Annotated in this window: 66 protein-coding genes, 2 tRNA genes and 1 pseudogene (1 of these 69 running past the window's edge); 59 read left to right on the forward strand and 10 right to left on the reverse strand. The window is 60.0% G+C overall.

Annotated features, from left to right (window positions below):
• A pseudogene (gene tuf, locus ACTHND_RS03005) lies at positions 1-325 on the forward strand (elongation factor Tu); the annotation flags it as partial.
• Between the two features lie 160 nt (positions 326-485).
• Here the strand turns inward: tuf and ACTHND_RS03010 are convergent.
• Positions 486-752 (reverse strand): type II toxin-antitoxin system RelE family toxin, encoded by a 267-nt coding sequence (locus ACTHND_RS03010; protein ID WP_440175823.1) that lies wholly within the window; start codon positions 750-752, stop codon positions 486-488.
• The gene (relB, locus tag ACTHND_RS03015; RefSeq protein ID WP_440175824.1) at positions 736-963 is read right to left on the reverse strand and encodes a type II toxin-antitoxin system RelB family antitoxin; all 228 of its coding nucleotides are present in this window, start codon (positions 961-963) and stop codon (positions 736-738) included. Before relB ends, ACTHND_RS03010 begins: the two co-directional genes overlap by 17 nt.
• A 235-nt stretch (positions 964-1,198) precedes the next feature.
• Between relB and ACTHND_RS03020 the strand changes: the two genes are divergently transcribed.
• The 34 genes from ACTHND_RS03020 (at position 1,199) to ACTHND_RS03185 (ending at position 24,414) form a co-directional block, all read left to right on the forward strand.
• A complete protein-coding gene (locus tag ACTHND_RS03020) occupies positions 1,199-1,840 on the forward strand; it encodes a glutathione S-transferase family protein (protein WP_440175825.1) in 642 nt (213 codons plus the stop codon).
• 82 nt (positions 1,841-1,922) lie between these two features.
• Positions 1,923-3,089, forward strand: coding sequence for a GNAT family N-acetyltransferase (locus ACTHND_RS03025; protein WP_440175826.1), 1,167 nt, complete (start codon positions 1,923-1,925; stop codon positions 3,087-3,089).
• Positions 3,090-3,169: 80 nt separating this feature from the next.
• The gene (locus ACTHND_RS03030) at positions 3,170-4,834 is read left to right on the forward strand and encodes a family 43 glycosylhydrolase (RefSeq protein ID WP_440175827.1); all 1,665 of its coding nucleotides are present in this window, start codon (positions 3,170-3,172) and stop codon (positions 4,832-4,834) included.
• Positions 4,835-5,151: 317 nt separating this feature from the next.
• Positions 5,152-5,460 carry a 30S ribosomal protein S10 gene (rpsJ, locus tag ACTHND_RS03035; protein WP_006273890.1) on the forward strand — a complete coding sequence of 103 codons (309 nt, stop codon included), beginning with the start codon at positions 5,152-5,154 and terminating at the stop codon, positions 5,458-5,460.
• Positions 5,461-5,473: 13 nt separating this feature from the next.
• Positions 5,474-6,208 (forward strand): 50S ribosomal protein L3, encoded by a 735-nt coding sequence (gene rplC, locus ACTHND_RS03040; RefSeq protein WP_440175828.1) that lies wholly within the window; start codon positions 5,474-5,476, stop codon positions 6,206-6,208.
• Between the two features lie 2 nt (positions 6,209-6,210).
• Entirely contained in the window at positions 6,211-6,843 is a 633-nt protein-coding gene (gene rplD, locus ACTHND_RS03045) for a 50S ribosomal protein L4 (protein WP_440175829.1), read from the forward strand.
• A 5-nt stretch (positions 6,844-6,848) separates the two neighbouring features.
• Positions 6,849-7,145, forward strand: coding sequence for a 50S ribosomal protein L23 (locus ACTHND_RS03050; protein ID WP_440175830.1), 297 nt, complete (start codon positions 6,849-6,851; stop codon positions 7,143-7,145).
• 16 nt (positions 7,146-7,161) lie between these two features.
• The gene (rplB, locus tag ACTHND_RS03055) at positions 7,162-7,998 is read left to right on the forward strand and encodes a 50S ribosomal protein L2 (RefSeq protein ID WP_090650574.1); all 837 of its coding nucleotides are present in this window, start codon (positions 7,162-7,164) and stop codon (positions 7,996-7,998) included.
• A 2-nt stretch (positions 7,999-8,000) separates the two neighbouring features.
• Entirely contained in the window at positions 8,001-8,279 is a 279-nt protein-coding gene (gene rpsS / locus ACTHND_RS03060) for a 30S ribosomal protein S19 (protein ID WP_090650572.1), read from the forward strand.
• Positions 8,280-8,282: 3 nt separating this feature from the next.
• Positions 8,283-8,675, forward strand: a complete 393-nt coding sequence (rplV, locus tag ACTHND_RS03065; RefSeq protein ID WP_090650571.1) for a 50S ribosomal protein L22 — start codon at positions 8,283-8,285, stop codon at positions 8,673-8,675.
• Complete coding sequence (rpsC, locus tag ACTHND_RS03070) at positions 8,675-9,430, forward strand: 30S ribosomal protein S3 (protein WP_440175831.1); 756 nt, start codon at positions 8,675-8,677, stop codon at positions 9,428-9,430. Before rplV ends, rpsC begins: the two co-directional genes overlap by 1 nt.
• A 5-nt stretch (positions 9,431-9,435) precedes the next feature.
• A complete protein-coding gene (gene rplP / locus ACTHND_RS03075) occupies positions 9,436-9,870 on the forward strand; it encodes a 50S ribosomal protein L16 (protein WP_018083969.1) in 435 nt (144 codons plus the stop codon).
• A gap of 5 nt (positions 9,871-9,875) precedes the next feature.
• Positions 9,876-10,082, forward strand: a complete 207-nt coding sequence (rpmC, locus tag ACTHND_RS03080) for a 50S ribosomal protein L29 (RefSeq protein ID WP_023459518.1) — start codon at positions 9,876-9,878, stop codon at positions 10,080-10,082.
• Positions 10,083-10,095: 13 nt separating this feature from the next.
• Positions 10,096-10,335 carry a 30S ribosomal protein S17 gene (gene rpsQ, locus ACTHND_RS03085; protein ID WP_090650568.1) on the forward strand — a complete coding sequence of 80 codons (240 nt, stop codon included), beginning with the start codon at positions 10,096-10,098 and terminating at the stop codon, positions 10,333-10,335.
• A gap of 17 nt (positions 10,336-10,352) precedes the next feature.
• Positions 10,353-10,721, forward strand: coding sequence for a 50S ribosomal protein L14 (rplN, locus tag ACTHND_RS03090; protein ID WP_006273901.1), 369 nt, complete (start codon positions 10,353-10,355; stop codon positions 10,719-10,721).
• Positions 10,722-10,723: 2 nt separating this feature from the next.
• Positions 10,724-11,047 (forward strand): 50S ribosomal protein L24, encoded by a 324-nt coding sequence (gene rplX / locus ACTHND_RS03095; RefSeq protein ID WP_440175834.1) that lies wholly within the window; start codon positions 10,724-10,726, stop codon positions 11,045-11,047.
• Complete coding sequence (gene rplE, locus ACTHND_RS03100) at positions 11,040-11,600, forward strand: 50S ribosomal protein L5 (RefSeq protein ID WP_440175835.1); 561 nt, start codon at positions 11,040-11,042, stop codon at positions 11,598-11,600. Before rplX ends, rplE begins: the two co-directional genes overlap by 8 nt.
• A gap of 18 nt (positions 11,601-11,618) precedes the next feature.
• Complete coding sequence (rpsN, locus tag ACTHND_RS03105) at positions 11,619-11,924, forward strand: 30S ribosomal protein S14 (RefSeq protein ID WP_090650563.1); 306 nt, start codon at positions 11,619-11,621, stop codon at positions 11,922-11,924.
• A 15-nt stretch (positions 11,925-11,939) separates the two neighbouring features.
• Positions 11,940-12,338, forward strand: a complete 399-nt coding sequence (gene rpsH / locus ACTHND_RS03110; RefSeq protein WP_018083963.1) for a 30S ribosomal protein S8 — start codon at positions 11,940-11,942, stop codon at positions 12,336-12,338.
• A gap of 102 nt (positions 12,339-12,440) precedes the next feature.
• Positions 12,441-12,974 (forward strand): 50S ribosomal protein L6, encoded by a 534-nt coding sequence (rplF, locus tag ACTHND_RS03115; RefSeq protein ID WP_440175837.1) that lies wholly within the window; start codon positions 12,441-12,443, stop codon positions 12,972-12,974.
• A 3-nt stretch (positions 12,975-12,977) separates the two neighbouring features.
• Entirely contained in the window at positions 12,978-13,331 is a 354-nt protein-coding gene (gene rplR / locus ACTHND_RS03120; protein ID WP_440175838.1) for a 50S ribosomal protein L18, read from the forward strand.
• A gap of 11 nt (positions 13,332-13,342) precedes the next feature.
• The gene (rpsE, locus tag ACTHND_RS03125; RefSeq protein ID WP_090650556.1) at positions 13,343-13,912 is read left to right on the forward strand and encodes a 30S ribosomal protein S5; all 570 of its coding nucleotides are present in this window, start codon (positions 13,343-13,345) and stop codon (positions 13,910-13,912) included.
• A 3-nt stretch (positions 13,913-13,915) separates the two neighbouring features.
• Positions 13,916-14,119, forward strand: a complete 204-nt coding sequence (gene rpmD, locus ACTHND_RS03130) for a 50S ribosomal protein L30 (protein WP_440175839.1) — start codon at positions 13,916-13,918, stop codon at positions 14,117-14,119.
• A gap of 171 nt (positions 14,120-14,290) precedes the next feature.
• A complete protein-coding gene (gene rplO, locus ACTHND_RS03135; protein WP_440175840.1) occupies positions 14,291-14,821 on the forward strand; it encodes a 50S ribosomal protein L15 in 531 nt (176 codons plus the stop codon).
• 157 nt (positions 14,822-14,978) lie between these two features.
• A complete protein-coding gene (gene secY, locus ACTHND_RS03140; RefSeq protein ID WP_440175842.1) occupies positions 14,979-16,364 on the forward strand; it encodes a preprotein translocase subunit SecY in 1,386 nt (461 codons plus the stop codon).
• Complete coding sequence (locus ACTHND_RS03145) at positions 16,361-16,921, forward strand: adenylate kinase (protein ID WP_440175843.1); 561 nt, start codon at positions 16,361-16,363, stop codon at positions 16,919-16,921. The genes secY and ACTHND_RS03145 overlap by 4 nt, the downstream gene beginning before the upstream one ends.
• A gap of 308 nt (positions 16,922-17,229) precedes the next feature.
• On the forward strand, positions 17,230-17,598 hold the full coding sequence (gene rpsM / locus ACTHND_RS03150) for a 30S ribosomal protein S13 (protein ID WP_090650549.1): 369 nt from the start codon (positions 17,230-17,232) through the stop codon (positions 17,596-17,598).
• A 13-nt stretch (positions 17,599-17,611) separates the two neighbouring features.
• On the forward strand, positions 17,612-18,001 hold the full coding sequence (gene rpsK / locus ACTHND_RS03155) for a 30S ribosomal protein S11 (protein ID WP_023459532.1): 390 nt from the start codon (positions 17,612-17,614) through the stop codon (positions 17,999-18,001).
• Positions 18,002-18,074: 73 nt separating this feature from the next.
• Complete coding sequence (locus tag ACTHND_RS03160) at positions 18,075-19,091, forward strand: DNA-directed RNA polymerase subunit alpha (RefSeq protein WP_090650547.1); 1,017 nt, start codon at positions 18,075-18,077, stop codon at positions 19,089-19,091.
• Between the two features lie 239 nt (positions 19,092-19,330).
• Positions 19,331-19,747, forward strand: a complete 417-nt coding sequence (gene rplQ / locus ACTHND_RS03165; protein ID WP_440175845.1) for a 50S ribosomal protein L17 — start codon at positions 19,331-19,333, stop codon at positions 19,745-19,747.
• A 270-nt stretch (positions 19,748-20,017) separates the two neighbouring features.
• The gene (locus ACTHND_RS03170) at positions 20,018-20,164 is read left to right on the forward strand and encodes a hypothetical protein (protein ID WP_440175846.1); all 147 of its coding nucleotides are present in this window, start codon (positions 20,018-20,020) and stop codon (positions 20,162-20,164) included.
• A 102-nt stretch (positions 20,165-20,266) separates the two neighbouring features.
• Positions 20,267-21,520: an alkaline phosphatase family protein gene (locus tag ACTHND_RS03175; protein ID WP_440175847.1), complete on the forward strand. Its 1,254-nt coding sequence runs from the start codon at positions 20,267-20,269 to the stop codon at positions 21,518-21,520.
• Positions 21,521-21,627: 107 nt separating this feature from the next.
• Positions 21,628-22,914: a TCR/Tet family MFS transporter gene (locus ACTHND_RS03180; RefSeq protein WP_440175849.1), complete on the forward strand. Its 1,287-nt coding sequence runs from the start codon at positions 21,628-21,630 to the stop codon at positions 22,912-22,914.
• 75 nt (positions 22,915-22,989) lie between these two features.
• Complete coding sequence (locus ACTHND_RS03185) at positions 22,990-24,414, forward strand: Do family serine endopeptidase (RefSeq protein WP_440175851.1); 1,425 nt, start codon at positions 22,990-22,992, stop codon at positions 24,412-24,414.
• A 1-nt stretch (position 24,415) separates the two neighbouring features.
• On the opposite strand, the gene ACTHND_RS03190 is transcribed toward ACTHND_RS03185, so the two are convergent.
• On the reverse strand, positions 24,416-25,021 hold the full coding sequence (locus ACTHND_RS03190) for an alpha/beta family hydrolase (RefSeq protein ID WP_440175852.1): 606 nt from the start codon (positions 25,019-25,021) through the stop codon (positions 24,416-24,418).
• A 155-nt stretch (positions 25,022-25,176) separates the two neighbouring features.
• Between ACTHND_RS03190 and ACTHND_RS03195 the strand changes: the two genes are divergently transcribed.
• The 7 genes from ACTHND_RS03195 to ACTHND_RS03225 all read left to right on the forward strand — a co-directional run bounded on the left by ACTHND_RS03195 (position 25,177) and on the right by ACTHND_RS03225 (position 31,142).
• A complete protein-coding gene (locus tag ACTHND_RS03195) occupies positions 25,177-27,132 on the forward strand; it encodes a M61 family metallopeptidase (RefSeq protein ID WP_440175853.1) in 1,956 nt (651 codons plus the stop codon).
• 69 nt (positions 27,133-27,201) lie between these two features.
• Complete coding sequence (locus tag ACTHND_RS03200; protein ID WP_440175854.1) at positions 27,202-27,435, forward strand: hypothetical protein; 234 nt, start codon at positions 27,202-27,204, stop codon at positions 27,433-27,435.
• A 42-nt stretch (positions 27,436-27,477) separates the two neighbouring features.
• Complete coding sequence (locus ACTHND_RS03205) at positions 27,478-28,824, forward strand: replication-associated recombination protein A (RefSeq protein WP_440175855.1); 1,347 nt, start codon at positions 27,478-27,480, stop codon at positions 28,822-28,824.
• Between the two features lie 20 nt (positions 28,825-28,844).
• Positions 28,845-29,315 (forward strand): DUF805 domain-containing protein, encoded by a 471-nt coding sequence (locus ACTHND_RS03210; RefSeq protein ID WP_440175856.1) that lies wholly within the window; start codon positions 28,845-28,847, stop codon positions 29,313-29,315.
• A gap of 38 nt (positions 29,316-29,353) precedes the next feature.
• The gene (locus ACTHND_RS03215; protein ID WP_440175857.1) at positions 29,354-30,172 is read left to right on the forward strand and encodes an RluA family pseudouridine synthase; all 819 of its coding nucleotides are present in this window, start codon (positions 29,354-29,356) and stop codon (positions 30,170-30,172) included.
• A 62-nt stretch (positions 30,173-30,234) separates the two neighbouring features.
• A complete protein-coding gene (locus ACTHND_RS03220) occupies positions 30,235-30,642 on the forward strand; it encodes a DUF805 domain-containing protein (protein WP_440175858.1) in 408 nt (135 codons plus the stop codon).
• Positions 30,643-30,647: 5 nt separating this feature from the next.
• A complete protein-coding gene (locus tag ACTHND_RS03225; RefSeq protein WP_440175860.1) occupies positions 30,648-31,142 on the forward strand; it encodes a hypothetical protein in 495 nt (164 codons plus the stop codon).
• Here ACTHND_RS03225 and lipB read toward each other — a convergent pair.
• Entirely contained in the window at positions 31,091-31,792 is a 702-nt protein-coding gene (gene lipB, locus ACTHND_RS03230; RefSeq protein ID WP_440175861.1) for a lipoyl(octanoyl) transferase LipB, read from the reverse strand. The two genes, ACTHND_RS03225 and lipB, sit on opposite strands and share 52 nt — an antisense overlap.
• 66 nt (positions 31,793-31,858) lie before the next feature.
• Between lipB and ACTHND_RS03235 the strand changes: the two genes are divergently transcribed.
• From ACTHND_RS03235 to ACTHND_RS03250, 4 genes are all read left to right on the forward strand, one after another.
• Complete coding sequence (locus tag ACTHND_RS03235) at positions 31,859-32,137, forward strand: FliM/FliN family flagellar motor switch protein (protein WP_440175863.1); 279 nt, start codon at positions 31,859-31,861, stop codon at positions 32,135-32,137.
• Positions 32,138-32,226: 89 nt separating this feature from the next.
• Positions 32,227-32,311 (forward strand) — tRNA-Leu (locus ACTHND_RS03240).
• A gap of 56 nt (positions 32,312-32,367) precedes the next feature.
• Positions 32,368-33,861: a magnesium transporter gene (mgtE, locus tag ACTHND_RS03245; protein ID WP_440175864.1), complete on the forward strand. Its 1,494-nt coding sequence runs from the start codon at positions 32,368-32,370 to the stop codon at positions 33,859-33,861.
• A gap of 142 nt (positions 33,862-34,003) precedes the next feature.
• Entirely contained in the window at positions 34,004-36,340 is a 2,337-nt protein-coding gene (locus ACTHND_RS03250) for a glycoside hydrolase family protein (protein ID WP_440175865.1), read from the forward strand.
• Positions 36,341-36,422: 82 nt separating this feature from the next.
• Here ACTHND_RS03250 and ACTHND_RS03255 read toward each other — a convergent pair whose 3' ends face one another.
• Entirely contained in the window at positions 36,423-38,234 is a 1,812-nt protein-coding gene (locus ACTHND_RS03255; protein ID WP_440175866.1) for a patatin-like phospholipase family protein, read from the reverse strand.
• A gap of 113 nt (positions 38,235-38,347) precedes the next feature.
• Here ACTHND_RS03255 and ACTHND_RS03260 point away from each other — a divergent pair, with 113 nt between their 5' ends.
• The 3 genes from ACTHND_RS03260 (at position 38,348) to ACTHND_RS03270 (ending at position 39,635) form a co-directional block, all read left to right on the forward strand.
• A complete protein-coding gene (locus ACTHND_RS03260) occupies positions 38,348-38,737 on the forward strand; it encodes a DUF1489 family protein (RefSeq protein WP_440175867.1) in 390 nt (129 codons plus the stop codon).
• 66 nt (positions 38,738-38,803) lie between these two features.
• Positions 38,804-39,226, forward strand: coding sequence for a DUF7662 domain-containing protein (locus tag ACTHND_RS03265; RefSeq protein WP_440175868.1), 423 nt, complete (start codon positions 38,804-38,806; stop codon positions 39,224-39,226).
• Positions 39,198-39,635, forward strand: coding sequence for a type II toxin-antitoxin system VapC family toxin (locus tag ACTHND_RS03270; RefSeq protein ID WP_440175869.1), 438 nt, complete (start codon positions 39,198-39,200; stop codon positions 39,633-39,635). The genes ACTHND_RS03265 and ACTHND_RS03270 overlap by 29 nt, the downstream gene beginning before the upstream one ends.
• An 11-nt stretch (positions 39,636-39,646) precedes the next feature.
• Here ACTHND_RS03270 and panC read toward each other — a convergent pair whose 3' ends face one another.
• Positions 39,647-40,489, reverse strand: coding sequence for a pantoate--beta-alanine ligase (gene panC, locus ACTHND_RS03275; protein WP_440175870.1), 843 nt, complete (start codon positions 40,487-40,489; stop codon positions 39,647-39,649).
• A gap of 236 nt (positions 40,490-40,725) precedes the next feature.
• Between panC and ACTHND_RS03280 the strand changes: the two genes are divergently transcribed.
• Together ACTHND_RS03280 and ACTHND_RS03285 are read left to right on the forward strand one after the other, a co-directional pair.
• On the forward strand, positions 40,726-41,310 hold the full coding sequence (locus ACTHND_RS03280; RefSeq protein WP_440175871.1) for an SPOR domain-containing protein: 585 nt from the start codon (positions 40,726-40,728) through the stop codon (positions 41,308-41,310).
• A 33-nt stretch (positions 41,311-41,343) separates the two neighbouring features.
• Positions 41,344-42,993, forward strand: a complete 1,650-nt coding sequence (locus ACTHND_RS03285) for a phosphatidylglycerol lysyltransferase domain-containing protein (protein ID WP_440175872.1) — start codon at positions 41,344-41,346, stop codon at positions 42,991-42,993.
• Here ACTHND_RS03285 and sfsA read toward each other — a convergent pair.
• Positions 42,986-43,690: a DNA/RNA nuclease SfsA gene (gene sfsA, locus ACTHND_RS03290; protein ID WP_440175873.1), complete on the reverse strand. Its 705-nt coding sequence runs from the start codon at positions 43,688-43,690 to the stop codon at positions 42,986-42,988. The genes ACTHND_RS03285 and sfsA overlap by 8 nt on opposite strands.
• Positions 43,691-43,727: 37 nt before the next feature.
• Between sfsA and ACTHND_RS03295 the strand changes: the two genes are divergently transcribed.
• The 4 genes from ACTHND_RS03295 to ACTHND_RS03310 all read left to right on the forward strand — a co-directional run bounded on the left by ACTHND_RS03295 (position 43,728) and on the right by ACTHND_RS03310 (position 46,472).
• Positions 43,728-44,519, forward strand: a complete 792-nt coding sequence (locus ACTHND_RS03295) for a competence/damage-inducible protein A (RefSeq protein ID WP_440175874.1) — start codon at positions 43,728-43,730, stop codon at positions 44,517-44,519.
• 14 nt (positions 44,520-44,533) lie between these two features.
• Positions 44,534-45,982: a M20/M25/M40 family metallo-hydrolase gene (locus ACTHND_RS03300; protein WP_440175875.1), complete on the forward strand. Its 1,449-nt coding sequence runs from the start codon at positions 44,534-44,536 to the stop codon at positions 45,980-45,982.
• A gap of 54 nt (positions 45,983-46,036) precedes the next feature.
• Positions 46,037-46,123: transfer RNA gene (locus tag ACTHND_RS03305), tRNA-Leu, on the forward strand.
• 103 nt (positions 46,124-46,226) lie between these two features.
• Positions 46,227-46,472 carry a GIY-YIG nuclease family protein gene (locus ACTHND_RS03310; protein WP_440175877.1) on the forward strand — a complete coding sequence of 82 codons (246 nt, stop codon included), beginning with the start codon at positions 46,227-46,229 and terminating at the stop codon, positions 46,470-46,472.
• A gap of 26 nt (positions 46,473-46,498) precedes the next feature.
• Here the strand turns inward: ACTHND_RS03310 and ACTHND_RS03315 are convergent, their stop codons facing one another.
• On the reverse strand, positions 46,499-47,272 hold the full coding sequence (locus ACTHND_RS03315) for a class II glutamine amidotransferase (protein WP_440175878.1): 774 nt from the start codon (positions 47,270-47,272) through the stop codon (positions 46,499-46,501).
• 127 nt (positions 47,273-47,399) lie between these two features.
• On the opposite strand from ACTHND_RS03315, the gene ACTHND_RS03320 reads away from it, so the two are divergent.
• The gene (locus tag ACTHND_RS03320; protein ID WP_440175879.1) at positions 47,400-48,035 is read left to right on the forward strand and encodes an alpha-ketoglutarate-dependent dioxygenase AlkB; all 636 of its coding nucleotides are present in this window, start codon (positions 47,400-47,402) and stop codon (positions 48,033-48,035) included.
• A 55-nt stretch (positions 48,036-48,090) separates the two neighbouring features.
• Here the strand turns inward: ACTHND_RS03320 and ACTHND_RS03325 are convergent, their stop codons facing one another.
• Positions 48,091-48,852 (reverse strand): pseudouridine synthase, encoded by a 762-nt coding sequence (locus ACTHND_RS03325; RefSeq protein WP_440175880.1) that lies wholly within the window; start codon positions 48,850-48,852, stop codon positions 48,091-48,093.
• Between the two features lie 56 nt (positions 48,853-48,908).
• Between ACTHND_RS03325 and ACTHND_RS03330 the strand changes: the two genes are divergently transcribed.
• The 3 genes from ACTHND_RS03330 (at position 48,909) to ACTHND_RS03340 (ending at position 51,790) form a co-directional block, all read left to right on the forward strand.
• Positions 48,909-49,562 carry a peptidoglycan DD-metalloendopeptidase family protein gene (locus ACTHND_RS03330; protein WP_440175881.1) on the forward strand — a complete coding sequence of 218 codons (654 nt, stop codon included), beginning with the start codon at positions 48,909-48,911 and terminating at the stop codon, positions 49,560-49,562.
• Positions 49,559-51,208, forward strand: a complete 1,650-nt coding sequence (locus ACTHND_RS03335) for a PQQ-dependent sugar dehydrogenase (RefSeq protein WP_440175882.1) — start codon at positions 49,559-49,561, stop codon at positions 51,206-51,208. The genes ACTHND_RS03330 and ACTHND_RS03335 overlap by 4 nt, the downstream gene beginning before the upstream one ends.
• An 87-nt stretch (positions 51,209-51,295) precedes the next feature.
• Positions 51,296-51,790: an Hpt domain-containing protein gene (locus ACTHND_RS03340; protein ID WP_170828374.1), complete on the forward strand. Its 495-nt coding sequence runs from the start codon at positions 51,296-51,298 to the stop codon at positions 51,788-51,790.
• A 77-nt stretch (positions 51,791-51,867) separates the two neighbouring features.
• Here the strand turns inward: ACTHND_RS03340 and ACTHND_RS03345 are convergent, their stop codons facing one another.
• Positions 51,868-52,790: the 3' portion of an alpha-N-arabinofuranosidase gene (locus ACTHND_RS03345; RefSeq protein WP_440175883.1), read on the reverse strand. The gene runs 646 nt beyond the window's last position; the window shows 923 of its 1,569 coding nt (coding positions 647-1,569); the start codon falls outside the window, past its right edge — the gene reads right to left on this strand; it ends in the stop codon at positions 51,868-51,870.

The raw sequence follows: 52,790 nt of genomic DNA on the forward strand, positions 1-52,790 counted from the left end.
TGAACGCGGTCAGGTTCTGTGCAAGCCGGGTTCGATCACCCCGCACACCAAGTTCGTTGCCGAAGCCTACATCCTGACGAAGGAAGAAGGCGGCCGTCACACCCCGTTCTTCACCAACTACCGTCCGCAGTTCTACTTCCGCACGACCGACGTGACCGGCATCGTGAAGCTGAAGGAAGGCGTGGAAATGATCATGCCGGGCGACAATGCCGAGCTGGACGTCGAGCTGATCACCCCGATCGCCATGGAAGAGAAGCTGCGCTTCGCTATCCGTGAAGGCGGCCGTACCGTCGGCGCCGGCGTTGTGTCGAAGATCGTCGAGTAAGTTGAAGGCGAGGGGACATGGTCCCCTCGACCCCGATACATTCAAGCGAGACTTGATATAATAAAAAATCCTCCGGCTTTGGGCCGGGGGATTTTTTTATTATCCAGGCTTCCCCTGAATATGTTCCGGGATCAAAGGGGCTGTGCCCCTTTGCCTTTAACTACCTGTAAATGTCTTTACGATTGCCAATTTCAATGACGAGCACGCACATCTCACCATCCTGAATATCGCAAATTACGCGGTAATCGCCAACGCGGTAACGCCAGAAGTTGCCAAGCGGACCTGTAAGCGCCTTGCCGGTTTGCCGCGGATCGTCGGCAACGGCCACGCGTTCATCCATGAAATCGAGAATGCGACGCGCGATCTGGTGATCTATCTTCTTGAGCTGCTTGCGGGCCGTATCGGTGTACTTAATCGTCCAGGCCAAGATCGCGTCTCACATCCCCTGCCGAATGAACGGTTTCCTCGCCCTTGCGTACCCGTTCACGGGTGGAAGAGGCCAGATAATAATCTTCCATATCTTCAAGACCGCGTGCCACCAGTTCACGCAGGTAAAAGGCCTTGGTGCGGCCGGTCTGCGCGGCCAGTTGATTAAGGCGTTCCTCAGTGGCAGAATCGAGGCGAATTGACGTGCTCATGATGATGTCCAGGTTGACTACATGTAGTCATTGTATCACAAGTGTTGATATGGTTCATGCCTTTTGTTTGACAGCACCTCATCAGGCGCTCATCATATAGATGAGAGGTTGCAGGCGTTAAAAACATGCGGATAGTCATCATCCTGATCGGCGCGCTTCTGTGTACGGCCTGTGCCAATATGTATGGCGGGGTGGGCGTCAGCAATATGTCGCCGCAACATCAGGAGGCCGCGCGATGATCCTGATTGGCCAGTATGATTCCCCCTATGTCCGGCGTGTCGGCATTGCCCTGACGCTTTATGGCCATACGTTCGAACATCGTCCGTGGTCGACATTTGGCGATGGCGACAAGATCGAACCGTTCAATCCGCTGCGACGCGTGCCGACCCTGGTGCTCGGGAATGGCGAGATCATTCTTGAAAGCGCCTACGCGCTTGACTGGCTGGACGAGCAGGCGCGCGCTGCCGACGACATCGTCCCGCTGATTGCCGCATCGGGACCGGAACGGCAGAAAGCGCTTTACTATATCGCCCTGACGACGGGCTTTTCCGACAAGGCGATCGCGCTGTTTTATGAACAGGTACTGCACAAAGAAAAGTCGCCGGTCTGGCTGGAGCGCTGCAACAGGCAAATCAGCGCGGTTCTGGATGTGCTGGAAAAGATTCGTGCCGGCGCCAAAAGCCAGTGGCTGCTGGGTGGAGATATGACGCACGCCGATATCGCCCTGGCGTGCAGCCTGCGCCATGCCCGCGAGGCGCACCCGGCGATCGATTTCAGCCGATGGCCGGCCCTGGCTTTCCATAGCGCGCAATGCGAACGCATGGAGGTCTTCAGGCATATTTCTCAGCCATTCATCGGGCCGAAAACAGAGGATTAACCCGGCGCTAACCCTCCCGTTTAGGGCGGTATAAACCCTGTCGTGGTAGCTTTCAGGCTCAAAGTCATGTCTGCGAGCCCTCATGTCCCTGAAACGTCCGACCCAAGTCAGTTCCCTGAACCGGATCGAGATCATTCATGTCAGGGATCTGACAGAGCGCGATGTCAGCCAGTGGACGGCCTGGCGCGATCTGCGTCCGGAGCTGGTCGGGCCCTATTTTGATGTCCGTTATGTCCAGGCGATCGGTGCGGTCGTGCCGGGTGCGCGGGTGGCCAGACTTTATACCGAGGGGCGGATCGGCGGCTATTTCGCTTACCAGGTTCGTGCCGGCGTTTTGCAGCCGCTCGGTGCACCGCTCAGCGACTATCACACTCTGATTGCCGCGCCCGGTTTCACGCCGGACCTTAATCTGTTGCTCAAAGCCACCGGGGCGAAGCGTCTTGATTTCCAGGGCTGGGTAGGGCCAATGGAGCCGGCCGCCCATACAGCCGTGCTGAACCGTCGCGCCGCCCTGACGCCTGAAGGCTTCGATGCCTGGTATGAACAGCAGGACCATGAGCACCACAAGTTCTTCAAGAATGTCGGCCGTTGCGAGCGCAACATCGTCAAGGATTTCGGCGGTTTCGATTTCACCTGGGAGCGGGTGACGCCGGAGGTGATGGACTGGATCATCGATCTCAAGCGCGAGCAGTATAAAAAGACCGGCCTGCACGATATTTTCGATTGCGGCTGGACGCGCGACTTGCTGGCCAGCCTCGCCAGTCTGCCGGATGAAGATTACGGTCTGCGCGCCGGCGTCTTCCGTCACGAAGGCAAGCTGGTGGCGGCCGAAATCAGCCTGGTGGATCGCACCAGTGTCCATCTGTGGTTCCCAGCCTATGATCCGGCCTATTACCGCTATACAGTCGGGATTGTGCTGACCATGGCGATCATTCGGTATCTGTCGCCACTTGGCTATACCAGTTTTGATTTTGGTACGGGCGGCGAGGACTACAAGTCACCAATGACGGTTTCGGGGGGGGAATGCCTGGAAGGCAGTCTGCAATACGCGCCCGCACTGGGCAGCCGGATGGTGGACGTGGCCGTGGCGCTGCTGCCGGCGCGTCCGAAGCTGGAGCAGGCGCGCTTATCCTTACGTCGTCGTGTCAATGTCATCCGCTCCACCGAGGTTAGTCTCGGCGGTTGGAGCCGTGCCCTGATGGCGATGGGCCAGCGTGCCGTCATGCGCCTGAAGCCGGCAAAGACCTGACCTGTTAGCGCTATCGGTTTCTGTTTACGCAACGCGCCGTTCGCCTTATGACGGAGAGGCGCAGAACAGGGATCAGGCACATGACGGACACTTCGCGGCGTGGCGTTTTCAAGACATTGGTTGGTGGTGCGGCCGCGGCGCCATTCGCCGCCGCTCAAGCGACAGCGGCCTCCTGTGAGATACAGGCCCCCAAATGGGGCAGGGGGATTGAAGGGCAGCGCAAGGCCGACCTCGGCAACGGCACCTATCTCAATCCGATCATTCCCGGCGACCATCCCGATCCGACCATCCTCAAGGACGGTTCGGACTATTACATGACGTTCTCGTCGTTCTTTTCCTATCCGGGGATCGTCATCTGGCATTCGACGGACCTGGTGAACTGGGCACCGGTCGGGCCGGCCCTGCAAAAGCCGCTCGGTACGATCTGGGCGGTGGACCTGTGCAAGCACGATGGTCGTTATTTCGTCTATATCCCTGCTAATCCGGGCGACAAGGGCTGGTCAATCTTCGTGATCTGGGCCGATGACATTAAGGGGCCTTGGAGTGATCCGATCGACCTGAAGATCAGCGGCTGCATTGATCCGGGGCATGTCGTTGGAGAGGACGGCAAGCGCTACCTGTTCGTCAACGGCATCCGAAAAGTTCGCCTGAGCGACGACGGTCTGGCGACCGATGGTGAGGTCGAGCCGGCCTACAGTCCCTGGCGTTTTCCCGATGACTGGATCACTGAGAACTTCGCGCCAGAGGGGCCCAAGCTGTTGCATCATAACGGCTGGTTCTACCTGATCACGGCGGTCGGGGGCACGGCCGGGCCGGTGACCGGGCATATGGTCATCGCCGCGCGGTCGAAATCCATCCATGGCCCGTGGGAGGATTGCCCGCACAATCCGTTGGTACGCACCTTGAGCACCGCCGAACCGTGGTGGTCGCGCGGCCATGCCTCGATCGTCGAAGGGCCGGCCAAAGAAAACGAAAAACCCGACTGGTGGATGGTCTATCATGGCTACGAGAACGGCTTCCGTACCCTGGGGCGTCAGCCCTTGCTGGAGCCGATCGAGTGGACGAAGGATGGTTGGTTCCGCGCACTCGGCGGTGATCTGTCGAAACCGATAGCCAAGCCCAGGGGCGGCCCAAAAGATACTAAGCCGGGTCCGGCGGGTTTTGCGCTGTCGGATGATTTTTCACAGAATCGCTTTGGCACGCAGTGGAGTTTCCACGATCCCGCCGCCGACGAAATGTCGCGCGTACAATATGAAGACAAGGGGCTGCGCCTGGCGGGACGCGGATCGTCGCCGGCCGACAGCGCGCCGCTGACCTGTCCTGTGGGGGACCGGTCCTACCAGGCGGAGATCACACTTGATCTCGATGGCCAGGCCGAGGGTGGGCTGCTGCTCTTCTACAATCATAAGGCTTTCGTCGGCATCGGCTTCAAGCCGGCGGTGATGAAAACCTGGCAGTATGCCGAGGAACAGACCTGGCAGCGTACGCCGATGACGACCGACAGCGTGCGTGTGCGGGTAACCAATCACGAGAACGTCATCACCTGGCGCTATTCGCATGATGGCGGGAAGAACTGGACACGCCACCCGACACGCATGGAAGTCTCGGGCCTGAACCATAATGTCTTTGGCGGCTTTATCAGCCTGAAGGTCGGCATCTACAGTGTGGGCGAGGGGAGCGTCACCTTGCGCGACTTCTCTTACAGGGCGATTCAGGCGGATAAATCCGCTTTCCTCGCAAAATAATCCTCGCCGCTTATTTTTCTTCGCTTTGCGCCAATTGCCGCTTGACGAAAGCGAGTCGTTTCGGCATAAGCGCCACTCTGTTAGATCGGCTGTGGCGTCTGAAGGATGCCAAACGCGGTCTGCAAGCATAAACCAACCCGGTCGGCGGCCCTTTCTAAAGGGAATTGACCGGTTTGATCAACGGCCCGCGCGGGTAAAACCGCGAGGGCTTTGTTTTTGCGGATATCGCGTTCGTGCTCACGTTTGTGGGGGCGAGTTGGTCTTTGAAATGGTTCACTGGACGCGTTAAACGCAAACCTTTTGGGAATACGAGCGATATGGATCGTCAAAATATCCGCATCCGCCTGAAGGCCTTCGATCACCGCGTCCTGGATCATTCCACACGCGAGATCGTCAATACGGCCAAGCGCACGGGTGCTACCGTCCGGGGTCCGATCCCCTTGCCCACGCTGATCGAGCGTTTCACCGTCAACCGTTCGCCGCACGTCGACAAGAAGTCGCGCGAGCAGTTCGAAATCCGCACGCACAAGCGCGTGCTCGATATCGTCGATCCGACTCCGCAAACCGTGGACGCGCTCATGAAGCTCGACCTGTCGGCTGGTGTCGACGTCGAGATCAAGATCTAAGGGGCGCCCAGAGATGACCAACCGTACAGGTTTGATCGCTAAAAAGCTCGGCATGACCCGCTTCTTCGATGAAGCCGGCGTCCATGTGCCGGTCACCGTTCTGTCGCTCGACGGCTGCCAGGTCGTGGCCCAGCGTACCAAGGACAAGGACGGCTATGTCGCCCTTCAGCTTGGTGCCGGTTCGCGCAAGGCCAAGAACGTTTCCAATCCCGAGCGTGTTCGTTTCGCCAAGGCTCAGGTTGAGCCCAAGGCCATCCTGACCGAGTTCCGCGTGTCGGAAGATGCTCTGATCGAAGTTGGTGCCGAGTTCACCGCCGATCACTTTGCTGTCGGCCAGAAGGTCGATATCCAGGGCACGACCATCGGTAAGGGTTTTGCCGGCGCCATGAAGCGCTGGAACTTCGGCGGTATGCGCGCCACCCACGGTGTGTCGGTCTCGCACCGCGCCCACGGTTCGACGGGTAACCGTCAGGATCCGGGTCGTACCTTCCCCGGCAAGAAGATGGCTGGTCACTATGGTGTCGAAACCGTGACCACGCTGAACCTGGAAGTGGCTCGCATCGATGCCGAGCGCGGCCTGGTCTTCATCAAGGGCGCCGTTCCGGGCGCTGAAGGCTCCTACGTCAAGATCCGCGACGCTGTGAAGAAGGCTGCTCCGCAAGGTCTGCCGTTCCCTGGCGCGATTAAGACGGCCAACGCGGCTCCGGCCGCTGCTGAGGAAGCGCCTGCGCAAGAAGGGGCTGAATAATCATGAAACTCGACGTTATCAAGCTTGACGCCTCCAAGGCTGGCTCGGTGGATGTCTCCGATCTCGTGTTCGGGATCGAGGAAATCCGTTCGGACATCCTGTCGCGCGTCGTCAACTGGCAGTTGGCCAAGCGCCGCGCCGGTACGCACAAGGTGCAGACCCGCAACGAGAATTCTCGCACGGGTAAGAAGATGTACAAGCAAAAGGGCTCCGGCGGCGCTCGTCACGGTTCGCGCCGTGCCCCGCAATTCGTCGGCGGTTCGCGCGCCTTCGGTCCGGTTGTTCGCTCCCATGCGTTCGACCTGCCCAAGAAGGTCCGTGCCCTTGGCCTGCGTCACGCTCTGTCGTCCAAGATCAAGTCCGGCTCGCTGATCGTTCTCGATCAGGCTGTGGTCGAATCCCCGAAGACGCAATCGCTTCTGGCTTCCTTCGAGAAGCTGGGCCTGAAGAACGCCCTGTTCATCACCGGTCCGGAAGTCGATGCCAACTTCGCCCTCGCTTCGCGCAACATCCCGAACATCGACGTGCTGCCGTCGGCCGGCCTGAATGTCTACGACATCCTGCGCCGCCATACGCTGGTCCTGACGAAGTCCGCGGTTGAAGCCATCGAAGCCCGCTTCGCTGTGGAGGCCTAAGAGTTATGGCTGCTACCATTCGTAATTTCGACGTTCTTCTGTCGCCGCACATCACCGAAAAGGCCACCCTGCTTTCCGAGCAGAATAAGGTCGTTTTCAAGATCGCGCTTGATGCCAGCAAGGACGAAGTCGCTTCCGCCGTTGAAGCCATCTACAACGTCAAGGTCACCAAGGTGAACACCATTGTCACCAAGGGCAAGACCAAGCGTTTCAAGGGCATCAAGGGCCGTCGCAACGACATCAAAAAAGCCATCGTGACCCTGGCCGAAGGCCAGACGATCGACATCACAACCGGTCTGTAAGGGAAGGGCACAGAAAATGGCTTTGAAGCAATTTAATCCGACTTCGCCCGGCCGTCGCAGCCTGGTACTGGTCGACAAGTCCGAGCTCTACAAGGGCAAGCCGCAAAAGGCTCTGACCGAAGGTCTGACCAAGTCGGGCGGTCGCGGTGCGCAAGGTCGCGTCGCTGTCCGTTTCCGTGGCGGCGGCGCCAAGCGCCTGTATCGCATCGTCGATTTCAAGCGTCGCAAGTTCGACGTGCCGGCGACGGTCGATCACCTGGAATACGATCCGAACCGTACCGCGTTCATCGCGCTGATCACCTATGCCGACGGCGAAAAGGCCTACATCCTGGCCCCGCAACGCCTGAAGGCCGGTGATACGGTCATCGCGTCCGAAAAGGTCGATGTGAAGCCGGGCAATGCCGCCCCGCTGCGCAGCCTGCCGATCGGCACGATCATCCACAACGTGGAACTGAAGCCCCTGAAGGGCGGCCAACTGGCTCGCTCCGCCGGCGCCTATGCCCAACTCGTCGGCCGTGATGCCGGCTACGCCCAGATCCGTCTGGGTTCGGGCGAACTGCGCATGGTGCTCGATAGCTGCATGGCCACGGTCGGTGCGGTGTCGAACCAGGACCACATGAACCAAAGCCTCGGCAAAGCCGGCCGCACCCGTCACATGGGCTTCCGTCCGCATGTTCGCGGTGTGGCCATGAACCCGGTCGACCACCCGCACGGTGGTGGTGAAGGCAAGACCTCCGGTGGCCGTAACCCTGTGACCCCGTGGGGCGTTCCCACCAAGGGCCGCAAGACTCGTACCAACAAGGCGACGGACAAGTACATCATCCGTTCGCGTCACGTTAAGAAGGCTCGCTAATTATGGCACGCTCCGTATGGAAAGGCCCCTTCGTCGACGGCCACCTTCTCAAGAAGGCGGAAGCTGCGGTGAGCAGCGGTCGTAAAGAGGTCATCAAGACCTGGTCGCGTCGTTCGACCATCATGCCGCAATTCGTGGGTATCACGTTCGGCGTTTATAACGGTCAGAAGCACGTTCCCGTGCTCGTGTCGGAAGACATGGTCGGCATGAAGTTCGGCGAGTTCTCGCCCACGCGCAACTTCCCCGGCCACGCCGCCGACAAGAAGGCGAAGAAGAGGTAAGTTATGTCCCAGACAAAGAATCCTCGTCGCGTCAACGCCAATGAAGCCCGCGTGAAGCTGGTGTCGGTCCGGATCAGCCCGCAAAAGCTGAACCTGGTCGCCGCCTCGATCCGCGGCCTCAAGGTGCAGCGCGCGCTCAACGAGCTGGAATTTTCGCGCAAGCGCATCGCTAAGGACGTCCGCAAGGCGCTCTATTCGGCGATCTCGAACGCGGAAAACAACCACAACCTCGACATCGACAACCTGATCGTTGCCGAATCCTATGTCGGCAAGGGCATTGTCATGAAGCGCTTCGCTTCGCGTGCCCGTGGCCGTTCGTCGCGCATCATGAAGCCGTTCTCGGAACTGACCATCGTGGTCCGTGAACTCGGCGCCGAATCTCAAGAGGCTGCATAATGGGTCAGAAAGCTAATCCGATCGGCTTGCGCCTCGGCGTCAACCGCACCTGGGACTCGCGCTGGTTCGCCGCGCGCCAGGAATACGCCAAGCTCCTTCACCAGGACCTGAAGATCCGTAAGGTTCTGAAGGAAAAGCTGAATGCCGCCGGCGTGTCGCGCATCATCATCGAGCGCCCGCACAAGAAGTGCCGCATCACCATCTACGCCGCCCGTCCGGGCGTCGTGATTGGCAAGAAGGGCCAGGACATCGACAAGCTGCGCAAGGACGTTTCCGTCCTGACCGAAGGCGAAGTCTTCCTGAACCTGGTCGAAGTCCGCAAGCCGGAAGTTGATGCGCAACTGGTTGCTGAGTCCATCGCCCAGCAGCTCGAGCGCCGCGTGGCCTTCCGTCGCGCCATGAAGCGTTCGATCCAGTCCGCCATGCGCCTCGGCGCCAAGGGCATCCGCATGAACCTGTCGGGTCGTCTCGGCGGTGCGGAAATCGCCCGTATGGAATGGTATCGTGAAGGCCGCGTGCCTTTGCACACCCTGCGTGCCGACATCGATATGGGCTTTGCCGAAGCCCTGACCACCTACGGTATCATTGGTATAAAGGTGTGGATCTTCAAGGGCGAAGTTCTTGAGCATGATCCGATGGCCCAGGACAAGCGTTGGGCGAACGAGGCTTCCGGCCCGTCGTCGAGCGAGCGTCCCGAGCGTGGCGAACGTCCCAACCGCGGCCCGCGCCGCGATCGCAACAATAAGGAGGCGTAACTCCCATGATGCTTCCCAAGCGTACAAAGTACCGTAAGGCCTTCAAGGGCCGTATCCACGGTAACGCCAAGGGTGGTTATACCCTGAACTTCGGTTCGTATGGTCTGAAGACCGTTGAGCCGGAGCGTCTGACCGCCCGCCAGATCGAAGCCGCCCGCCGGGCCATCACGCGTCAGATGAAGCGTCAGGGCCGCGTGTGGATCCGCATCTTCCCCGACCTTCCGGTCACCGGCAAGCCTGCCGAAGTCCGTATGGGTAAGGGCAAGGGCGCTGTCGACCATTGGGCCGCCCGCGTGGCTCCTGGCCGCATCCTGTTTGAAATCGACGGCGTGCCGGACGACATCGCGCGTGAAGCGCTCCGTCTCGGCGCTGCCAAGCTGCCCGTATCCACCCGCGTCGTTACCCGTATCGACGCCGGCGTGGCCATGGCCGCGGAGTAGGACCTATGACCAAGATTGCCGATCTGCGGACCAAGACCGCCGACCAACTGCAGGAGCAGCTCCTGGACCTGAAGAAAGAGCAGTTCAACCTGCGCTTCCAGAAGGCCACGGGCCAGTTCGAGAAGACTCACCGCGTCAGCGAAATCCGCAAGGACATCGCCCGCATCAAGACCCTGCTGACGGCCCAGAAGGCCGGCGGCAAAGTCGCCTAAAGGAAAGAAGACCATGCCCAAGCGCATTCTTGAAGGTCTGGTTGTCTCCGATAAGGGCGACAAGACCGTGGTTGTGAAGGTGGAACGTACGGTTCTGCACCCCGTCCTGAAAAAGACGGTGCGTGTGTCCAAGCGTTATCATGCTCACGACGAAGCTAATGATTTCAAGGCCGGCGAAAAGATTCGTATTATCGAATGTGCGCCCAAGTCGAAGCTGAAAACGTGGGAAGTTCTCCCGCGCGAAGCCAACTAACTAGGAAAGTTTGAACCATGATTCAGATGCAAACTAACCTGGAAGTGGCCGATAATTCCGGCGCACGTCGGGTCATGTGCATCAAGGTGCTGGGCGGCTCGAAGCGCCGCTACGCCTCGGTGGGTGACCTGATCGTCGTCTCGGTGAAGGAAGCCATTCCTCGCGGCCGCGTCAAGAAGGGCGACGTTCTGCGCGCCATCGTCGTTCGCACTTCGAAGGACATCCAGCGCAAGGACGGTTCGGTGATCCGTTTCGACACCAACGCCGCCGTCATCGTCAACAAGTCGAGCGAGCCGATCGGCACGCGTATCTTCGGGCCTGTGCCGCGTGAACTGCGCGCCAAGAACCACATGAAGATCATCTCGCTGGCTCCGGAGGTTATTTAACTATGGCTGCCAAGATCAAGAAGGGCGACAGCGTCGTCGTCCTGACCGGCAAGGACAAGGGCCGCAAGGGCACCGTCGCCAAGGTCGTGACCAGGGATGGCCAGGCCGAGCGCGTTGTCGTCTCGGGCCTGAACATGGTCCAGCGCCACACCCGTCCGTCGCAGGGCAACCCGCAAGGCGGCATCATCAACAAGGAAGCGTCGATTCACGTTTCCAACGTGTCCCACGTTGACTCGAACGGCAAGCCGACCCGCGTCGGTTTCAAGATCGAGGGCGACAAGAAGGTCCGCGTTGCCAAGACGACGGGAGAAGTCATCAATGGCTAATGCTGAAAAGTACGTGCCGCGCGCCAAGAAGGTCTACCTGGAAAGCATCCGGGACGCCCTGAAGGCCGAGTTCGGCTATACCAACGAAATGCAGGTTCCCAAGCTCGACAAGATCGTCGTAAACATGGGTATCGGTGAAGCGACCGCCGACTCCAAGAAGGTGAAGAGCGCCATCAAGGATCTGGAAGCGATCACCGGCCAGAAGGCCGCCGAGACGCGCGCCCGCAAGTCCATCGCCGGCTTCAAGCTGCGTGAAGGCATGGTGGTCGGCGCCAAGGTGACCCTGCGCAAGGATCGTATGTACGAATTCCTCGACCGCCTGATCACCATCGCCCTGCCGCGCGTGAAGGACTTCCGTGGTCTGAACGGCAACAGCTTCGACGGTCGTGGCAACTACGCCATGGGCCTGAAGGAACACATCGTGTTCCCGGAGATCAACTATGACCAGATCGATCAGATGTGGGGCATGGATATCGTTGTCTGCACTACGGCGCCGACCGACAAGGAAGCCAAGGCGCTTCTGAAGCACTTCCAATTCCCGTTCACGTCCTGAGGCGGGTAGAGAGATAACATGGCAAAGAAAAGCGCTGTAAACCGCAACGAGATGGTCAAGAAGCTGGTGGCTCAATATGCCGCCAAGCGCGAAGCCCTCAAGGCGACCGCCAACGATGAAAGCCTGCCCCTGGAAGAGCGCTTCGCTGCGCGTCTTGCCCTGGCCAAGCTGCCCCGTAACTCGAACGCGACCCGCATTCGCAACCGCTGCGAAGTCACCGGCCGTCCGCGTGCCTACTATCGCAAGCTCCACATGAGCCGGATCGCGCTCCGCAAGCTGGCCAATGAAGGCCAGATTCCGGGCATGACCAAGGCTAGCTGGTAAGGGAGGACCAAGAATATGTTCGTTAATGATCCTCTGAGCGATATGATCGCCCGCATCAAGAACGCCGCCATGCGCAAGCGTTCCAAGGTGCTCACCCCGGCTTCCAAGCTGCGTGCCCATGTACTCGACGTCCTGAAGGACGAAGGCTACATCCGCGGCTACGAAGTTGTGGAAACACCGGGTGAATTCCCGCAGTTCGAAATCGAGCTGAAGTATTTCGACGGCGCGCCGGTCATCGCGGAAATCTCCCGCGTGTCCAAGCCGGGCCGTCGTGTCTATTCGTCGATCAAGGACCTGAAGCCGGTAAAGAACGGCCTGGGTATCTCGATCCTGTCGACGCCGAAGGGCGTCATGTCTGACAACAACGCCCGCGAAAACAACGTGGGTGGTGAAGTTCTCTGCCGCGTCTACTAAGCCAAAGCCTTTTAGAAAAAGTGTCCGCACTTTTTCGTTTAAAAAGGCGTCTTGAATTAGAAAACACGGCCGAGGACACTTAAGGCATCAGAAGGTTTTAAAATGTCCCGGATTGGTAAAAAAGCCATCACAGTCCCGGCCGGTGTGACCATCACACTGAACGGGCAAGACATTTCGGTGAAGGGCCCCAAGGGCGTCCAGAGCTGGACTGTTGTAGAAGAGATCGAAGTCAAGCAGGAAGGCGCCAGTCTCTCCGTCGCGCCGCGCGGTGAAACTGCCCGTCACAAGGCGATGTGGGGCCTGTCCCGCACGCTGATCGCCAATATGGTGAAGGGCGTGACCGAAGGCTTCGAGCAAACGCTTGAAATGGTCGGCGTCGGTTACCGCGCTGCCATGCAAGGCCAGAAGCTGGAGCTGTCGCTCGGTTTCTCGCACCCGGTCGTCATCGATCCGCCCGCCGGCATCACCTTTTCGGTGCCGAAGCAGACGGAAGTGAAGATTGCCGGCATCGACAAGCAACTGGTCGGTGAACTGGCTGCCAAGATCCGCAAGATTCGTCCCCCTGAGCCTTATAAGGGCAAGGGCGTCAAATATGCCGGCGAAACCGTTCGCCGCAAGGAAGGCAAGAAGAAGTAAGTCATGGCTCTGTCTCCTCGTGAACAATTGGCTCGTCGCGCGCAACGCAATCGCACGCGCCTGAAGTCGCTCTCCAACGGTCGCCCGCGTCTGTCGGTCTTCCGTTCGGACAAAAACATCTACGCCCAGGTCATTGACGACCAGAGCGGCGTGACCATCGTGGCTGCGTCGTCGCTGGAAGGCGGCAAGAAGCAGGGCTCGAATGCTGCCGCCGCTTCGGAAGTCGGCAAGCTGGTCGCACAACGCGCAATCGAAAAGGGCGTCAAGGACGTCGTCTTCGATCGCGGTGGCTACATCTATCACGGTCGGGTGAAGGCGCTGGCGGAAGCCGCGCGTGAAGCCGGTCTTAACTTCTAAGGGAATCGTTCATGGCCCGTCCTAGCGAAAACCGCTCCCGCGACCGCAACGAAGAACCTTCGGAATTCGTTGAAAAGCTGGTTGCTATCAACCGCGTCGCCGCCACCGTCAAGGGTGGCCGCCGCTTCTCGTTTGCTGCCCTGATGGTCGTTGGCGACCAAAAGGGTCGCGTCGGCTACGGCCATGGCAAGGCACGCGAAGTGCCGGAAGCCATCCGCAAGGCGACCGAAGAAGCCAAGAAGTCCCTGATCCGCGTGCCCCTGCGCGAATCCCGCACCCTGCACCACGACGGTTACGGCCGTTGGGGCGCCGGCAAGATCCAGATGCGCGCAGCCCCTCCGGGCACCGGCGTCATCGCGGGTGGTCCGATGCGTGCGGTTCTCGAAACCTTGGGCATCTCGGACGTTGTCGCCAAGAGCCTGGGTTCCTCGAACCCCTACAACATGGTGCGCGCCACGTTTGAAGCGCTGAAGGTGCAGTCTTCGCCCCGTCAGATCGCCTCGAAGCGCGGCAAGAAGGTCGGCGATCTTCTGAAGTCGCGTGCCGATGGCGCTTCGTCGCCTGAATCTCTGGAGGGTTAATCCATGGCCAAGGCTCCTGCAAAGACCGAAGCTAAGACCGTCACGGTCAAGCAAACCGGCTCTCCGATCCGTCGCACCAAGGACCAGCGCGCCACGCTCGCCGGCCTGGGCCTGAACAAGATGGGCCGTGTTTCCACTCTGGAAGACACCCCCTCGGTTCGCGGCATGATCGCTAAGGTCCACCACATGGTGACCATCGTCGAATAAGACAACAAGCCCGCGAATTCCGGTTCGCGGGCTTGCTTATTTTTGAAGCGTGCTGTAACTGGCGCGCTTCGTGTTTTTTGCCGCCAGGCAGAAGACGCAGAATTTTTAGCCGAGTTGGCCGCCAATTTACGTTTTTGGGACCAGCGCACCTGTCATTGAAAGGCATTACAAATGACCAAGTTGAACGAACTCCACGACAATCCCGGCTCGACCAAGGGCCGTATGCGCGTCGGCCGTGGCCCCGGTTCGGGCAAGGGCAAGACCTCCGGTCGCGGTGTCAAGGGCCAGAAGTCGCGTACCGGCGTTTCGCTGCTGGGCTTCGAAGGCGGCCAGATGCCGCTGTACATGCGGATGCCGAAGCGCGGTTTCAACAATCCGTTCGCCCTCAAGCTGGCCGAAGTCAACCTGTGGCGCCTGCAGGACGCCGTTGATGCCGGCAAGCTCGACGCCAAGGCCGATATCGATGCCGCCGCCCTGATCGCCGCCGGCGTCATCCGTCGTGAACTCGACGGCGTGCGCCTCCTCGGTGAAGGTGAACTGAAGGCCAAGCTCAACCTGAAGGTCTGGTCCGCGTCGGCCGGCGCCATCAAGGCTGTCGAAGCCGCCGGCGGTTCGGTCGCCCAGGCGCGCATCGAAAACGAAGCCAAGCTGGCTGCCCGCCTTGAAAAGATCGCCGCTGCCAAGGCTGCCCGCAAGGGCTAAGCCGCAAGCCGATATCACGCGCATTTGACGTTTGAATGTGCGTACCCCATATGGGTTGGATTGGGTGAGGGCGTGGTCTGCGAATCGCGTATACACCCAGTCTGCCCTTTTGGGATGATCACAGGGGCGCTGGCGCCCGCGCGAATTTGAGGACCTTATGGCTTCTGCTGCTGAACAACTTGCCGCCAATATGAATTTCGGCGCCTTTTCCAAGGCGACCGATCTTCACAAGCGTCTGCTTTTTACGCTCGGCGCCCTGATCGTTTACCGTCTCGGCACCTATGTGCCGCTGCCGGGCATCAACATGGCCGAATTCACCAGGGCCTTCTCCGGCCAGTCGAACGGCATCTTCGGCATGATGAACATGTTCGCCGGCGGCGCCGTGCAGCGCATGGCCGTGTTCGCGCTGAACCTGATGCCCTACATTTCCGCCTCGATCATCATCCAGTTGATGGGCTCCGTCTATGCGCCGTGGGAAAAGCTGCGCAAGGAAGGCGGGGAGGCCGGCCGCAAGCAACTCAACCAGTACACCCGTTATCTGACGGTGGTCCTGGCCCTGATCCAGTCCTTCGGCATTTCAGCGGCCATGCAGTCCTCCGGCCTGGTTCTGCAGCCCGGTATCTTCTTCATCATCTCCTCGATGGCCACCCTGACCGGCGGTACGCTGTTCCTGATGTGGCTGGGTGAGCAGATCACCTCGCGCGGTATCGGCAACGGCTCGTCGATGATCATTTTCGCGGGTATCGTGGCAGTGCTGCCGTCAACCGTCGGCCGCCTTCTGTCCATGGGCTCGACCGGCGACATCAACCCCGCCATGCTGATCCTCATCATGGCCGTCCTGGTCGCTACCATCGTTTTCATCGTCTTCATGGAGCGCTCGCAGCGCCGCCTGCTTGTGCAGTATCCCAAGCGCCAGGTGGGCAACCGCATTATGGGCGGTGAGTCGTCCTTCATGCCGCTGAAGGTCAATACGGCTGGTGTCATTCCGCCGATCTTCGCCTCGTCGCTGCTGCTGATGCCGACCTCGATCCTGACCTTCGTGGGCCAGAACCCGGACAAGATCCCGAGCTGGCTGCAATGGCTGCCCTCGATCAGCACGCAACTGACGCACGGCCACCCGGTCTTCATGATCCTTTACGCGATCATGATCATCTTCTTCACCTTCCTCTATACCTCGCTGGTCTTCAATCCGGACGAGACGGCGGAAAACCTGCGCAAGTACGGCGGCTTCCTGCCGGGCATCCGTCCGGGCAAGCGCACCGCGGAATATCTCGATTTCGTCCTGACCCGCATTACGGTGCTCGGCGCGGCCTATATCACCATCGTCTGTCTGTTGCCGGAACTGCTGATCGCCCAGATGGGCAACAGCTTCTACTTTGGCGGCACCTCGATCCTGATTGTCGTGACCGTGACCATGGATACGGTGGCGCAGATCCAGTCGCACCTGCTGGCGCACCAGTATGACGGCCTGATCAAGAAATCGAAGATGAAGACCGGCAGCAAGGGCGCTGCGACCAGCACCCGTGGAAGGATCGGCCGATGAATATCATCCTGTTTGGCCCCCCAGCGGCGGGCAAGGGTACACAGGCAAAGCGTCTGGTCACGACACGGGGCATGGTGCAGCTCTCGACGGGCGACATGCTGCGGGCGGCCATCAAGGCCGAAAGCGAACTGGGCCTGAAGGTCAAGGACATTCTGGCCACGGGAGGCCTGGTCTCGGATGAGATCGTCATCGATCTGATCAAGGAAAATCTCCCGGCGGCGGAAGCGGCCGGTGGCGCCATCTTCGACGGTTTCCCGCGCACCGTGGCTCAGGCCGAGGCGCTTGACGCCATGTTGGGCGAGCGCGGCGCGAAGATCGACAAGGTGGTCCGTCTGAAGGTGGACGAGGCTGCCCTGGTAACGCGTATCGAAAAGCGCTTTGCCGAAGAAGGGCGCTCGGACGACAACCCTGAAGCCTACAAGGTGCGCCTGGCGGCCTATAATGCCCAGACCGCGCCGCTGCTGCCCTATTACGCGGCGCAGGGTAAGCTTTTTGAAGTTGACGGCATGGGTGCTGTGGAAGACGTCGCCGCCCATATCGACAGCGCGCTGGCATAGAGAATCTGTCGACTGTCCAAAAGGTGGCCGGCGAGGGCGCAAGCCCGAAAATATCGGATGCGAAGCGCCCTTGGGCGCCTATCATCTCAAGAGAGTAAAAAAAGTATGACCAAAGCAGTTTGGACTTGCTTTTTTTAAAACTAAACCATTGACGGAAGCCAAAACCCTTCTATAAGGGCAACTTCCGCGAAATCACGCGTATGGACCACGGCTGAAGGTCAAATCTTAGCCGTGTGGCATACGTGTCATCTTTCGTTTCAAGAAATGCGTCCCGATAGCATGGGGGCGCGTTGCAGGAGATACCTCAAGTGGCCCGTATCGCAGGCGTCAATATACCGACCAACAAGCGCGTCGTCATCGCGCTCCAATATATCCATGGCATCGGCGCGCATAACGCCGAGGAAATCGTCAAGAAGGTCGGCATCGAAGATAGCCGCCGCGTCAACCAGCTTTCTGATGCCGAAGTGCTGCAAATCCGCGAAACCATCGACCGCGATTACACGGTCGAGGGCGACCTGCGCCGTGAAGTCTCGATGAACATCAAGCGCCTGATGGACCTGGCCTGCTATCGCGGCCTGCGTCACCGTAAGGGCCTTCCTGTGCGCGGTCAGCGTACGCACACCAATGCGCGCACGCGCAAAGGCCCGGCGAAGCCCATCGCCGGCAAGAAGAAGTAAGGATAGCTGACCAATGGCTAAAGAACCTTCACGCGTTAAAAAGCGCGAACGCAAGAACATCACCTCGGGTGTGGCTCACGTCAACGCCTCGTTCAACAACACCATGATCACGATCACCGACGCGCAGGGTAATGCCGTGTCCTGGTCGTCGGCCGGTGCCATGGGCTTCAAGGGTTCGCGCAAAAGCACCCCTTACGCCGCCCAGGTCGCTGCCGAAGACGCTGGCAAGAAGGCCATCGAGCACGGTGTCAAGACGCTGGAAGTCAGCGTCGCTGGTCCGGGTTCCGGTCGTGAATCGGCTCTGCGCGCCCTGCAGGCCGTCGGTTTCACCATCACCACGATCCGTGATGTGACCCCGATCCCGCATAACGGCTGCCGTCCGCCGAAGCGTCGTCGCGTTTAATTTTATTTTCCCTATTTTTTCAGTCGCTCTGCCTGATCCGGCAGGGCGACCTTTCCTGTCTTGAGGGACGTAAATGATCGAAAGAAACTGGCAACAGCTTATTCGTCCCGAGAAGCCACAAGTCGAAGCGGGTTCCGACCCTTCGCGCAAGATGCGTCTTGTCGCGGAGCCTCTGGAGCGCGGTTTCGGCGTGACCCTCGGTAACGCGCTGCGTCGCGTACTCCTCTCCTCGCTGCAAGGCGCGGCTGTCACCTCCGTCCAGATCGACGGCGTGGTGCATGAATTCTCCTCCATCGAAGGCGTCCGTGAAGACGTCGTCGACATCATCCTGAACATCAAGCAACTGGCGCTGCGCATGCACGCCGAAGGTCCGAAGCGCATGGTTCTGCGCGCCTCGGGCGCCGGTCCGGTGACGGCCGGCCAGATCGATGTCCCGGCTGATATCGAAGTCCTAAACCCCGACCACGTCATCTGTACGCTGGACGAGGGCGCTTCGGTGCGCATGGAATTCACCATCCAGAACGGCAAGGGCTATGTCCCGGCCGACCGCCTGCGTCCGGAAGACGCGCCGATCGGTTTGATCGCCGTCGACGCCCTCTATTCGCCGGTCAAGAAGGTGGCTTACAAGGTCGAGCCGACCCGTCAGGGCCAGTCGCTCGATTACGACAAGCTGATCCTTGAAGTCGAAACCAATGCCGCGGTAACGCCAGTTGACGCCGTCGCTTTCGCGGCGCGTATCCTGCAAGACCAGCTGCAAATCTTCATCACCTTTGAAGAGCCGAAGGCACCGGTCGTTGAAGAAGGCAAGCCTGAGTTGCCGTTCAATCCGGCCCTGCTCAAGAAGGTCGACGAACTGGAACTCAGCGTCCGTTCGGCGAACTGCCTGAAGAACGACAACATCGTTTATATCGGCGACCTGATCCTGAAGACGGAATCCGAAATGCTGCGCACGCCGAACTTCGGCCGCAAGTCGCTCAACGAAATCAAGGAAGTCCTGGCTTCCATGAACCTTTCGCTGGGCATGGATATCCCGAACTGGCCGCCGGAAAACGTCGAAGACCTGGCCAAGAAGTTCGAAGATCAAATCTAGAATTTCTGATATAAGCTTAGTGGACCCGGATGAGCGATCATCCGGGTTTCCTATTTATAGGAACTGTTTTTTCGGTTCCGACTTGCCGCGAAAGACCAGAACCTTGTCGTGGCAATTTCCATCCTTCGGGATGGACGTCTGAAACGGGCAGGGGCCGTCGGCCTTTTGACCTTTGTGTTCGGGCTCGTTTTTGGGAGATCGGTCACGCCGCGCGCTGCCGGTCTTTTGGAGAATTTATCATGCGTCACGGCTCCGGCTATCGCAAACTCGGTCGCACCACCTCGCACCGTATCGCCATGTTCGCCAACATGGCTGCCTCGCTCATCAAGCACGAGCAGATCGTCACCACCCTGCCGAAGGCCAAGGAACTGCGTCCCTTCGTCGAAAAGCTGGTCACGCTCGCCAAGTCGGGCACCCTGCACGACCGTCGTATCGCCATCTCGCGCGTCCGTGACGTTGCCCAGGTTGGCAAGCTGTTCGACGTGATCGGCAAGCGCTACGCTGACCGTAACGGCGGCTATATCCGCATCATGAAGGCCGGCTTCCGCCACGGCGACAACGCCCCGATGGCCATCATCGAGTTCGTTGATCGTGACGAAGCCGCCAAGGGCCTGGATTCCGGCCCGGTGTTTGAAGTCGCCGGCGACGAAGAATAAAAACGTAATCCCTCCGGCACGCTAGTGCCGGCAAGGGCAAGCGCCCGCCCGCGACGTTTCGCGGAGCCTCGCGGCGCTTGAGCGTAAAAATAAAGCCGCTGGAGCAATCCAGCGGCTTTATTAATGTTTTGGTGACAATGGTTAACGAAAGTGTGATCAAACGGCGTAAACCGTTATTTCGCATCTGCGTAATTCTCCGCTAACGTGCAGGCCGTGGACAGGGCCCTGTGCGCCGCGTCTGCATTCCATCGCATTGCAAGGAGGGTTACCATGATTGACGATTTTGCCATCGCCGACCCCGCCGAAGAGACGCTTGACCTGTCTGGCGATATGAACCTCAGCCCGTCTGAAAATGCGGACGAGGCTGACACTGTTTTTTGTGCCCCCATGCTGGACCGTATCCGCACCAGCGACTGATATAACAGGCTTATATTTGAGGAAGCCCCCGGTTATCGCCGGGGGCTTCTTTTTTGTGTCATGCACACACCCTAGACTGACCTGGCTTATCTGGAGTGCGTGATGCTTAAAAAAGGTTTGTCTGTCCTGGCCGCCCTGGCCTGTCTGTCTGTGGCTGCCTGCAGCCATGTGCCCGCGGCGCCGCCTGTGGCCGAAGCGGCGCCGCAAGGGCCGAAACTTATCCTGATTTCGATCGATGGCTTTCGCGCCGACTACCTCAAGGAGGGCGTCACGCCCAATCTTCAGGCTCTGGCCGAGGGCGGCGCTTCGGCGGCCATGGGGCCCTCTTTCCCCAGCCTGACCTTCCCCAATCACTACACACTGGTCACCGGCCTGCGGCCCGATCACCACGGCATTGTCAACAACACCATGCGCGATCCGCAAAAGCCCGGTGTCACGTTCAAGCTGTCGAACAAGGAGGCGGTGGCCGATGAATTCTGGTGGGACGACGCCAAACCGCTATGGGTGACGGCGCAGGCGCAAGGGATCAAGGTCGCCACCCTGTTCTGGCCCGGTTCCGAGGCTATCAATCACGGCGTGCGCCCGGCCTACTGGCTGCCTTATGACGAAGCCATGCCGGACGCGGCCCGCGTGAAGCAGGTGCTGGACTGGATCGATCTGCCGGCGGCCGAACGTCCCGGCGCCATCACGCTCTATTATTCGCAGGTCGATCACCAGGGCCATGATTTCGGCCCCGGCAGTCCGGAGGTCGATGCCGCCCTGCGCGAGGTCGATGCCTCGATCGGCCAACTGGTCGATGGCCTCAAGTCGCGCGGCCTCTATGGCAAGACCAACATCATCATCGTGGCCGATCACGGCATGGCCAAGCACAGGCCGGAAAGATTCATACGCCTGGCGGATATCCTGCCCGCCGATAGCTATGACCTCGTCACCGGCGGACAGGTGGCCGGGCTTTCTGCCAAACCTGGCCATGAGGCAGAGGTCGACAAGGCACTGATCGAGACGAAGCACGACTATATGCAGTGTTGGCACAAGGCGAAGATACCGGCGCGCTTCCATTATGGCCATCATCGCCGGGTGCCGGAAATCACCTGCCTGGCGGCAGTCGGCGGTTTTATTGTCGGTCCATCAACGGACAACTGGATGCCGAAGCCGGAAGGCGGCAGCCACGGTTACGACCCGGCAGCGCAGGAAATGCAGGCTCTGTTTATTGCCAATGGTCCGGCCATCCGTCCGGGCGTGAAACTGGCGCCGTTTGATAATGTCGATGTCTACTCTTTGGAAACGAAGCTTTTGGGTATCAAAGGCGAGGCGAATGACGGCAATCTGCGCGCACTGAAGCCGGCCTTATACTGACAGAAACCGGCCACGGGTCTTATAGATGGCATGGCTGGCCGAACGCGGTAATTTCGCGTAAGGACAGACCATAACCAGAAAGACCGAACATGTCGGAAGCGCCTCCAATGACTATATCTACAGGCAAAAAAGCCGCCGCTGCCTTTATCCTGGTGACGGTCTTCCTTGACATGCTGTCGATTGGTGTCATCATTCCTGTCTTGCCCCAATTGATCATGAAGGTCGGCGGCCTGACCATTTCGCAGGCGGGGCTGTGGACCGGCATTTTCGGCGCGGCCTGGGGGCTGGCGCAATTCCTCTTCACACCGGTGCAGGGCGGCCTGTCCGATGCCATTGGCCGGCGCCCGGTCGTACTGGCCTCCAATTTCGGAACCGGCGTCGATTTCCTGTTCATGGCGCTGGCGCCGGGTTTGTGGTGGCTGCTAGTCGGCCGGATCATTTCCGGCATGACCTCGGCCAGCATCTCGACGGCCTATGCCTATATGAGCGATGTCACGCCGCCGGAAAAGCGCGCCGGCGTCTATGGCCTGATGGGCGCGGCCTTCGGCGTCGGGTTCGTGGTCGGGCCGAGCCTGGGTGGTCTGCTTGGCGGCGGCCTGCACTGGGGGATGATCCAGTTCAATGGCGATCACCATTATCCCTTCTTCTTCGCCGCGGCATTGAGCCTGTGCAACTTCCTCTATGGCCTGTTTGTCCTGCCGGAATCCCTGCCTCTGGATAAGCGCAAGCCGTTCAGCTTCCATACCGCCAATCCGATTGGTGCCATCAAGTTCCTGGCGCGTTCGGCGCAGGTGATGCGGCTGTCCTTCATGTATTTCCTGCTGATGTTCGGCCAGAGCGTCTTCCCGACGACCATGGTGCTATATGCCGGCTATCGCTTTGGCTGGGGACCGACCGAGGTCGGGCTGATGCTGGCCGTGGTGGGCATCCTGTCGGCCATCGTGCAGGGCGGGCTGACCGGCGTGATCACCAAGCGGATCGGCGAACGCAAGGCCATGTACATCGGTATCGGCGCCTCGCTGATCGCCTATACGGCCTATGGACTGGCGCCGAACTGGCAGATATTTGTCGGCTTTATCGCCATCGGCTGTTTCGGCGGGCTGGCCATGCCCAATATTCAATCACTGATGAGCAGCAAGGTTGATCCGAAGGAGCAGGGCACCCTGCAGGGCTCGAACATGAGCCTGACCACTATGGGCAATATCGTGGCGCCGCTGATCTTCGGCTATGTCCTGTCCACGGTAACCCGGCCCGGTGTCGCGGTTGTCTATAGCGGCGCGGCCTTCCTGGTGGCGGCGGTCTGCACCCTGCTGTGCCTGTGGCTGGCCACCGGCGTCAGGCAGTCCCTGGCCGTGGAAAAAGCCTATGGCGGCGAACCTCAGATTGACGGCTAATTGGCGCTGTCAGCCTTGATACTGCCGTAATGATTTTTACATTCAGGATACCCGGATCACTGCAAGGAGCCTAACATGAAACTGCACGAACCGTTTGCCCTCGCCACTGTCATCATGCTGGCGGCTTGCTCGCCGGGCCACAGTCAGGACGGGCAAAAGTATTCCGGCAGTTTTAATGAAGCCCTGACCCAGCCGTCCAAGGTGCCGGACAGCGCCATTGGCATGAAGGCGTCGTTTGCGCCTGTGGTCCGCACCGTGGCGCCGGCCGTGGTTAATGTCTATGCCCGCGGCGTGGTGCGCCAGCAGGTCGATCCGTTCTGGCAGATGTTTGGCGCTGTCCCCCGCCAGCAGGTCCAGCAGTCGCTGGGCTCCGGCGTCATTGTGCGCAAGGATGGCATCGTCGTCACCAATAACCACGTCGTCGCCGGCGGCCAGCAGTTCATGGTGGTACTGAATGATCGCCGTGAATATCCCGCCAAGCTGTTGCTGGCCGATGAGCGCACCGATCTGGCCGTGCTGCAGATCGCTTCCAAGGAAAGCTTCCCTACGCTCGAAATGGACGACGATCGCAATCTGGAGGTCGGCGACCTGGTTCTGGCCATCGGCAATCCGTTCGGTATCGGCCAGACTGTGACCAATGGCATTATTTCGGCGCTCAACCGCACTGAGGTCGGCCCTGGCGGTGGTTCCTATATCCAGACCGATGCCGCCATCAATCCGGGTAATTCCGGCGGCGCCCTGGTGGATATGAATGGCCGCCTGATCGGCATCAATTCGATGATCGTGTCCGGTTCCGGTTCCTCGGCCGGTGTCGGTTTTGCCATTCCTTCGGCCCTAGTGCGCCGCGTGGTCGAAAGCGCGGCTGGCGGTGCCACGCATCTCCAGCGGCCGTGGCTTGGTGCCAAGGGCGACACCGTCACCAGTGATATTGCCAAGAGCCTCGGCATGGATCGCCCGGAAGGCGTGCTGGTATCGGATATCTATGCCGGAGGGCCAGCGGATCAGGCCGGTCTAAAGACGGGTGACGTCATCCTCAGCATCGATGGCCAGCCGGTCAATGACGCCTCCTCCATGCGGTACCGTATTGACCTCTTGACCGTGGGCCAGATGACCGAAGTGCAGGGCCTGCGCAATGGCAAGCCCTTTACGATAAAAGTGAAAGCGCAGCCGCCTTCGGCGACGCCGGCGCGCGATGAACGTGTCATTGCCGGCAATAATCCCTTCGCCGGCGCCAAGGTGGTCAATCTCTCTCCCGCTGTGGCCGAGGAGGTTGGCGCCGATCCCTTCGATGCACCCAAGGGCGTGATGGTTTATTCTATCGATTCCTCACGCAGCTATGCGGCGGGTATCGGCCTGCGTCCGGGCGATATCATCAAATCAGTCAATGGCCGGGTGATTAACACCACCGCCGATCTCGATGCCGCCACCAGGGCCGGCGCGCGCCGCTGGCAGATAAGCATCATGCGCAACGGCCAGATGATCACGGCGACCTTCAGTTAAATCAGCCTGCGCGTGATAGCTGAGCAGGTCGCGCCACCTGATCCATGGCAAAGCGGCATATGCGATCCACAAGAGAGTCCCAGCCCTCGGATTGTAAGCGGAGCACATGGGTTGCTGCAATGAATTCCAGTTGAGTGCTGGCTGACAACGGATAAATCAAAGCTGTCGATCTGTCTCCGTATTCGTCCTGATCGCCTTGAAGGATCAAGGTGGGTACTTTCAGGCGTGCCAGGTGATCGACCCTGTCAGGTTCATGCGCCTTTTCGGGATGGCGAAAAGGATAGCCCAAGCAGACTATGCCGGCCATCGGCGCATTACCCGCCGACTCGGCGGCGAGACGTGTCATGACCCGTCCGCCGGAAGAGCATCCTATCACGATCAGATTTTGCGTGGGAATGGAGGTCAGAATGCGACGGAGAAAAGCGATGCGCGGCGCCAAGCCCAGCGGCGGAACGCCATCGGCGAACTGTTCAATCAGATTGCTGTAGGTCAGGTGACGGCCGGGCAAGCGATGACATAAGACTGTCTCAATATACTGATCGTCGGGGTAACGATCTCCTGACATGAAAAGAAAGGTTACATGGGATAGCTGCGATCTGACTGACATGACTCATTACCATCTGGCCTTATCCAGTGGTCGGCCTGTTCATAACTGTGAAGTGGTAATGTGACCAAGATCTTAATACAGCCGTATCTTTCGCAACTGCTTTACAGCCTGCGATTCCCTGCCAATAATGTCCCCTTCATTTAGGGAGGCGTATAATGTTGAAGGTATCCGGTTTGGCCCTGGCGATGGCCCTGATAGCGGGCGGAGCGATGGCGCAGGAACAGGCCTTGCCAATGCCGGCGCCGGATACGCCTGCCTTGCCTACGCCGCAGGATGTCGATTATCCCGGCACGATCAAGCTGCATGTCGATGCCACCGATCTCGACCGCCATATCATTGCCGTCCATGAGGCCATCCCGGTTTCAGGTGCTGGCCCGCTGACCCTGTTGCAACCGAAATGGCTGCCAGGCACCCATTCGCCGCGCGACAGCGACATCACCAAGTTGGCCGGTCTGCATATCACGGCGGGCGGAAAAGAGCTGAAGTGGCGCCGCGATGACGTGGCGACCAATGGCTTCCATATCGAGGTGCCGGCCGGCGTCACCGAAGTGGTGGCCGACTTCCAGTTCCTCTCACCCGTGCAGGAACGCGACGGCCTGATTGTCCATACGCGCAACATGATGGACATGCAGTGGGAGAACGAGAGCCTTTATCCTGCAGGCTTCTTCACCCGCCGTATTCCGGTTGAGGTGACGCTTACGATGCCCCAGGGCTGGAACTATGGTTCGGCTCTGGAAGAGGCGAAGCGTGAGGGCGATGTCGTCACCTTCAAGCCGATCTCCTACGACAACCTCATCGATTCGCCGCTTTTGGCCGGGCGCTATTTCAAGCGTTATGATCTCGATCCCGGTTCGAAGGTGCCGGTCTTCCTCGATATTGCCGCTGATGATCCGGCGGACCTGGAAGTGCCCGAAAAAGCCCTGACCATCCAGAAGAAAGTAGTCCAGGAAGCCTGCAAGCTCTTTGGCGGCCAGCATTACGATCATTATGATATACTGCTGGCCATCACCGATGAAATGGGCGGCATCGGTCTGGAACACCACCGCTCGTCGGAAAACGCCGTCGAGCCGGGGTATCTGCGCAATGTCGTCGGCAAGGGCTTTGGCCGCTTTATTCCGCCGCATGAATATACCCATAGCTGGGATGGCAAGTTCCGCCGCCCCGCCGGGCAGTTTACGCCGACCTTTCAGGAGCCGATGCGCGATGAACTTCTGTGGGTCTATGAAGGCGGCACGACCTACTGGGGCGAACTGCTGGAAAGCCGTGCCGGGCTCTACAATTTCGACCAGCGTTTGCAGATGATGGCCGTGACCATGGCCAGTTACGACCTGCTGCCGGCGCGCGAATGGCGCGATTTGCAGGACACCACCTATGATCCGATCATCTCCAACCGCGAGCCGAAGTCGTGGCCGAGCTGGCAGCGCTCCGAGGACTATTATGCTGAGGGCGGCCTGATCTGGCTCGATGCCGATACCCTGATCCGCGAAAAGACCGGCGGGAAGAAGTCTCTCGACGATTTCGCCAGGGCCTTCTTCAATGTTCATAACGGCTCTTACCTGCCGGCGCCCTATACCTTTGATGACGTGGTGACGGCGCTGAACTCGGTCTACCCCTACGACTGGGCCAGCTTTCTGAAGACACGGTTGGAGCGCACAGGAAAAGGGGCGCCGCTCGATGGCCTGACCCGTGGCGGCTACAAGCTTGTTTATGACGATACGCCGTCGGATTACATCAAGAGCAATGAGAGTAAGCGCGGCGCCAATTTCGGCTACAGTTTGGGCCTGACTATCGGCAAGGACGGCAGTATCCGCGATGTGCTCTGGAATGGCCTGGGTTTCAAAAGCGGCCTGACGGCCGGCATGAAGGTCATCGCCGTCAATGACCGGGCCTATGACAGCGATCGTCTGAAGGATATGGTGATCGCCGCGCATAAGCCAGGCAATAGCGACAAGATCACTCTGCTGGTGCAGGATGGGGAGTATTTCAGAACCATCACCTTCGATTATCACGAGGGCCTGCGTTATCCGCATCTGGAGCGCATAGCGGGTACGACCGACTGGCTGAAACCGATTTACGGGGCTGAGGATAAGCCAGCGAAAAAGGGGAAATAGCTGGCGCGAAAAGTTAATGCGCGTTAACCTCTTTGGGCGGAGAATCGTGTCTCCGCGCCGGAGGTGGGCGTGTATTTCACAGGCGCAGGACAGGTTGAAACGCGGGCCAGCGCCTATTGGCGCCAGCGCGTGCAGGCCGTTGAGCCTGTGGTTGGCCAGGCCCGCAGAAAAGCCGCGCGTCGCCGGGAGGCGGACCGCGAGGATGGTCATGGCCCCGCGCTCTATGTCACCCTTTCACCCGTGGGGCAGGCGCAGCTCGAAAATCTGCGGCGGGAACTGGCCGCACAGCGGACGAAACGTTAATTTTACCTTCCCAGGCCGGGAAGGATGTTCTATATTTGTTTCATGTCGAAAGCGCCTATTGCCGATCTGTTCGGCGCCCCCGAACCGTCGCTGAAAAGCGCTATCCCACAAGTTGATGAGGCGGCAAAGCCGCTGGCTGATCGCCTGCGACCGAAGACGCTTGCCGAGGTGGTGGGACAGGATCATGTGCTGGGTAGTGGCGGGGCGATCGCACGCGTGATCGAGCGCGGATTTTTGCCGAGCCTGATCCTGTGGGGACCGCCGGGTGTCGGCAAGACGACCATCGCGCGCCTGCTGGCCGAGGCTGCCGGCTATGAATTTCAACAGATATCGGCCGTCTTTTCCGGCGTCGCTGATCTGAAGAAGGCGTTCGAACAGGCGCAGTTTCGCCATTCCCAAGGCGCGCGCACGGTTCTGTTTGTCGATGAGATCCATCGTTTTAACCGCGCCCAGCAGGACAGTTTTTTGCCCTATGTCGAGGCCGGGGTCGTCACCCTGATCGGCGCCACCACCGAAAATCCATCGTTTGAATTGAATGGCGCGCTACTGTCGCGCTGCCAGGTGTTTGTGCTGAAAAGGCTGGATGACGCGGCGCTCGATCAGCTGATCGCCCGCGCCGAGGACCACCTCGGCCACGGCCTGCCGCTGACGCCGGAAGCCCGCGACACGCTGAAGCTGCTGAGCGATGGTGACGGGCGCTATATCCTGAGCCTGATCGAGTCGCTGGACCACATGGGCTTTGATGCGCCGATAGATAGCGAAGGCTTGCTGGCGCATCTGCAAAAGCGCCGGCCCAATCACGACAAGGACCGGGAAGGGCACTACAATCTCATCTCGGCCCTGCACAAGTCGGTGCGCGGGTCTGATCCGGACGCGGCGCTTTACTGGCTGGCGCGGATGCTCAATGGCGGCGACGATCCGCTGTTCATCGCCCGCCGCCTGATCCGCATGGCCTCGGAAGATATTGGCAATGCCGATCCGATGTCCTTGCTGATGTGTCATGCGGCGCGCGATACCTACGAGGTGCTGGGAAGTCCTGAAGGCGAACTGGCCCTGGCGCAGGCCGTGGTGCATATGGCGTCGGCACCGAAATCCAACAGCGTCTACACGGCCTTCAAGTCGGCTGTGAAACTGGCGAAGGAAACCGGCCATCTTGATCCGCCGGCGGTAATTCTCAATGCACCGACCAAGCTGATGAAGGATATCGGCTATGGCGCGGGCTATATCTATGATCCGGACGATCCCGATGGTTTCTCCGGCCAGAACTATTTCCCCGATGGCATGAAGCGTCCGAAGTTCTACGATCCCAAGGGCGACGGCCACGAAGGCAAGACGAAACAGCGGCTTGAATATTGGGCCGAACTGCGCGAGAAAAAGCAGAAGTGGTAATTTCATACGAGGGGGAATTTATGGGTTCGTTTTCACTTTGGCACATTCTGATTCTTTTTGCAGTTCTGGCCTTTATCCCAGGCATCGTGCTGGCTGTACTCCTGTTTCTAGTCAGGCCGAGCGGCCCAAACCGTTTCGGGGCGTCGGCACCTGCCAGAAATTTCGGTGACGCCATTACGGTTTGCCTCAGCAAGTTCGTTGATTTTAATGGCCGGGCCAGCCGTTCCGAATACTGGTGGTTCTATCTCGCCAGTTTTCTGTGCAGTCTGCTTGTTTCGACATTCGCGCGTCCGATTATCGGTGGCTTCGCCCAGATTGTTCCGCTTGTACTCCTGTTGCCGGGATTAGCTGCCGGAGCGCGACGTCTCCACGATACTAACCGCAGCGCCTTATGGTTGCTTTTGAACCTGACCGGCATAGGCGGATTGGCGTTATTGATCGTATTCGCCCTGCCGCCAGCAGGGGATGATCAGGCGCGCGTCTTTGAATAGGCTTTGACGCGCAAGCCATGTCCGGTTAGTCAGCCTGCATGGTCAAGCATTCCCCTCAGCATCGTCAGGCGCTCGCCAGCGGTCGCAGCCGTCCGCCGCAAAAGAGCAAGAGCGATAATCTGCGTAAAGCCCCGCGCCTGATCCCGGAGGCCGACCAGGCTTGGGTGAAGTCGATGATCGTCTATGAGGATGAGCATATCATGGGCTTCAACAAACCCTCCGGTTTGTCTTCGCAGGGCGGGCGCGGCGGTGGCAATAATCTCGACGATATGATGTGGACCTTTGTCAAGCCGAGCGGCCGGCGACCCATGCTGATCCATCGGCTGGACCGCGACACCTCCGGCATCTTGCTGGTGGCGAAAACCCAGCCGGCGACCTCCTATCTTGGCAAGGCGATGATCCGCCGAGCCTTTGCCAAAACCTATCTGGCGGTGGTCGGCAATTCGCATAATCTGCCGGACGAGGGCGTGATCCGTTTCCCGCTGCGGCGCGAGGAAATCGGCCGTGAAGCCTATAGCCGCGTTTGCACCGCCGATCATCCCGATGCGCAAACCGCCGAGACAGCCTTTACCGTGCTGGCGCGCACCGACGAAGCCGCCCTGGTGCGCTGCGAGCCCCATACCGGCCGGATGCACCAGATTCGCGTCCATCTGGCGGAAATGGGATCACCGATCGCCGGCGATGTTCGTTATGGCGGTGCGTTATCACTGGGCGGCGTGGCCGTGCCGCGGCTGATGCTGCACGCCAGGCAACTGATCTTTCCGCATCCGGATGGCCGGGGGGAGTTCACGCTTGAAGCGCCTGTGCCGGAGGACATGGCCCGGCTCTGTCGTGAGATCGGCCTCGACGGGCTTTAAGCCTTTTTACTTTTCGCCTGTGCTGTCATGGTATAAGGGCAGGCAAAGCATTGGAGTGGCGGATGAATCGGAAAATCGACTGGAGCGAACTGTTTTTCTCGTCCACGGGCCGGGCCGGGCAGATGCCGTCGATCATCGCGGCCGTGGTGTTGCTGCTGTTTCTGGCCGTTTATGAGTCGGTGGTGACGGGCGCCTTGTCTTTTCTCAACTGGATTGTCTATCCGATACTTTTTTATTGCGGCGCCTGCGTGGTTTCGAAGCGTCTGCACGATCGTGGCCGTTCCGGCTGGTGGTCGGCGGTGATCCTGCTGGCAGTGGTGATGGTCTGGCCGCGGCCGCAGGGCTTTTTCGATTTTATCGCCGTGGCGGTGCTGGTCTGGGCGGTGATCGATCTCTGCGTCATGCCCGGCGAGCGCGGTGACAACCGCTATGGCCGGACATTGTTTCGCCTGACGCCGGGTGAAGGCTGAGCCTCGTGTATGCCCTGAAATCGGGTATCAAGGAAAATCCTGAAAAACGCTGGGCGCTGCCTGACCGTATATTCTTCGGTTTCGGCGCCTGCCATATTCTGGCGGGTGTGTTTCTGGAAACCCAGAACTTGCCTGTTTTTTATGCCGAGCGGATTATTCCGCATGAAGGCTACTGGGGCAATCACATCTACGTAACAGACGGCGTCATTGCCTTCGATTATCACGGTTACAGCCGCCGTGACCGACTGCTGGCGCATTATATCAGAGGCTGGTCCGATCGATACCCTGGCTGGGGTTTTACCCTAGAAAAGGTGGGCTTCGACCTACTCGATACTAAGGCGCTCAATTCACGAAAGATGCTGGGGGCTGACCAGTATCTGCATAACGCCATACCGCGTGCGCACCGCTTTATTGAGCGGATAGACCATGAAAAGGGGACTGAGAGAGCCTATGCTTCCACTGGCCCGAAGATCGCCTCGAAGCTCGATTTCAGTGCATAATCCACTTCATCCATCGTTACCGGCAGGCCGAGGTCGAGCAGCGACGTAACGCCGTGTTCAGTGATGCCGCACGGCACGATACCGTCGAAATGCGACAGGTCCGGCTCGACATTCAAGCTGATGCCGTGGAAACTCACCCAGCGGCGCAGCTTGATGCCGATGGCAGCGATCTTGTCTTCGGTCAGCGGCTCGTAGCCCTTATCCCGCCGCTCGACCCACACGCCGACCCGCCCGTCACGGATATGGCCCTCGACATTGAAACGCCATAAGGTGTCGATCAGCCAGCGCTCCAGCGCCTCGACAAAAGCGCGGACATCCTTGCGGCGCTGGTTGAGATCGAGCATGACATAGACCACGCGCTGGCCGGGGCCATGATAGGTATATTGCCCGCCGCGTCCGGCATCGAAGACCTCGAAACGATCGGGGGCTATCAGGTCCTCCTTCTTCGCCGAGACGCCAGCGGTATAAAGCGGCGGGTGTTCCACGAGCCAGACCATTTCGCGCGCCTCGCCGGCGGCGATGGCGGCCACGCGTGCTTCCATGAAGGCCAGGGCTTCGGGATAGGGCACGAGGGCAGGGGCCACGATCCATTCAGGCGGCAGGCCCGTTTTTTTGGCAAATGGCGGCGTGTTTAACGTCTCGGAAAGCATGTCGCTTCAATGTGTCATAAGTTGTTAAGAGGCAAGGCCCTAATATAGGGGTTCCCTCTCGATTATGTGGGTTTTAGGGGCTGTTTTTTCGTGTCTAACCAGGTGGGCGCCGTTCCCGTTGAAATTTCGGTTCTGCTCGGGCGTTCGGTTTTGCCGATGGCGCAGCTTCTGCGCATGGGCCGTGGCGCGGTGATTCCGCTCGATGCCCATGAGCATGACGAGGTGTGGATCCTGGCCAATAACCACCCGGTGGCGCGCGGCGAAATCCAGATTTTTGAGGAAAAGATATCGATCGTGGTCACCCGCCAGGCCAATGTCTATGACTTTATGGCGATCGGTTCGTAAGCCTGACCGCTAATATTTTGGGATAGTTGCGATTAAGGGCTTCCCAAAGCGTAAAAGTGTTGCTATCTGCGCCCCTCTCCGGATGGCGTGCGGTCATGGCGGAATTGGTAGACGCGCAGCGTTGAGGTCGCTGTGGGGCAACCCGTGGAAGTTCGAGTCTTCTTGACCGCACCAATCCGGAGATCATTTTTGAGGCATACGCGATAGCGTCTGAATGGGGAGCCTGAGCGATGAGCCAGAAGTCCGAAACCCCTCAAAAAACCGATATTCCCGAAACTGATGTCCTTGTCGCAACGCCGGTTAAAGACCGCCGTGACAATGAAGAGATCGATGCCGAGCTGATCACGCCGGAACAGATCGAGGATTTTGCCCTAAAGGACGATTACGCCCTTAATCCGCAATATATTTCGCTGGTCATCGATGCCGCCGATCGCGGTGACGGCCTGCGCCTGCGCGAACTGCTCGATGCCCTGCATTACGCCGATATCGCTGACCTGCTGGGCTTCCTGTCGGAAGATTACCGCGAGGAGGTCATTCCGTGGATTCCGTCCGACGCCCTGGCTGATATCCTGCCGGAACTCGATGACGATATCCGTGAGGAAGTCATTGAGAGTATGCACACGGCCGATATCGCCGAGGTGCTGCAGGAACTGGATTCCGACGACGCCGCCGCCGTTTTCGAGGATCTGGAGGAAGACCAGCAGAAGGCGGTCCTGGCCGCCATGCCGGAATCCGAGCGCGAGGCCATCGTCACGTCGCTCGCCTATGAGGAAGAAACCGCCGGTCGTCTGATGCAGCGCGAAGTTATGGCCGCGCCCAGTTTCTGGACCGTGGGTCACGCTATAGACCATATGCGCGAAGCCGGCGACGACCTGCCGGAACTGTTCTTCGACATCTATGTCATCGATCCCTCGCACAAGCCGGTGGGCGCCGTGCCGGTATCGGTGCTGATGCGGACCAAACGCGACATGGTGCTGTCAGCGCTCATGGACCCGACGACGGAAATCACCGTCGACATGGACCAGGAAGAGGTGGCCTACATCTTCGAGAAGTACCACCTGATCTCAGCGCCGGTGGTGGATGCCTCCGGCCGGCTGGTCGGGCAGATTACGGTCGACGACATCGTTAACATCATCCAGGCGGAAAACCGCGAAGACATCCTGGCGCTCGGTGGTGTGTCGGATATCGAGGGGCGCGACACCGACATCATGGCGATGGTGAAATCACGCCTGCCGTGGCTGCTGATCAATCTGGTGACGGCCTTTGCCTCGGTGACTGTGATCAACGCCTTCCAGGGCGAGATTGTCAAGATGGTCGTGCTGGCCACCTTGATGCCGATTGTGGCGTCGATCGGCGGCAATTTCGGCACCCAGGCCCTGACCGTGGCCGTGCGGGCGCTGTCGGCCCGCGAACTGACCGCGGCGAATGCCATGCGTACCCTGGGGCGCGAGATTCTGTCTGGCCTGCTGATCGGCGGCTGTGTTGGCCTGGGGCTGGCGGGCGTAGTGCTGGTCTTCTGGCATGATTACAGGCTGGCGGGGGTTATTGCGGGGGCGACCGTGATCAATTTCACCATGGCGGCCCTGGGGGGCACCCTGATACCGATGGGCGCCTCCAGGATGGGGATGGACCCGGCCGGGGCCTCGCCGATTTTCGTGACTTTGGTGACGGATTTCTGCGGCTATTTCAGTTTCCTGGGTCTGGCTGCCATAATCCTCTTGTAAATCTTAAATGGTCTGTGGTTTGCTAGATTGGAACACAAGGCTCGAAAACTGTCTTGTTTTGGGGCAATCGGGCGGTTGCCGCCTGTGGTGTTCGGCCCTGTGATGTTCAGTCTGGGGCCAGGTTCAGGGACTGGGATTACGGATGAGAGCGCGTCAAAAAGTCTCCCGCGCGGGGGTCGAGCTCATCAAGAGTTTTGAAGGGCTGCGTACAACCGCGGCCCGTTTGCCCGATGGTCGCTGGACCCTGGGCTATGGTCATACCTTTTCCGCTCGTGAAGGCGCCCGCGTCACGCAGGAAGATGCCGATGCCCTGTTGCGCTTCGACCTGCTGCCGGTGGTGGACGCCATCAACAATCTGGTGCTCGTGCCGCTGAATCAGAACCAGTTCGATGCGCTGGTGTCCTTCTGTTTCAATATCGGCGCTGAGAATTTTGCCCAGTCAACCGTGCTCAAGCGCATCAATGAAGGGCGTTACGCCGAAGCCGCCCTGGCCATGGATAGCTGGCGTTCGGCTGAATTCAACGGCCAGACCTATGTGCTGGCGCCGCTGATCCGCCGCCGTGCCGCCGAAAAGGATCTGTTCCTGACGCCCGAAGACATCAGCCACCAGGCCGCCACGCTCGGCCGGCCGGTTGAAGATGTGCCGCCGTCACCGGTTGCCGCTCCTGAGGCCAGCTATATCAATCCGTATGCCTCGCCGGCCCCGGCCGCAGCAGAACGCCAGGTCATCGACTTAGGCACGCCTGCGCCGGCGGAAACCGTTGTGGAAAGCCTACCCCAGGGCTTTGCCGGTACACCGGTGCCTCCGGCTGCGCCAGAAGCCAGAACGAGCATAGATATTCAGGCCGCCATCGCCCGTGCCCAGGACGAACAAAGGCGCCTGGAAGAGGCGCAGCGGGCAGAGGCCCTGCGCGCGGAAGCCCTGCGTATCGAAGCCGAGCGGGCTGAAGCCCAAAGACTCGAATCCCAAAGACTCGAAACTCAGCGGCTTGAAATGCAGAGAGAGGCCGAGGCCCTGGCGGCGGCTCGTGCCGCCGAAGCGGCGCGCATTCAGGAACAACAACGGCTTGAAGCCGCGCGTATCGAGCAGGCCCAACTTGAACAGGCCAGACTTGAACAGGCCAGACTTGAACAAGAACGCCTTGAGCAGTGGCGTATGGAGCAGGCCCGTATCGAAGCGGAGCAGGCCGAGGCCGCCCGTCTGGCTTCCATTCGCGCCGAAGCCGTGCGCCAGGAGCAGATAAGGCTCGAACAGGTCCGTCTGGAACAGGCGCGCATCGAAGCGGAACGACTGGAACGCGAACGCCTGGAAACGGAGCGTCTGGAAGCCGAACGCGCGGAGGCGGAGCGTCTCGAAAGCGAACGCCAGGAAAAGATACGTCAGGAGCAGGCCCGTCAGGCCGCCGAACGCGCGCAAGCGGAGCAGGCCCGTCTTGAGCAAGCCAAACTTGAACAAGCCCGCCTTGAGCAGGAAAAGCGGGATCGGGAAGTGGTGGTGCAACCGGCGCCTCCGGCCGATGATGAAGCGGAAAAGGCGCGCAAGGCCGAAGCCGCGGCTGCCCTGATGCGGCTGTACTCGCCTTATGGCGGCGGCAATCTGGGGCGCCCGCTGGCCGGGCCTTTCCCAAAGCCGGCGCCGGAAACGCAATCTGCACCACAATCTGCACCGCAACCCACCCCAGTGGCACCACCGGCGGCACAGCCAGGCCCCGAATTCACCAATCACAGCGTCATTTCGCCTTCGAGCGCTGAATCGGCGCCATTTGAAATCTCGTCGCGCGCGGAAGCTGTGTCAGAAACCCCTGAGCCGGAAGCAGCGCCGACGGTGGTGGATTTCAGCCCGATCGGTTCGGCCTCGACCATGCCGCCGCCGGTGATTACCGCCCTGAATCCTTACGCAAAGCCGATCCCGGCCGCCGCCCCTGTAATCGCGGCGGCGACGGAAACCCTGGTCGAAGTCCCGCGTCCCGCGCCGGTCGATCTGTCGGCGCCGTCAAATGCGCCGATTGCGGCCGAAATCGGCGGCCTGCACTGGCGCGAACAGCTCCAGCGCCCGCTGCCGCAGGATTACCAGGCGCCCCAGGCAACGCCGCAACGGGCGGAGCCGGAGCAACCTTTCCTGCGCGCTGGCCCGTCATCGAATTTCCAGACCGCAGCCTATGAGGATGACAACGAGTCCTGGATGATGAACGGCGATCGCATCGCCCTGTCCGCCGAGGAGACAGATGAGCCGCATGAGACCCTGTGGCAGATGATCATGAAGACGCTGTGGCTCATCACCATCAGTGGTATCGGCCTGGGTTGCCTCGGTGCCGCGACGGGCGCCTGGTGGCAGGCGACGCATGATCAGACCGTCATCCGCAACGGCATGGTTGATACCTATACCTTTATTTCCATCGGCACCGCCGCGCTGGGCATCCTGTTTGTTTCGATTTCGGTGTGGCTGATCCTGAAACGGCTTGGCGGTTTGAAGGACTGATTTAGCTCAAGCGCCGCATGGCTCCTCGCAAAAGCTCGGGCGGGCGGTCGCCCTTGCCAAATATCGAGAGATATTTGGAGTTTTATTTCCGTGCCAGCTTCGCCGGCGGCTCGACGGCGGTTGCCATATAGCTGTCATCCGGCGTGAAGGCCGGAATATTCGGGTGTACGCTCTTGCCCAGCTTGCGCAGGGTCGTCACCGGCGAATCCAGTTGCGCCAGGGTGGCCACGGTCGTCTGGTAACCGCTCTCCACCGCCTTGTCATAGGCTTTCCAGTCACGGATCTCGACGCCTTCCGGTTCCGGGATGATCAGCAGGTCGGTGGCGGCGCGTGAAAGCGCCAGGTCGGCGGCGGTGATAATGGTGGCCGAGCGCATCATGACCGAAACAATGGGCGGTCCTCGACGCCAGTCGCCCTTGGCAAACCACGAGCCGAGGTTTTTCGGAATGACCAAGGCCCGCGGGTCCAGGCCGCGCGCCCGCGTGACATCGACGCCGATGACCGTGCCCAGGTGCGTATTGCGCATCATGGTGGCGGGGAAGGAGCGCATCACCGCGCCATCGACCAGCACTTCGCCATCTTCCACCACCGGCGGCAGGACGCCTGGCAGGGAAATGGAAGCCCTGAGGGCGCGGCGCAGCGTTCCGGTCTTGTGGACCTTCAGTACGCCCGTTGTCAGGTTGGAGGACAGGCAGAAGAAGGGGATGGGCATGTCCTCGATCTGGACATCGCCGAAATGCTTCTCCAGCCGTTTGTCGACCTTGGCGCCGGATACCATCGAGATAAACGGCATGACGATGTCATCGAGCGGCGAGGAATTGACGAAGGCATCGCGGATACGCCAGTCGATTTCGGCTTCGTCCCAGCCGAGTGCCAGGCTTGCCGCGAGAATGGCGCCCATGGACGACCCGCAGACGAAATCGACCGGGATATGCGCCTCGCGCAGGGCCTGAATGGCCCCGATTTCCGAAAAGGCGCGCGCCCCTCCGCCGGAAAAGACGATGCCGACACTATGGCCGGTGACAATGCGCGCCAGGCGGGCGGCATCATTGACATTGTCGGGATGCGTATGGAACCAGCGCGTCGGCTCGATGACATTCAGCCAGGCTTTTGTGCGGCCAGGGATATGCGGCCGGATGTCGTTCGGATAGAGCAGGATCAGGTCGGGTGCGCGGTGGAGCAGTGATTTCTCCCAGGCGCTGGCCAGGGCGTCGGGCGGCCGTTCGGCATTGGCCAGCAGGAACACATGGTCGACCTGGCGGGCGCTCAGGAGCCGCCAGTGGCTTTCATGGCATTCGGCGACATGCAGCACATAATCGTTCTCGGCCTCGATCTGGCTGAAGGCTTCGGGCGCGGTGCCGTGGAACGTCTTGTCGATGATGGCCACCGTGTAGCCGAGTGCGCGTATCTGCACGGCGATGCGCTCGATCAGCGGGCGGATTGGCTGGTCGCATATGGCGTAGAAGGCAAAGACATTGGGCGTGACATTGGGTGTTTCGCGCCGGGCGCGCTCGATCATCTTGCGGGCCAGGGCGAGCGTCAGTTCGGGGCGCGATTCCATGGCGGCGAAGAAGGCATCGCGCGGCATGGCCAGCAGGTCGGAATCACGCAGGGCCATCACCGTGGAGCTATGCGAGGTTCCGGCGATCAGCGACATTTCACCGACCGGTTCGCCCGGTCGGATAATGCCGATCAACGACAGTTCGTCGTGGTCCTCATCATGGCGGAAGGCACCCAGCCGGCCGGAACGCAGCAGATAGAGGTGGTCGGAGTCATCGCCGGCGCTGAACAGGCGCGATCCGCCAGGCAGGGAAATCAGGCTGGCGCTCTGGCCCAGGGCCGTGCCGAACAGGCTTTCCAGCGCCGCTTGCAGGGAGGGAGTGTCCTTGGCCATCCGTAAACGCAAAACCTCATTATCGCCGGTACGCACTTTAACTATAGAAGTGCGCCCGATTTGCTTCTAAATATTTAAGCTTCTTTTTTAACGGTGTTAAGGCCCCAGTCCCTTTGAGTGACATTCATCTGGTAAAATTATGCGTCGGCGCCGATAGCCTCGATGACCTGCTGCGCTGGGAAAAAGCGCGCGGGGAAATCTCCTATATCCACACGCGCAACCGCCCGACGCGCTGGGAAGAACTGCTGGACGGTGGTTCGCTCTATTGGGTGATCAAGGGTGTGATCCTGTGCCGGCGCGAGATCGTTTCGTTCGACGAGGAGGCCGATCACTGGCGGATTGGTTTGCGGACGAAGAACATCCTGACCGAGGCCCAACCGCGCCGCGCTTTCCAGGGCTGGCGGTATCTGAAGCCTGAAGACGCGCCGCGCGATATCATTGAAGGGGAGACAGACCTGCCGGCGGATATGATGAAGGCGCTGAAGGAAGCGGGTGTGTGGTAGGTAACATACAGTGTGTTTACCTTTGCGTGTAAATGTGATATATTGCGCGCAAATGGAGATTTCGTAATGAGTAAGTACGATCCACTGGAAGATTACCTGAAGCAGAGCGGTGATGAAGTTCCGATGGGTTTTTCGGAAATCGAGCACGTGCTTGGGTTTGAGCTGCCGCCCAGTTCGCGCAGACAGCGGGCGTGGTGGAGCAACAATACCAGCAATAACGTCATGACGCGCGCCTGGATCGACGCCGGCTTTGAAACGGCAGAGGTCGATATGGCCGCTGAAAAACTGACCTTCAAACGCACAAAGAAGCCCGCCATGAAATCGTTTGTAAAAACCGCGCCGAGCCATCCGGACTATGTCAAGGTGCATCCGGCCTGGGGTGCCATGAAGGGGATGCTGACGATCCCGAAGGATCTCGACCTGACACAGCCGGCCGATCCGGATTGGGCTGATTTCCTGGATGAAAAATACGGCCGTCCGCGTGGATAGGCCGCTTCTGCTCGATACCTGCGCCGCCATCTGGTTGATGGAACGGGCCGCCTTCTCCAGGGAAAGCATGGCTGCCATGGTTGCCGCCTATGAGCGCGGCGAAAACCTGTTGGTGTCGCCAATTACGGCGTGGGAAATGGGTTTGCTCGTTTCACGCGGGCGTATCCCATCGGTGACCAGTCCGGGCGCGTGGTTTAAGAGCCTTCTGGCCACTGAGGCCATGGAGCTGGCGAAGATGACACCGGAAACCTTAATCGCTTCATCCGGCTTACCCGGAAAATTGCACCGCGATCCAGCCGACCGCATTATTATTGCCACCGCCCGCGAACTGGGCATGACCATCGTGACGCGCGACCGACTTATACTGGACTACGCCGCGCAGGGGCATGTTTCCGCACTGGCCTGTTAGGCGACCACGGTCTAAACCGCGAGATTATCGATCAGGCGGGTCTTGCCGAGCCACAGAGCGGCGAGCAGGCGGCGCGATTTGGTTTCTGGCGTGATCTCGCCCAGCGTATCGGCGTCCCGCAGGGCGATATAGTCGACCTGGCCGAAACCGGCAGCTTGCAGCTCTATCTTGGCGGTATCGATCGTCATACGACCGTCGCGGATAGCTTCCAGCGCCTGATGCAGTTTCGGGGCGATGGCGCGTTCTTCCGGAGAGAGGTAGGCGTTGCGCGAGGAGAGGGCGAGGCCATCGGCTTCGCGCACGGTCGGCATCCCGACGATCTCGATGCCCATGTCAAAGTCGCGCACCATGGCGCGGACAACGGCCAGTTGCTGGAAGTCCTTTTCGCCGAAAACGGCCACGTCTGGCCGCACCTGGTTGAACAGCTTGGAGACCACCGTTGCGACGCCGGAGAAAAATTGCGGGCGGAAGTCGGTTTCCAGGCCAAGCGCCGGGCCGGCCATTTCGATCCGGCTGACGAAGTTTTTCGGATAGAGCACATCGACGGTCGGCAGATATACCAAATCGCAGCCCACGCCTTGCAGGCGGGCGATATCCCCGGCCTCGTCGCGCGGATAACGATCGAGATCCTCAGTAGGGGCGAATTGCAGCGGATTGACGAAGATCGACACCACGACCTTGTCGCACAGGGATCTGGCGTGGCGTACCAGTGCCAGATGGCCGTCATGCAGGGCGCCCATGGTGGGGACGAAGCCGATGGTGGCGCCGCCGGCGCGCAGGGCGGCCAGTTCGGCCTTCAGCGCGGGCAGGGTACGAGCACGGGCGATTTCGAAGGGTTTGGCGGTATCCGGCATAAGCGCTTTCCGAAAAGTGTAACGTACCGCGCCGGCGATCCGGTTTTGGGATTAAAAAGCGCGTATACTAGAAAGATTAGAGCGTTTCGGAAATGGTGATCAGATCGAAAAAGCTCTAATCACTTGTCCGTTATTAACCATATTCGCTAACCCTATTTTTGCGGGTCTGGCGCATAACCGGCCTTATGACTGATATGGCCCCCCTTCGTAAAGCTCTCATTTTGTGCGCTGCGGCGATGTGCGCCGTAAGCCTGACCGCCTGCGACAACCAGAATCTCAAGGAATCCCTGGCGAGGATCAAGGAAATTCCGGTTGATGACAGCGGCGCGAGCCAGTCGGAGGATGCGAAAAGCCTGAGCAAGGAAGACGTGCAACTGGTCGTCAACACCGCCAAGGATCTGACGGTTGGCAAGGGTGGTCTGCTGCATGACGGCGATGGCCCGATCGCCAGGCCGAAGGTCAGGATCGCCATTGTCGACCCGCTAAAAATGCCGACTGAGGCTAATGCGCCTCTGAAAACGGAAGGGCCGGTCTCTGCGCCGGCGCCGCAGCCCGTGACGAAGGTGGTGACCACGCGCGGCAATCGCGTCATTCAGGTGGGCTCGTTCGGGTCGGCGGAAGCGGCTCAGAACGCCTGGCTCGGCCTGCAGGCGCGCTATCCCGGCGTCGAGCAGTATCACCCCGTATACCAGAAAATCACCACCGCTTCCGGCAAATCCATGGTGCGGCTGAAGGTGGGGCCGGTGGCCAGCGAAGACCAGGCGCATTCGCTCTGCCTGCAACTGGATATCCGCGATAGCTGGTGCAGCAAGGCCAGCTAGACCTGAGCTGCGAATTGTGGTGAATAGCCACGCATGACGGGCCCACAGCATCGCGCGAACCTCAATCATATATTGTTCGACTTCGCCACGCGAATGATTCCGGCTGTGTTCGCCACCGTCATGTTCGCGGCCGGCACTCTGCTGCTGCTGTCGATCCTGACCCCTATCGATCCCGCCGTCATGCCGATGGTCCAGAAATGGCTGCCTCTCGGACTGGTCGAATTCTCGCACATTATCGGCCTGGTCATCGGCGTCATGATGATCTTCCTGGCGCGCGCCCTGTGGGAGCGTATCGAATCCGCCTGGTATCTGGCCCTGATGCTTTTCTGCGCCGGCGCTGTTCTGTCGCTGACCCGCGAACTGGCCCTGATCAACGCGGTGTTGCTGACCATTTGCGCCTTGCTGCTCATCCCGTGCAAGGGGGCTTTCAACCGGCGTTCGAACCTGCTCAGCCTGTCGATCAATCCCTTGTGGGCCTTCACCAGCCTGTTCACCCTGGGCCTGATCATCTGGGGCGGGTTTTACGTTTACCAGCATGTGCCCTATGCGCATTCGATGTGGATCGACTTCTCCTATCACGCCAATACCTCGCGCTTTCTGCGCGGTGTGGTTGTCATCATCGTCACCATTACGCTGATCACCCTCTATCGCCTGTTCGGCATCGCGCGCCAGACGCCGCCCATGCCGAATGCCGAGGATATGGAGCCGTTGAAAGCGGTTGTGTCTGGCGCCTCCAATCCGCAAGCCTGGCTGGCGCTTCTGCGTGACAAGCAGATATTGTGGAATGACGCCCGCACCGCCTTCATCATGTACGGTATTTCCGGCAAGCAATGGGTGGTGATGGGCGAACCGGTAGGGCCGAAAGCCGAGGCAACGGCGCTGTGCTGGGAACTGAAGGAAATGGCGGCCATGGCCAATGCCCGCCTCAGCTTCTACCAGGTCAGTCCGGCGCTTCTGCCCCTGGTGCTCGATCTGGGCCTGTGGCCGTACAAGATAGGCGAAGAAGCCATGGTAGATGTGCGGTGCTTCGATCTGACCGGCAAGAAGGGCTACGGTTTCCGCCAGACCCTGAAACGCTTCGAGGGATTGAACGCGACCTTTGAAGTCATTGCGCCCGAAGACCTGGAGCCGCACATGCCGCGTCTGAAACAGGTGTCCGATGCGTGGCTCAAAACCAAATCGGCCAGGGAAAAGAGCTATTCGCTAGGCTCCTTCAAGGCCGACTACATGCGCCTGACGCCAGTGGCGGTGGTGCGGCTGGAAGGCGAGATCATGGCCTTCGCCAATCTCTGGCCGACCCAGGATAAGACCCTGCTAACGCTCGACCTGATGCGCTACGACCCGGCTTCGCCGCCGAGCATTATGGAATATCTGTTCCTGCAACTGATCGCCTACAGCCGTGACCAGGGCTATGGTCACTTTTCGCTGGGCATGGCGCCGCTGGCCGGACTGGAAGCCAAGCCGCTCAGCCGGGCCTGGTACAAGATCGCCTCGGCGATTTACCAGTTCGGTGGCGATTTCTATAATTTTGAGGGCCTGCGCGCCTATAAGGAAAAATTCAAACCGAACTGGGAGCCGCGCTATTTCGCTGTGCCCGGCCAGGAAGCCGCCCTGATGCCGGCCCTGCTGGCGGTGGTGGCGCTCGGTTCCAGAAAACCGCAACGCGGCAGTGCGGTCAGATGATTTCCAGACTATTGGCCAGTCGCAGGCCCGTCTCGGAAAAGCTAAATCCGGTGGCGATAAACTCCACGCCGGCCTCGCGGGCGGCGTCATAGGCGCGGCCGAAACCGGGGTCGCAGTCGCGGGCGATATCGAAGCGCTGGCAGTCATCGCGCTGAACACAGAAAACAACGACGGCGCGATAGCCGCTCTTCACCATTTCGATCAGTTCATAAAGGTGCCTGGCGCCGCGTTCCGTCACGCAATCGGGAAATTCCGCCAGGCCCGGCTGCCGTGAGAAATGGACATTCTTGATCTCGATCCAGGCATCAGGCAGAAAGGCGTGGCCGCTGGCAAAGAGATCAATACGCGAATTGCGGCCGTATTTTTTCTCCGGCTGCAAGGTGGCGTAACCTGTCAGTTCCGTGATGGCGCCGGCCCTGATGGCTAACGGTATGACCCGGTTGGGCCACTGGGTGTTGACACCGACCCAGGTGCTATTATCTGCCCCATGTTCTTTTAGGGCCTCCAGCCGGTATTGCAGCTTTTTCTTCGGATCATTGAGGGGGGTGACCAGGGCCGGTGTGCCCGGCGTTAGCAGGCCCAGCATCTTGCCGGGGTTCGGGCAGTGTGCTGTAATGGTTTCTCCGGTATCAAGTTCGATATCGGCGAAGAATCGCTTGTATCTGGTGACGAGCCGCCCTTTTATGAGGCCGCTCATGCCGATAAGTGAATCTGATACCACTGGAGTCCTTCCCATGACGACCAATCCGACCGCCGCCATCCTGATTATTGGCGACGAGATACTGTCCGGGCGTACCACTGACTCGAATATCAATACAATCGCCCGGTTTCTCGGCGCGCTGGGTATTGACCTGCGTGAGGTGCGGGTGGTGCATGATGAAGCGGACCAGATTATCGAGACCGTCAATGCCCTGCGCAATGCTTATGAATATCTTTTCACCACCGGCGGTATTGGGCCCACGCATGACGATATCACCGCCGACTGCATGGCAAAGGCGTTCGGCGTCGATATCAGCGAACACCCGGCGGCGCTGAAACTGCTGATGGATCGGTCCATCGCCATGGGCTGGACGCTCAATGAAAACAGCCGCCGCATGGCGCGCATTCCGCATGGCGCGGAACTGATCAAGAACCCGGTTTCGGCCGCGCCCGGCTTCCAGTTGGGCAATGTGTTCGTCATGGCCGGCGTCCCCAAGATCATGGAGGCCATGCTGGAAGACGTGGCGCCGCGTCTGCGCACCGGCGCGCGCGTGCTGTCGCGCACCGTCAAGCTGTCCTATGTCGGTGAAAGCGCGGCAGCCGATGCCCTGCGCGAGATCAATGCGCGTTATCCTGAGCTGTCTCTCGGCAGCTATCCCTATGGCCTGTCGCTCGATGGCGCCTTTGGCACGCATCTGGTGGTGCGGGGCCGTGAGCCTGAACAGGTTGATGCTGCCACGAATGAACTGAAGGCGGCGCTAGTGTCAGTTGTCGAGGCCGGCAAGGCGCGCAATCCGCTGGCCGGTTTTGAAGAAATTACCGCGTAACTTTGAGGAATATCATGAAATTAGCTGTCACCGGCCTTGCCGCCGTTCTCGCCCTGAGCGCCCTGCCGGTTATGGCCAAACCAAAGCCAGTTCCTGTGGCGGCCTTGCCGGTGCCGGTCGAGGTTCAGGCGGCCGCCTTGCGTGACGACGCGCTGAAATCCAATGTCGCCTATGACTTCCTTTCCGAACTGACCACGCGCTTCGGCCCGCGGCCGGCTGGCAGCGATTCGGAAAAGCGCGCCGCCGAATGGGCCGCCGCGCATCTGAAGGAACTGGGCTTCCAGAACGTCCATATCGAGACCTTCCCGTTGCATGTCTGGGCGCGCGGTGGACAGGAAACCATCGCCATCACCGGTGAATTCGCCCAGCCCCTGGTCGGTGTGTCACTCGGCGGCACCACGGCCGGCGAGGTCGAGGCCGAAGCCGTCATGTTCGATACATATCAGGAATTTCTCGACTCCGCGCAGGACGTGACCGGCAAGATCGTCGTCATTCTCCAGCCAATGGCCAAGGCCAGCAATGGCTCCGGCTATGGCCGCATGTCGGGCACGGTGCGTGCCAAGGGGCCGATGGAGGCCCAGAAGCGCGGCGCGGTTGGCTTTGTCATGCGTTCCTTAAGCACTGACGGCAATCGCTTCCCCCATGCCGGCGCCTCGGCCTGGTCGGACGGCAAGGGCATCCCGGCCATGGCGATCAGCGCGCCGGACGCCTCGCAGCTTGGCCGCATCGAAGCCCTGCAAAAGGCCGGGAAAGGCGGACCGGTCACGATTCACATGAAGACGACCGGCCAGTTCCTGGGGCTCAAGACCTCGCAGAACGTGGTGGCCGATCTGGTCGGGTCTGAAAAACCGCAGGAAACCATCGTGGTCGGCGGTCACCTGGATAGCTGGGACCAGGGCACCGGCGCCATTGATGACGGTTCCGGCATCGCCATCACCATGGCGGCCGCCAAGGTGATGATCGATCATAATCTCAAGCCGAAGCGCACCATCCGCGTCGTTTTCTGGGGGTCGGAAGAAGTCTCTCAGCCCGCGGGCGATACCACCGAAACCGGCGGCGGGGCTTTCCGCGAGGCGCATAAATCGGAACTGGCCAACTACGTGGCGCACGCCGAGTCCGATTTCGGCGCCGACAAGATCAACAATTTCTCCCTGATGCCGACCGATGATGCGGCCTTCGTCGCCAAACTGGGCAATTTGCTTTATCCGCTGGGCATCTACCAGGACTCCAAGGCGACGCCGGGCGGCGGTGAGGATTCCGGCGCCATGAACGGTTTCGTGCCGGCCTTCGACCTCAACCAGGATGGCTATCGCTATTTCGATACCCACCATACGCCGAACGACACGCTGGACCGCATCGATCCGCAGCAACTGAGCCAGAACGTCGCCGCGTGGACGGCCACCCTGTGGCTGATGGCCAATACCGATGTTCGCTTCAAACTGCCGCCAAAGGACGCAAAGTAGGCTTTACGACTCCCTCCGTTTCAGGCAGAAGCATCCCCCTGCCTGCCTGGACATGCGGCCATGGCGAAATTGGTAGACGCAGCAGACTTAAAATCTGCCAGGAGCAATCCTATGCCGGTTCGACCCCGGCTGGCCGCACCACGCTTCGCCTTCGGCTATGCGTGGCGGAGCCATGCAGAGCCGATCTCAGGCGAAGCAGTGCCCGGCAAAGCCCGAAGGGCGACGACGGGCGGGAGGGGAAATTATGTGGTATGTTTATATCCTGCTCAGTATCGCATTCCCGCACCAGGAATATACAGGCGCGTCTGCTAATCTGAAACAACGTATCGCGGACCATAATGCCGGGCGATCTCATCACACAGCTAAATTCGCGCCGTGGGACTTGATTTGGTATTGTGCATTTCCGGACAAGTTAGCGGCCCTTGCATTCGAGACATATCTTAAATCTCATTCCGGCAGGGCCTTCGCCAAAAAGCGCTTGATAAAATAAAGGCCGGGCTGGTGACGGACTGCCTGTCACCGGAACGTCTTTACCACCGCACCATTCCGTGCCACCAATGTTGTCTGCGGCGCTAGATGTGTCCAGATTTCATTCCGTGTCAGCGGTGTTGAGGCCAGGATCACCACACGGTCATCGGGCGTCGTTTCCTTGGCGAAATCGACCTCCATGTCCTCGTCGATCAGGCTGGCCTGGCCGAAAGGCGCGCGGCGTTCCACATAGCAGAGTTTGGTCGAGCAACTGGCATAGAGGGCGCGGCCATCGCTCAGCAGCGCATTGAACACTCCCAATCCGCGCAGATCGGCGAACAGTCCGGCTATGGCGCGGGCCAGCACCGGGGCGGACGGGCGTTTCGGATACTGGCTGCGCAGGCGATCAAGCAGCCAGCAGAAGGCGTGTTCGCTGTCCGTCGTGCCGATCGGCGCATAAAAGGTCAGAGGGCGCTTCTTGATGCCTTTCAACTGGCCGTTATGGGCAAAGCTCCAGGCGTTGCCCCAGAGTTCGCGGCTGAACGGGTGGGTATTTTCCAGCGCCACCCGTCCACGATTGGCCTTGCGCACATGGGCAATGACTATCAGGCTCTTGATCGGATAGGACTTGATGAAACGCGCCAGTTCGGAATGGGCGCTGGGACTTGGGTCATGGATGCTGCGGCAGCCCTTCTGCTCATAGAAGCTGATGCCCCAGCCATCGGTATGCGCCCCCGTGGCGCCGCCGCGCTGCGACAGGGCGGCGAAGCTGAAACGCACATCGGTCGGGACATTGGCGCTCATCGCCAGAAGTTCGCACATGAAAGTCTCGTCAGAAGCAAAAGCTTGATAAGCCCCTTAAAAGCATAGATGTTTGCGCCTGGCCACAGAAGCCTTGATTTCGGATTGAATAAGTGTTCTTATTTTGTTCCCAAAATGAGAGCGCTGAATGCCTGCCTTGCCGAACCTGTCCCTGTTTGAAGACGACCTGATATCCGGCCTGGATTACAGGGACGACTATATCACGCCGGCCGAGGAGGCGGCCCTGATCGCCGTTATAGACACGCAAAGCTGGTCGATGGAACTCCTGCGCCGCCGGCAGTGGTATGGCTGGGCGCCGGATGACACCGCCTATGGCGCGCCGGACGAGTACCGGCCGCAACCCATGCCGGACTGGCTGCGCTGGCTGGCGGCGCGTCTCCATGCCGATGGCATTTTCGCAGGTGTGCCGGAGCGGGCCCTGGTCAATGAATATCATCCGGGGCAGGGGATTGGCGCACACAAGGACCGCGACACCGAACACATCAAATCCGTGGCCATTATCAGCCTGGGGTCTCCGATCATGATGGATTTCACGCGGCTGGGGCACGACACCCGCACGCAGTATCTCTATCCGCGCAGTCTGTTGACCATGCAGGGCGAGGCGCGGGAAAAATGGATGCACGGCATTACTGGCCGAAAGACAGACAAGGTCGGGGGATTGATCCTGCCGCGCCAGCGCCGCCTCTCGGTGACCTTCAGGCATGTCGAAACAACTTATTCCTCCCCTCTTGGAGGGGAGGTGTTGAGCAAGCGCAGCCGTTAGGCGAAGTGCGTCGAGACGGAGGGGTAACAACCGGTATTGATCAGGTTGCAGCGTTTTAAGCCTTGATCAGCGCTGTGCGTTCTTCGGGTGTTATAAAGCGCCATTGGCCTTCGGGCAGGTTGCCGATACGTAAATTGCCAATGCGGACGCGATAGAGATCGACCACGCGCAGCTCACACATGTCGCACATGCGGCGAATCTGACGGTTGCGGCCTTCCTTGAGGATGAAGGTCAGGGCCTGGTCGCCGGTCTGGATCACCTTGGCGGGCTTGAGCTTGCGGCCATCGAGCTCAAGGCCGTGACGCAGCCATTTCAGTTTTTCCTCGAAGATGTGGCCGCGCACCACGACGCGGTATTCCTTTTCCAGGTCGCTTTCCGGGCCGATGATCGCCTTGGCCAGCACGCCGTCTTCGGACAGGATCAGAAGGCCGCGCGAATCCTTGTCGAGCCGTCCGACCGGCGCCAGCTTGCTGTTTTGATCGGGATAGACATCTGCGGGGCCGAACACATTGGCGCGGCGGATCATGCGGATAGCGGGGGTTTCGCCCGGCTCCGGCTGGCCGGACACAATGCCGACCGGCTTGTGATAGAGGATGGTCATGCGGGCATCGAGCGCCGCCGCACCGCCCTGGTCGAGCGTCAAAGTCTGGCCCGGTTCGATCTTGTGGCCGGCGGAGGTGATGGTCACGCCCTCGATTTTGACCAGCCCGTCCGCGATCAGGCTGTCGGCTTCGCGCCGGGAACAGACGCCGCTTTGGGCCAGCCACTTGTTGACCCGTACCGGCTCATCGCCATCATATGTCTTCGTCACACTCATGCGCGTGTCCTACAGCCTGATTGCCGGGCGGGCAAGTCTGGGCTAGGCTCGACCGGATGACTTATGCGCTTTATTCCGACTGGCTGAAAACCGCGCCGCCGCGTGCCGAGATCATGCGCGGGCTGCATACGCGCTTTGAGCCGATCCGCCTGGACGCCGAAGGCGCGCAGGCTCTGGGCCTGCGCAATGGCATGCCGGGCGATGCCAAACTGGCCAAAGGACTCCTGGTCGGCGGTTATGACGAGGAGCGCGCCATCTATTCCGGACCGGTATTTGAAGCGCCGGGCGGGGCAGAGCCGCGCACGATCCATCTCGGTATCGATCTATTTGACGCCGCCGGCACGCCGGTTTTCGCGCCGCTGGCGGGTCGCGTCCACAGCTTCCAGGATAATGCCAATCCGAAAGACTATGGCCCGACGATTATTCTCGAACACAAAGTCACGTCAGGACTGATTTTTTACACGCTCTATGGTCACCTGAGCCGCGACAGCCTGGACGGTCTGTTTGCCGGAAAGCCCGTGGCGGCGGGCGAAAAAGTGGCACGACTGGGCGAAGCCGCGGTAAATGGTGACTGGCCGCCACACCTGCATTTCCAGCTTATCCTCGACATGCAGGGCAAGCGGGGCGACTATCCCGGCGTCTTCAAAAAGAGCGAGCGCGAACAATGGAAGCAAATCTGTCCCGATCCCGCCCCGTTGCTGGGGATTTGATAAGGCCCCTGCTGGCCGGCCTGTGCCTGCTGATGACCCTGGCCCTGCCGGCCTGCTCAAAGGCGGCATCGCCGGAGCAGATCGCCGCTGGCAAGGCGGTTTTTGCCGCCAACTGTGCGCTTTGCCATGACGCCAGCCCGGCCATGGGGACGTTCCAGGGGCCGCCGCTATTTGGCGTGGCTGGCCGCAAGATCGGCGGCGTGGCGGGCTTCGACTATTCCGATGCCCTGAAGGCGGCGCATGGCCGTGGCGAAACCTGGAATGAAAGCAGTCTCGATGCCTTCCTGGCCGATCCGCAGCAGGCCATGCCGGGCACGCAGATGCCGGTCAATGTGCCGGATGCCACCGATCGCCGCAACCTGATCGCCTACCTCACCAGCCTGAACGGTAAGACCGCTACCACAGCAAAGACGGTGACACCGGTCAGCGGCAACGGCAATTTCGATTGGCGTAAGGATGCACCGGGCGTCCTGCATCGGGTGACGGTGGCGGATTTACCGAAGCCCTTCGCCACCAATTCCGCTGGCAACAGCGCGCAATATGTCGCGCCATCGGCAAATTTCCGGCCGAAGGTGCCGGCTGGGTTTACTGTGTCGCAGTTCTCGCAGGATCTGGACGGGCCGCGCAATATGCGCATGGCGCCGAACGGCGATCTTTACGTGGCGGAATCCGGCCGGGGCCGCATCAGCGTTTTTCACAATCAGGGCGGCAGGCTCAGCGCCGCACGAGAGACCTTTGCCGAAGGACTGGATCAGCCGTTCGGCATCGCCTTCCTGAACGGTTATGCCTATATCGCCAATGTTGGCTCGGTGGTGCGGATTCCGATCGCAGGTGGCAAAGCTGAAACGGTGGTCGCCAATCTCTCGACGACCGGCGGCCATTCGACGCGCGATATCGCCATCTCGGCCGATGGCCAGTATATCTATGTCAGTGTCGGTTCCGCCAGTAATGTGGCCGAAGGTATCGGTAAGGCGCCGAAGGACTTCATCGCCGGTCATGCCCTCGGTGAAAGCTGGGGCAGCGAGGCAGGGCGGGCACTGGTTCTGCGTTTCCGGGCGGATGGCAGCGACCGCCACGTCTTCGCTACCGGCATCCGCAACTGCGTCGGTCTGGCTTTCAGGCCGGGCACGGATGACCTCTACTGCACGACCAACGAACGCGACATGCTGGGCGACAACCTGGTGCCGGACTATTTCACCCGCGTCACCGACGGCCAGTTCTTCGGCTGGCCGTGGTACTATCTTGGCGATCATGAAGACCCGCGCCAGGCGGGGGTGCGGCCTGACCTGAAAGGCAAGATCAGCCTGCCGGATACCCTGTTTGTATCGCATTCGGCGCCGCTGGGCTTTACCTTCTATCACGCACCGGCGGGCGCGGCCTTTGCTTTCCCCTCGCAATACGATGGCGCGGCCTTTATCGCCCTGCATGGCTCATGGAACCGTGCGGCGCGCACTGGCTCCAAAGTGGTGATCGCTCGCATGAAGGATGGGCGGCCGACCGGCGAATATGAGGACTTCCTGACCGGCTTTATTCTCGATGACCGGCATGTGTCGGGTCGCCCGGTCGGTGTGGCGGTCGGACCGGAAGGCGCGCTCTATGTGTCGGACGATGCGGGGAACCGTATCTGGCGGGTAGCGCCTGAATAGAAATTTCCGGCGCATTAGCGGTTCTTAAATGACCTTCGTATAGCGTCGGTTCATTCGATTTGCGTAGAAGGTTTACCTGTAATGGCCATGCCGGAAAAAGCTCAGATTATTCAAGTGCCAAACACCTTGCGCGCCAAGGTGGGCGGACGCCTGGGCGCACTGGATGCCCAGGCCGTCGCCAAGGCGGAAGCGGCCCTGGCCGATCTGTCCAACCATTTTGAAGACTGGTTGATGGATGAAATCAGGAAGCTGGAAGAGGTTCAGGCCCGGATCAAGGAAGAGGGGCTGAACATGGTCAATTCCGACCAGCTCTTTTATCGCGCCCATGATCTCAAGGGGCTGGGCACAACCTACGGGTTCCCGCTGATCACACGCGTGGCCGGTTCGCTGTGCAAGATGCTGGACGAGGAAGAAAAGCGCATGATTGCGCCATGGAAACTGGTTGAAGCCCACCTCGATGCCATTCGCGCCATTGTGCGCGGCCAGATCAAGACCGTTGATCATCCGACGGGCCTGATGCTGTCCGAAACGCTGGAAGCCCGTGTCAAGGAACACCTGGAAGCGGCTGGTTTGTATACCTGATCTCAGCAGTAAACTGAATAAAAGAAAGCCCCCGCCGGTAGGACCGGCGGGGGCTTTTCACTATAAACGCTGTCGTTTTAGTCCAGCGAAACGACCGTGACCGATTCCGGCGCCAGTTTCAGTACCACTTTACTGCCCTTCGCCGTGGCGGAAATGGCCTTGGGCACGACCGTGTTCGGCCTGTCGAAGGTGTTGATGCTGTCGATCTTCGGCGCCGTCAGGGTCTGGCCGGAGGCGGATTTCGCTTTCAGGCCGAGCGCTGTCAGGTCGACTTCGAGTGGCTGGGTCGGGTCGATATTGGTGATCGAGACATAGACCTTGCCGTCTTTTGCTTTCGCTGCGGCGATATCGGCCCGCGGCAGGGTGACGCCGCCGTGGGTATAGGTGCCGGCATCATAGGTGACCGGCAGGAAGGTGGCATCCTGCCACGGCACGTACATCTTGAAGACGTGATAGGTCGGGGTCAGCACCATCTTGTCGCCATCGGTCAGGATCATGGCCTGGAGGACATTGATCATCTGGGCGATATTGGCCATGCGGACGCGATCGGCATGACGGGTGAAGATGTTGATCGTCACGGCCGCCAGGACAGCATCGCGCTGCGAGTTCTGCTGGAAGAGGAAGCCGGGATTGGTGCCGGGCTCGTTCTTTAGCCAGGCGCCCCATTCATCGACCACGAGCGCCACCTTTTTCTGCGGGTCGTACTTGTCCATGATGGCCGAATGCTTGGTGACCAGCTCGTCCATGCGCAGGGCGGTCTTGATCACCTTGGCGTATTCGGTTTCATCGAAGCCGGAGGCCGGCTGGTAGGGCGGCCAGTTTTCGAAGCCCGAATAAAAGTGCAGGGAGAGACCGTCTATCTCCTTGCCTTGCGTGTCTTTCATGACCGTTTCGGTCCAGTTGTAGTCATCGACATTGGCGCCGGAAGCGATTTTCATCATGCGCTTGTCGCCGACCTGTTCAGGATTGTAGTTCTTGGCGTAGGTCGAGAAGGCGCGAT

The sequence above is a fragment of the Asticcacaulis sp. genome, assembly GCF_051954415.1.
Classification (GTDB): domain Bacteria; phylum Pseudomonadota; class Alphaproteobacteria; order Caulobacterales; family Caulobacteraceae; genus Asticcacaulis.

What these genes read in the sequence shown, in the direction of transcription:
- relB (WP_440175824.1), bottom strand. Translation starts at nt 963, where the DNA reads ATGAGCACGTCAATTCGCCTCGATTCTGCCACTGAGGAACGCCTTAAT.
- ACTHND_RS03020 (WP_440175825.1), top strand. Translation starts at nt 1,199, where the DNA reads ATGATCCTGATTGGCCAGTATGATTCCCCCTATGTCCGGCGTGTCGGC.
- ACTHND_RS03025 (WP_440175826.1), top strand. Translation starts at nt 1,923, where the DNA reads ATGTCCCTGAAACGTCCGACCCAAGTCAGTTCCCTGAACCGGATCGAG.
- ACTHND_RS03030 (WP_440175827.1), top strand. Translation starts at nt 3,170, where the DNA reads ATGACGGACACTTCGCGGCGTGGCGTTTTCAAGACATTGGTTGGTGGT.
- rpsJ (WP_006273890.1), top strand. Translation starts at nt 5,152, where the DNA reads ATGGATCGTCAAAATATCCGCATCCGCCTGAAGGCCTTCGATCACCGC.
- rplC (WP_440175828.1), top strand. Translation starts at nt 5,474, where the DNA reads ATGACCAACCGTACAGGTTTGATCGCTAAAAAGCTCGGCATGACCCGC.
- rplD (WP_440175829.1), top strand. Translation starts at nt 6,211, where the DNA reads ATGAAACTCGACGTTATCAAGCTTGACGCCTCCAAGGCTGGCTCGGTG.
- ACTHND_RS03050 (WP_440175830.1), top strand. Translation starts at nt 6,849, where the DNA reads ATGGCTGCTACCATTCGTAATTTCGACGTTCTTCTGTCGCCGCACATC.
- rplB (WP_090650574.1), top strand. Translation starts at nt 7,162, where the DNA reads ATGGCTTTGAAGCAATTTAATCCGACTTCGCCCGGCCGTCGCAGCCTG.
- rpsS (WP_090650572.1), top strand. Translation starts at nt 8,001, where the DNA reads ATGGCACGCTCCGTATGGAAAGGCCCCTTCGTCGACGGCCACCTTCTC.
- rplV (WP_090650571.1), top strand. Translation starts at nt 8,283, where the DNA reads ATGTCCCAGACAAAGAATCCTCGTCGCGTCAACGCCAATGAAGCCCGC.
- rpsC (WP_440175831.1), top strand. Translation starts at nt 8,675, where the DNA reads ATGGGTCAGAAAGCTAATCCGATCGGCTTGCGCCTCGGCGTCAACCGC.
- rplP (WP_018083969.1), top strand. Translation starts at nt 9,436, where the DNA reads ATGATGCTTCCCAAGCGTACAAAGTACCGTAAGGCCTTCAAGGGCCGT.
- rpmC (WP_023459518.1), top strand. Translation starts at nt 9,876, where the DNA reads ATGACCAAGATTGCCGATCTGCGGACCAAGACCGCCGACCAACTGCAG.
- rpsQ (WP_090650568.1), top strand. Translation starts at nt 10,096, where the DNA reads ATGCCCAAGCGCATTCTTGAAGGTCTGGTTGTCTCCGATAAGGGCGAC.
- rplN (WP_006273901.1), top strand. Translation starts at nt 10,353, where the DNA reads ATGATTCAGATGCAAACTAACCTGGAAGTGGCCGATAATTCCGGCGCA.
- rplX (WP_440175834.1), top strand. Translation starts at nt 10,724, where the DNA reads ATGGCTGCCAAGATCAAGAAGGGCGACAGCGTCGTCGTCCTGACCGGC.
- rplE (WP_440175835.1), top strand. Translation starts at nt 11,040, where the DNA reads ATGGCTAATGCTGAAAAGTACGTGCCGCGCGCCAAGAAGGTCTACCTG.
- rpsN (WP_090650563.1), top strand. Translation starts at nt 11,619, where the DNA reads ATGGCAAAGAAAAGCGCTGTAAACCGCAACGAGATGGTCAAGAAGCTG.
- rpsH (WP_018083963.1), top strand. Translation starts at nt 11,940, where the DNA reads ATGTTCGTTAATGATCCTCTGAGCGATATGATCGCCCGCATCAAGAAC.
- rplF (WP_440175837.1), top strand. Translation starts at nt 12,441, where the DNA reads ATGTCCCGGATTGGTAAAAAAGCCATCACAGTCCCGGCCGGTGTGACC.
- rplR (WP_440175838.1), top strand. Translation starts at nt 12,978, where the DNA reads ATGGCTCTGTCTCCTCGTGAACAATTGGCTCGTCGCGCGCAACGCAAT.
- rpsE (WP_090650556.1), top strand. Translation starts at nt 13,343, where the DNA reads ATGGCCCGTCCTAGCGAAAACCGCTCCCGCGACCGCAACGAAGAACCT.
- rpmD (WP_440175839.1), top strand. Translation starts at nt 13,916, where the DNA reads ATGGCCAAGGCTCCTGCAAAGACCGAAGCTAAGACCGTCACGGTCAAG.
- rplO (WP_440175840.1), top strand. Translation starts at nt 14,291, where the DNA reads ATGACCAAGTTGAACGAACTCCACGACAATCCCGGCTCGACCAAGGGC.
- secY (WP_440175842.1), top strand. Translation starts at nt 14,979, where the DNA reads ATGGCTTCTGCTGCTGAACAACTTGCCGCCAATATGAATTTCGGCGCC.
- ACTHND_RS03145 (WP_440175843.1), top strand. Translation starts at nt 16,361, where the DNA reads ATGAATATCATCCTGTTTGGCCCCCCAGCGGCGGGCAAGGGTACACAG.
- rpsK (WP_023459532.1), top strand. Translation starts at nt 17,612, where the DNA reads ATGGCTAAAGAACCTTCACGCGTTAAAAAGCGCGAACGCAAGAACATC.
- ACTHND_RS03160 (WP_090650547.1), top strand. Translation starts at nt 18,075, where the DNA reads ATGATCGAAAGAAACTGGCAACAGCTTATTCGTCCCGAGAAGCCACAA.
- rplQ (WP_440175845.1), top strand. Translation starts at nt 19,331, where the DNA reads ATGCGTCACGGCTCCGGCTATCGCAAACTCGGTCGCACCACCTCGCAC.
- ACTHND_RS03170 (WP_440175846.1), top strand. Translation starts at nt 20,018, where the DNA reads ATGATTGACGATTTTGCCATCGCCGACCCCGCCGAAGAGACGCTTGAC.
- ACTHND_RS03175 (WP_440175847.1), top strand. Translation starts at nt 20,267, where the DNA reads ATGCTTAAAAAAGGTTTGTCTGTCCTGGCCGCCCTGGCCTGTCTGTCT.
- ACTHND_RS03180 (WP_440175849.1), top strand. Translation starts at nt 21,628, where the DNA reads ATGACTATATCTACAGGCAAAAAAGCCGCCGCTGCCTTTATCCTGGTG.
- ACTHND_RS03185 (WP_440175851.1), top strand. Translation starts at nt 22,990, where the DNA reads ATGAAACTGCACGAACCGTTTGCCCTCGCCACTGTCATCATGCTGGCG.
- ACTHND_RS03190 (WP_440175852.1), bottom strand. Translation starts at nt 25,021, where the DNA reads ATGTCAGTCAGATCGCAGCTATCCCATGTAACCTTTCTTTTCATGTCA.
- ACTHND_RS03195 (WP_440175853.1), top strand. Translation starts at nt 25,177, where the DNA reads ATGTTGAAGGTATCCGGTTTGGCCCTGGCGATGGCCCTGATAGCGGGC.
- ACTHND_RS03205 (WP_440175855.1), top strand. Translation starts at nt 27,478, where the DNA reads ATGTCGAAAGCGCCTATTGCCGATCTGTTCGGCGCCCCCGAACCGTCG.
- ACTHND_RS03210 (WP_440175856.1), top strand. Translation starts at nt 28,845, where the DNA reads ATGGGTTCGTTTTCACTTTGGCACATTCTGATTCTTTTTGCAGTTCTG.
- ACTHND_RS03215 (WP_440175857.1), top strand. Translation starts at nt 29,354, where the DNA reads ATGGTCAAGCATTCCCCTCAGCATCGTCAGGCGCTCGCCAGCGGTCGC.
- ACTHND_RS03220 (WP_440175858.1), top strand. Translation starts at nt 30,235, where the DNA reads ATGAATCGGAAAATCGACTGGAGCGAACTGTTTTTCTCGTCCACGGGC.
- lipB (WP_440175861.1), bottom strand. Translation starts at nt 31,792, where the DNA reads ATGCTTTCCGAGACGTTAAACACGCCGCCATTTGCCAAAAAAACGGGC.
- mgtE (WP_440175864.1), top strand. Translation starts at nt 32,368, where the DNA reads ATGAGCCAGAAGTCCGAAACCCCTCAAAAAACCGATATTCCCGAAACT.
- ACTHND_RS03250 (WP_440175865.1), top strand. Translation starts at nt 34,004, where the DNA reads ATGAGAGCGCGTCAAAAAGTCTCCCGCGCGGGGGTCGAGCTCATCAAG.
- ACTHND_RS03255 (WP_440175866.1), bottom strand. Translation starts at nt 38,234, where the DNA reads ATGGCCAAGGACACTCCCTCCCTGCAAGCGGCGCTGGAAAGCCTGTTC.
- ACTHND_RS03265 (WP_440175868.1), top strand. Translation starts at nt 38,804, where the DNA reads ATGAGTAAGTACGATCCACTGGAAGATTACCTGAAGCAGAGCGGTGAT.
- ACTHND_RS03270 (WP_440175869.1), top strand. Translation starts at nt 39,198, where the DNA reads ATGAAAAATACGGCCGTCCGCGTGGATAGGCCGCTTCTGCTCGATACC.
- panC (WP_440175870.1), bottom strand. Translation starts at nt 40,489, where the DNA reads ATGCCGGATACCGCCAAACCCTTCGAAATCGCCCGTGCTCGTACCCTG.
- ACTHND_RS03280 (WP_440175871.1), top strand. Translation starts at nt 40,726, where the DNA reads ATGTGCGCCGTAAGCCTGACCGCCTGCGACAACCAGAATCTCAAGGAA.
- ACTHND_RS03285 (WP_440175872.1), top strand. Translation starts at nt 41,344, where the DNA reads ATGACGGGCCCACAGCATCGCGCGAACCTCAATCATATATTGTTCGAC.
- sfsA (WP_440175873.1), bottom strand. Translation starts at nt 43,690, where the DNA reads ATGAGCGGCCTCATAAAAGGGCGGCTCGTCACCAGATACAAGCGATTC.
- ACTHND_RS03295 (WP_440175874.1), top strand. Translation starts at nt 43,728, where the DNA reads ATGACGACCAATCCGACCGCCGCCATCCTGATTATTGGCGACGAGATA.
- ACTHND_RS03300 (WP_440175875.1), top strand. Translation starts at nt 44,534, where the DNA reads ATGAAATTAGCTGTCACCGGCCTTGCCGCCGTTCTCGCCCTGAGCGCC.
- ACTHND_RS03310 (WP_440175877.1), top strand. Translation starts at nt 46,227, where the DNA reads ATGTGGTATGTTTATATCCTGCTCAGTATCGCATTCCCGCACCAGGAA.
- ACTHND_RS03315 (WP_440175878.1), bottom strand. Translation starts at nt 47,272, where the DNA reads ATGTGCGAACTTCTGGCGATGAGCGCCAATGTCCCGACCGATGTGCGT.
- ACTHND_RS03320 (WP_440175879.1), top strand. Translation starts at nt 47,400, where the DNA reads ATGCCTGCCTTGCCGAACCTGTCCCTGTTTGAAGACGACCTGATATCC.
- ACTHND_RS03325 (WP_440175880.1), bottom strand. Translation starts at nt 48,852, where the DNA reads ATGAGTGTGACGAAGACATATGATGGCGATGAGCCGGTACGGGTCAAC.
- ACTHND_RS03330 (WP_440175881.1), top strand. Translation starts at nt 48,909, where the DNA reads ATGACTTATGCGCTTTATTCCGACTGGCTGAAAACCGCGCCGCCGCGT.
- ACTHND_RS03340 (WP_170828374.1), top strand. Translation starts at nt 51,296, where the DNA reads ATGCCGGAAAAAGCTCAGATTATTCAAGTGCCAAACACCTTGCGCGCC.